Here is a 55,813-nt window from a genome sequence, read left to right as displayed (position 1 = left end):
CGGACTCGCCGGGCCCACGACTCACGTGGAGTCACTTCCCTCCGGAGCCACCGGTTATGCATCCGGCGGCGGACCAACCGGGCCGACTCGCGCCTTGAGAATCGCGCGCCGTGCCGGGTTCGTCAAGGGCCCGCCTCCGGTGCGGGCCTCGATCCGTTCATCGCGCCGGACCGCCCCGGCGTTACAGAAGCCGTGGTCGGAGCCTCACTCGATGACAGCGATCACCATACCCGCCCCCACCGACAGTGCCGAGTGGGCGTTCGGCCACACCGGTGCGTCCGGGCGCGGGACGGCCCCGTACGGCCGCGAACGCAAAAGGCCGGGCCGACCACCCGCAAGGGTGATCGGCCCGGCCCGCAGCCCCCTCAGAGGGGGCGGAGAGTCACTTGACGGTGACCTTGGCGCCGGCGGCCTCGAGGGCGGCCTTGGCCTTCTCGGCAACGTCCTTGGCAACCTTCTCCAGGACCTTGGCACCAGCGGTGTCAACGAGGTCCTTGGCCTCCTTCAGGCCGAGGGAGGTCAGGGTGCGCACCTCCTTGATGACCTGGATCTTCTTGTCGCCGGCACCGTCGAGGATGACGTCGAACTCGTCCTGCTCCTCGGCAGCGGCCTCGGTGGCGGCCGGACCGGCGATGCCGGCAACGGCGACCGGGGCGGCGGCGGTGACGTCGAACTTCTCCTCGAAGGCCTTCACGAACGCGGCCAGCTCGATGAGGGTGAGCTCCTCGAACTGCGCGAGCAGCTCGTCCTGGGACAGCTTCGCCATGATTGGCGTCCTTCCACTAAATCGGCAGGTGGTGCCGGATGTACGGATTGGCGGGCGTACGGGCCCGCAGCGAGGCGTGGCCTCGGCCGATCACTCGGCCGCGGTCTCCTCGGCGGCGGGAGCCGGCGTACCGGCACCGCCCTGCTCGACCTTGTCGCGCAGCGCGTCCACAGTGCGGACGAGCTTCGACGGCAGGGCCTGGAAGAGCGCGGCAGCCTGGGACTGCTTGCCCTTCAGGGCACCCGCCAGCTTGGCGAGCAGCACCTCGCGGGACTCGAGGTCCGCGAGCTTCTTGATCTCGTCGGCGGACAGCGCCTTGCCATCAAGGACACCGCCCTTGATGACGAGAGCGGGGTTCTCCTTGGCGAAGTCACGCAGAGCCTTCGCCGACTCCACCGGGTCACCGGTGACGAAGGCGACAGCCGTCGGACCGGCGAACAGGTCGTCGAGCTCCGTGATCCCGACCTCATTGGCCGCGATCTTGGTCAGCGTGTTCTTCACCACGGCGTACTGGGCGTTGTCACCCAGGGAGCGACGCAGGGTCTTGACCTGCTTCACCGTGAGACCGCGGTACTCGGTCAGCACGGCCGCGTTCGAGCCACGGAAAAGCTCCGTGATCTCGGCGACGGCAGCAGCCTTGTCGGGCCTAGCCATAGGCTTACGCCTCCTTCCGTGATGTCGAAGTCCGGCCGACCGCGAGAGTCGACCATTCGCGCCTCGGACCACCGGACGGAGGAAAGCCCCTGCGGAAAAGCAGAAGAGCCCCGGTGCGCAGGCGCACGGGGCTCGGTGTGAACTCGACGGATCCACGTGCGGGGCACGCGACCCGGAGGTCAAAGCTCCAAACAGTCCTGCGCGGGCTGCCTGCGCGTGAAGCGCAGATCCTTCGGTCGCGCGCTTCCTCACGGACGCACGGCGACAACCAGCGGTCTTTGGCTTCGGAAACAGTAACCGGACGCCGCCGTCCGGGGCAAATCGCCCCCGCGGCCGTCCCCGACCGGCCGGGCTCAGCGGGCCGGGCTCAGCGGGCCAGCGGGGAGACGCTGCGGGTGCCGGTGTCCACGGTGTCCGCCTCCGCCGGGGCCTGCGCCGAGAGCGGGCCGCCGGGCTCGGTGTACACCACCGAGTCGTCCAGCCCGCCGCTCTCCCCCGTCCCGGTGCGCTCCAGGCGGACCAGCTGGTCCTTGTCGTTCAGCCAGAGGTCCAGGGTGAGCGAGACCGAGCCGCCGGGGGCCAGCGCCGTCCGCAGGCCCTCCCGGCGGGCCGGGCTGAGCTGGGCCTGCGCCGCCGCGTAGCGGGCCGCGTCGGTGGTCACCCGGTAGTGCTCGACCGTCGAGTCCTCGAACTTCTCCTCGCCCACGTACTGGGCGGTGACCCCGTCGGCGGTCGCGGCGGCCAGCGCCACCACCGGGTTGAGCAGGTCGATCAGCCCGGCGTACGGGATCTCCCGGTGGCCGTCCGGCCCCTGTGCTCCGGCGAACCGCTCCCAGTGCTTGCCGCCCAGCCGGGCCGCGGTGGCCGCGTCACCGCCCTCGTAGGCGACGGTGTCCACGACGATCAGCTGCTCGGCGGCGGCCGGGGTGGAACGTTTGACCTGCAGCGCGGTCTTCGGCTGCCAGAACAGCGGCCCGGAGCCGGCGTCCGCGCCCAGTCGGTAGCTCACCTTGGCCCGGCGGGCGGTCTGCATGGCCAGCTGGGCGGAGAGCAGCACCCCGTGCGGGGAGCGGTCGGTCGGCTTGGCCGGCCAGGTCGGCGAGGCACTGCTGGGCGTCGGCGTCGCGGGGCCGGGCGCGCTCGACGAGGTGGACGGCTCCGGGCCGCCGACCGAGCCGCACCCGGACGCGAGCACCGCGACGGCGACCACCGCCGCCAGCCGCTGCCGCACCGCCATCCACGCCTCCCCGATGCCATTGATCCGCCGGCCGCCCGTACGGGCCGGAACATCCGCTCCCGCCCACCTTGCCACCCGGCCTCCCGCGCCCCGGTGGCACCCCCCGCCACTCGGCCGCACGATGCTAGGACGTCGGCGTGGCGGACGGGCCGGCGGAGGCGTCGGCGGCGGGCTCGGCGTCCTCGGTGATGTCCGTGGTGGTCACCACCGCGCCCGCCGTGCCGTGGACGGTGGACCTCACCCGCAGCAGCCGGTCCCCGGGGGCCACCCAGAACTCGTAGTCGAGCGTGGCGACCCCGTTCCGCTCGTAGTAGCCCAGCACCTCGGTCAGCCGGGCGGGGCTCAGCCCCTCGTCGGCGCCGAAGTAGTCCGCCACCGGGGCGGTGCCCCGGTAGTGCGCGACCGTGCCGCCGTTCAGCTGCTCGCCGCCGAGCGGGGTGAGCCGGCCCGCCAGCGCCATCGTGTGCGCCGGACCGCCCGGGTTGGACAGCAGGCCGGTGATCCAGCCGCCGGCCCAGCCGGCCGTCCCGGCCGCCGCCGCCCGCGGGTCCAGCGACTCCGCCCCGGCGCGCTCTGCCGTCCTGGCCGCCGCCCCCGGGTAGCCCAGCTCCAGCACACCGTCCTGGCCGTGCAGCCGCCCGGTGCCCGCCTCGTCGGTGACGGTCAGCTCGGCCGCGTCGCGGGCACCCCAGGACAGCGAGCCGTCGGCGCTGCGCGGCCCGGCCGGGCCCTCCTGGACCACCTTGACCCTGGCCCCGCCCACGTCGTCCAGCCGCTGGGAGGCGGACAGCAGCACCTGCCGGGGCGGGCGCACGGTGGGGCGGTCGCTGATCGGGGTGCGGTCACCGGACACGGCCAGCACGCTGCACGCGGTCAGGCCGGCGGCGAGCAGCAGCAGAGCCGCCCCCTTGACGGCGGGGCGAAGGGCGGGCACGGCACTCTCCGGCGGTCGGACGGCGGCGCGGCTCCTGGGCCGGAGCGCGCGCGGGCGGACCGGCCGAGCGTACGACGGACCGGGCGGCGGGTCGTCCCGCCGGGGGTATCGATCGGGAAACGACGGCGGGCCCGTACCCCCGGCGAAGGGGGTACGGGCCCGCCGTACGGACTACGGCTGCGATCAGACCGCGGCCGGGTCCTCCTCGACGAGGAGGTTGCGGGTGCGGTTCGGGTCCACCAGGATGCCGGGGCCCATGGTGGTCGAGAACGCGGTCTTCTTGATGTAGCGGCCCTTGGCGGCGGACGGCTTGGCGCGGAGCACCTCGTCCAGCGCGGCGGCGTAGTTCTCGACCAGCTGCTCGTCGGTGAAGGAGGCCTTACCGATGATGAAGTGCAGGTTCGAGTGCTTGTCGACGCGGAACTCGATCTTGCCGCCCTTGATGTCGTTGACAGCCTTGGCGACATCGGGGGTGACGGTGCCGGTCTTCGGGTTCGGCATCAGGCCACGGGGACCGAGCACGCGGCCGAGGCGGCCGACCTTGCCCATGAGGTCCGGGGTGGCGACGACGGCGTCGAAGTCCAGCTTGCCCTTGGCGACCTCGTCGATGAGCTCGTCGGCACCGACGATGTCGGCACCCGCAGCACGCGCGGCCTCGGCACGCTCGCCGGTCGCGAAGACCAGGACCCGAGCGGTCTTACCGGTGCCGTGCGGGAGGATCACGGTGCTGCGGACCATCTGGTCGGCCTTGCGCGGGTCGACACCCAGACGCATGGCGACCTCGACGGTGCCGTCGAACTTGGAGGTGCTGGTCGCCTTGGCGAGGCGGACGGCCTCGAGGGGGGCGTAAAGGCGCTCGCGGTCGACCTGTGCGTCCGCGGCCTTCAGAGCCTTGCTGCGCTTCACTGCTGCTCCTGAATGGTGATGGGAGTTGTGGTATTCACGGGCCAGCGCAGGCCCTACCACAGGGGACGAGAAGGGGTGATCAGCCCTCGACGGTGATGCCCATCGACCGGGCGGTGCCGGCGATGATCTTCTCCGCGGCGTCCAGGTCGTTGGCGTTCAGGTCGGGCATCTTGGTGGTGGCGATCTCGCGGACCTGGGCGCTGGTGAGCTTGGCGACCTTGGTCTTGTGCGGCTCGCTGGAGCCCTTCTCGATGCCGGCGGCCTTCAGGATGAGGCGCGCGGCCGGCGGCGTCTTCGTGATGAAGGTGAAGGAACGGTCGTCGTAGACCGTGATCTCCACCGGCACGATCATGCCGCGCTGCGACTCGGTCGCGGCGTTGTAGGCCTTGCAGAACTCCATGATGTTGACGCCGTGCTGACCCAGCGCGGGGCCGACCGGCGGAGCCGGGTTGGCCGCACCGGCGTTGATCTGGAGCTTGATAAGCCCCGTGACCTTCTTCTTCTTGGGAGGCATGTCTCTCCGGGTCCTTCCGAGAGGTGATTGCTGGTGTGCGCCGAACCGGGGCGACACCCGGTCGCCAGCACACACATCGGACCAGGCTAACGCCTCGGCGTCGCTGGACCAAAACGGATTCGGGGCGGGGCCCACGGCCCCGCCCCGAATCCGAAGACCGTATGACTAGTTCTTCTGGATCTGGTCGAAGGAGAGCTCGACCGGGGTCTCCCGGCCGAAGATCTCGACCAGGCCCTTGACCTTCTTCGAGTCGGGGTTGATCTCGTTGATGGTCGCCTGGAGGGTCGCGAACGGGCCGTCGGTGACGGTGACCGAGTCGCCGACCTCGAAGTCGAGCACCTGGACCTCGACCGGGCGGACCGGCGAGGCCTTGCCGGCCTCCTTCGCGGCCTGGCGCTCCACGTCGGGGGCGAGCATCTTGACGACCTCGTCCAGGGTCAGCGGGTACGGGTCGTAGGCGTTGCCGACGAAGCCGGTGACACCGGGGGTGTTGCGCACGACGCCCCAGGACTCCGGGGTGAGGTCCATGCGCACCAGGACGTAGCCGGGGAGCTTGTTCTGGCGGATCGTCTTGCGGTCGCCGTTCTTGATCTGGACGACCTCCTCCTGCGGCACCTCGGCCTGGAAGATGTACTCCTCGACGTTCAGCGAGACGGCGCGCTGCTCCAGGTTCTGCTTCACCCGGTTCTCGTAGCCGGCGTAGGTGTGGATCACGTACCACTCGCCCGGCATGAACCGCAGGTCCTCGCGGAACTTGGCGACCGGGTCGACCTCCTCGGCCGGCTCGGCCTCGGCCTCGGCCTCGTCCTCGGTCTCCTCGGCGACGGCCTCCTCGGCCTCGTCCTCGCCGGACTCCACGTGCAGCGCGGCCTCCTCGGCCGACTCCCCGGCCTCGGCCTCGTCGAACGCCTCGGCCTCGTCCTCGTCGGCGTCGACGGCGTCCACGATCTGCTGCTCGTCGGACTCGACGTCGTCAGTCAGCTCGGCCGCGTCCTCGGCGGCGACATCCGCCTCGCGGACGGTCTCGTCGGCGTCGTACAGGGGGGACTCAGACACGGTGGCTTCTTTCCTGGAGATGGTGAAGGTGGCGCGCTCCGCGACGGACCGGCGACGCTCCGCTCACGCGGTCGCCGGAAGTTCGCCCCGGAGACTTCAACAGTACCGAGTCCACGGTAGCGGCCTCGTCCCGCCGACGCAGACAGCTCGACCCGGGCCGAGGATCGGCCCGGGTCGGGGAAGCTGTTTCGAAGGTGGACGGCTGCGTCAGCCGAAGATCCAGAGGGCGGCCTTGGAGAAGCCGTAGTCGAGACCGGAGACGAAGGCCATCACGATCACGACGAACACCACCACGACGGTGGTGTAGCTCACCAGCTGGTTGCGCGTCGGCCAGACGACCTTGCGCAGTTCGGCGATGATCTGCCGGTAGAAGAGGGCGAGGCGGGCGAACGCGCCCTTCTTGGCCCGCTTGCCGGACTTCTTGTCGCCAGAGCGCTTGCGGCGCGACTCGCCCTCCGCGGGCGTGGTCTCGGCAGCGCCGTCGGTCCCCTCGGGGTTGCCGCTCTCAGGCGTTGCGGTGGAGCCCGTGGTCTCCGTCACTCGTCCTCACCTGAATCCGGGTCCTGCCGAGCGTCGACTGCGTACCCCGAAAAGGGCACGAGCGGCCGGCTAACGGTGCTGATCGGCGCCCTCTCCGCATCAAGCCCGCTCGCTCTGCGGAGCGAACGGGCTGAATACGGATCAAGCAGCAGGGCAAGAGGGACTTGAACCCCCAACCGCCGGTTTTGGAGACCGGTGCTCTACCAATTGAGCTATTGCCCTACGGAACCTCGCGGCCCCAGTAGCGACCACCAACCTACCGCATCTTCCGCCGGTCCCCGTACAGATTCCGTACGGCGGCGGAGGCTCCGGTTCGTTCGGTGGCCGTCGAGCAGTGAGTGTACGTGGTCGGAGGGCGTTTGGTCGAACCTCTTTCTTTTCCGGTTGTCGCGCGCGCCACGCCGGGCCGCCATGTGGACGGCCCCGTACATATCGTGAAACCGCCATGCCCGGCCCGTGTGCGGTCTGCGACCATGCAGGCATGAGCGCTTCCACCCCGCAGCCCGACAGTTCCGTCCGCCCCGCCGACCGCCGCGTCTCCGCCCGGATCGGTGCGATCGCCGAGTCCGCCACCCTCGCCGTGGACGCCAAGGCCAAGGCCCTCAAGGCGGCCGGCCGGCCGGTCATCGGCTTCGGCGCCGGCGAGCCGGACTTCCCCACCCCGGACTACATCGTCGAGGCGGCCGTCGAGGCCTGCCGCGACCCCAGGAACCACCGCTACACCCCGGCCGGCGGCCTGCCCGAGCTCAAGGAGGCGATCGCGGCCAAGACGCTGCGCGACTCCGGCTACGCGGTGGACGCCTCCCAGGTGCTGGTGACCAACGGCGGCAAGCAGGCGATCTACGAGGCGTTCGCGGCGATCCTCGACCCGGGCGACGAGGTCATCGTCCCGGCGCCGTACTGGACCACCTACCCCGAGTCGATCCAGCTGGCCGGCGGCGTGCCGGTGGAGGTCGTGACCGACGAGACCACCGGCTACAAGGTCTCGGTCGAGCAGCTGGAGGCCGCCCGCACCGAGAACACCAAGGTGGTGCTCTTCGTCTCGCCGTCCAACCCGACCGGCGCGGTGTACACCCGGGCCGAGGCCGAGGCGATCGGCCGCTGGGCGGTCGAGCACGGGCTGTGGGTGCTCACCGACGAGATCTACGAGCACCTGGTCTACGGCGACGCGGAGTTCACCTCGCTGCCGGCCCTGCTGCCCGAGCTGGCCGACAAGACGATCGTGGTCAACGGCGTGGCCAAGACCTACGCGATGACCGGCTGGCGGGTGGGCTGGGTGATCGGCCCCAAGGACGTCGTCAAGGCCGCGACCAACCTGCAGTCGCACGCCACCTCGAACGTCTCCAACGTGGCCCAGCGCGCCGCCCTGGCCGCCGTCGCAGGCGACCTCTCCGCCGTCCACGAGATGCGCACCGCCTTCGACCGGCGCCGCCGCACCATCGTGAAGATGCTCAACGAGATCGACGGCGTGGTCTGCCCCGAGCCCGAGGGCGCGTTCTACGTCTACCCGTCCGTCAAGGCCCTGCTGGGCAAGGAGATCCGCGGACAGCGCCCGCAGAGTTCCGCCGAGCTCGCCTCGCTGATCCTGGACGAGGTCGAGGTCGCGGTCGTCCCCGGCGAGGCCTTCGGCACCCCCGGCTACCTGCGCCTCTCCTACGCCCTGGGCGACGCCGACCTCGCCGAGGGCGTCGGCCGCATCCAGAAGCTGCTCGCCGAGGCCCGTGACTGAGGTGGTCAATCCCTGATTGACCGGACCGCCCTCTTTCCACCCCTTCGGGGGACGGGAAGAGGGCGGTTCCCGTAGCACCCCCCGATACGGCAGGATTCGTGAATGGAACGCCTGCTGAACCCGCGAGACGTCAGGGACCTCCCGAAGGCCCACCTGCACCTGCACTTCACCGGCTCGATGCGCCCGGCCACCCTGCTCGAACTGGCCGACAAGCACGGGGTCCGGCTGCCGGAGGCGCTCAGCTCCGGCGAGCCGCCCAGGCTGCGGGCCACCGACGAACGCGGCTGGTTCCGCTTCCAGCGCCTCTACGACACCGCCCGCTCCTGCCTGCGCGACGAGAGCGACATCCGCCGGCTGGTCCGGGAGACCGCCGAGGACGAGCGGCGGGACGGCTCCCGCTGGCTGGAGATCCAGGTCGACCCGACCTCCTACGCACCCCGGCTGGGCGGTCTGATCCCCGCCCTGGAACTGATCCTGGACGCGGTGGAGGACGCCGCCGCGGCCACCGGGGTCGGCATCCGGGTCCTGGTCGCCGCCAACCGGATGAAGTCCCCGATGGACGCCCGCACGCTGGCCCGGCTCGCCGTCCGGTACGCCGACCGGGGCGTGGTCGGCTTCGGCCTCTCCAACGACGAGCGGCGCGGCCTGGCCCGCGACTTCGACCGGGCCTTCGACATCGCCCGCAAGGGCGGACTGCTGGCCGCCCCGCACGGCGGCGAGCTGGCCGGCCCGGAGTCCGTCCGCGACTGCCTGGACGACCTCGGCGCCGGCCGGATCGGCCACGGCGTGCGGGCCGCCGAGGACGAGCGGCTGATGCAGCGACTGGCCGACCGTCAGATCACCTGCGAGGTCTGCCCGTCCTCCAACGTCTCGCTCGGCGTCTACGAGCACCCCGAAGACGTCCCGCTGCGCCGGCTGTTCGACGCCGGGGTGCCGCTCGCGCTGGGCGCCGACGACCCGCTGCTGTTCGGCACCCGGCTCGCCGCCCAGTACGACCTGACCCGCGACGTGCTGGGCTTCACCGACCAGGAGCTGGCCGAGCTGGCCCGCCAGTCGGTGCGCGGCTCGTGCGCGCCGGAGAGCGTGCGCAAGCAGCTGCTGGCCGACATCGACGCCTGGCTGACCGGCTGAGCCGCCGCTACAACCGGACGCCCACCATCACCGGCTCGTTGACCAGTTCCACCCCGAAGGCCGCCCGCACCCCGTCCCGGATCTCCCGGGCCAGCGCGAGCAGGTCCTCGGTGGTGGCGGCGCCGCGGTTGGTGAGCGCCAGGGTGTGCTTGGTGGAGAGGGTCGCCGGGCCGCTGCCGTAGCCCTTGCCGAACCCGGCCTTGTCGATCAGCCAGGCCGCCGAGGTCTTGGTGCACCCGTCCGGCGCCGGGTAGGCGGGGGCGGTCAGCTCGCGCCCGTCGGCCACCGCCAGGAAGGCGGCGTACTGCTCGGCGCTCAGCACCGGGTTGGTGAAGAACGAACCGGCCGACCAGGTGTCGTGGTCCGCGGCGTCCAGCACCATGCCCTTGCCGGCCCGCAGGCCCAGCACCGCGGCGTGCGCCTCGCGCAGGCCGACCCGCTCGCCGGCGGCCACCCCGAAGTGCTTGGCGACCTCGGCGTAGCGGACCGGGGTGGAGCGCCCGGCGGCGTCCTCCAGCGCGAAGCGGACCCGCAGCACCACGTAGCGGTCCGGCTCCGCCTTGAAGCGGCTGTGCCGGTAGGAGAAGGCGCAGGCCTCGTTGCCGAGGGTGACGGTCTCACCGGTGCGGCGATCGTAGGCGACCACCTCGGTGACCGTCTGGGCGACCTCCTGGCCGTAGGCGCCGACGTTCTGCACCGGGGTGGCGCCGGCCGAGCCGGGGATGCCGGCCAGGAACTCGACACCGGCCAGGCCCGCGTCGACGGTGCGGGCCACCGCGTCGGCCCAGACCTCGCCGGCCGCCAGTTCCAGCGCGGTGCCGTCGAGGTCGAAGCCGGTGGTGGCGATCCGCAGCACGGTGCCGGCGAAGCCGGCGTCGCCGATCACCAGGTTGGAGCCGCCGCCGATCACCAGCAGCGGCTCCCCCGCCGTGTCCGCGGCGCGGACGGCGGCGATCACCTCGTCGTCGGTGTGCGCGGTCACCAGGCGGCGGGCCGGGCCGCCGAGCCGCAGGGTGGTCAGCGGGGCGAGGGGGGCGTCGAGTTCTTCCAGCACGCCCCCCAGCGTACGGGGCCCCGTACGCTGCCCCGCCGGGGCCGGGCGGCGCTCAGGCCAGCCGGACGACCGCCCGGGACATGCCGAGCACCTTCTGGCCCGCGTAGGTCGCCACCAGGTCGACCTGGACCTTCTGGTCGTCGAGCAGCTTGGCGACCTTGCCGGTGACCTCGATCACCGAGCCGACGCCGTCGTTGGGCACCGGCACCGGGCGGGTGAACCGGACGCCGTACTCGACCACCGCGGCCGGGTCGCCGACCCAGTCGGTGACCACCCGGACGGCCTCGGCCATGGTGAACATGCCGTGCGCGATGACGTCGGGCAGGCCGACCTCCAGCGCGAACCGCTCGTTCCAGTGGATCGGGTTGAAGTCACCGGAGGCGCCCGCGTACTGCACCAGGGTGGCGCGGGTCACCGGGAAGGACTGCGCCGGCAGCTCGGTGCCGGCCTCGACCTCGTCGTAGCGGACCGTCATCGGGCTCACTCCCCCGTCTTCTCGTCGGCGGCCCGGGCCACCAGCGTCATGACCGACGTCACCACGTGCTCGCCGGACTCGTCGGCGATCTCGCCACGCACGGTGAGCACGTCGTTGCCGGCCAGCGACTTGATGTTGTCGACGGTGACCGCGACGGTCAGCCGGTCGCCGGCCCGCACCGGACGGGTGTAGGTGAACTTCTGGTCGCCGTGCACCACCCGGCTGTAGTCGAGCCCGAGCTCCGGGTCCTGGACGACCTGGGCGGAGGCCCGCATGCTGAGCACGATCGGGAAGGTCGGCGGGGCGATCACGTCCTGGTGGCCGAGCGCCTTGGCCGCCTCCGGGTCGGTGTACGCCGGGTTGGCGTCACCCACGGCGACGGCGAACTCACGGATCTTCTCGCGGCCGACCTCGTAGGGCTCGGTGGGCGGATACGTCCGCCCGATGAAGGAGGGGTCGAGTGCCATCGGCGGAGCTCCTCGGAAACGCGGTGGACAAACGAAAAAAACTCCGGACCGCAACCCAATGAGGGATGCGGCCCGGAGTCAAAGACCTGATTCACACAGGCCCGATGCCCTACGACAGGGTCAGCGGGTCTCGCGGTGCGCGGTGTGCGAGTTGCAGCGGGGGCAGTGCTTCTTCATCTCAAGACGGTCCGGGTCGTTACGCCGGTTCTTCTTGGTGATGTAGTTCCGCTCCTTGCACTCCACGCAGGCCAGCGTGATCTTCGGGCGGACGTCGGTGGCAGCCACGGGAGTGCCTTCCTTGGACAATGAATAAGAACACAGACAAGAGTAGCCGACCGGGAGTGCGATCTCCCGACCGACTACGCGGGGTAGCGGTGACCGGACTTGAACCGGTGACACAGCGATTATGAGCCGCTTGCTCTACCAACTGAGCTACACCGCCACAGTGATCCGGAGCACGGCCGAGGCCGACTCCTTCTCACCAGAGCCCCCATGCGGAATCGAACCGCAGACCTTCTCCTTACCATGGAGACGCTCTACCGACTGAGCTATAGGGGCGAACGAGGAAGAGATTACACGTTCCGCGCCCAGAGGTGAAATCCGTATCCGGCGGCGAAGTCCGCAGGTCCGCGGCGCGCACGGCCGATCGATCGAAGGCCCGGCGTTCGATCACCCCCCGCGGCGGCGGCCCGACCCGATACGACTATTGCCCGCCTCCCGCCGCCCCGGGGCCGCCCCCCGTAGGCTCGGCGCTCATTGACGCGAGCAGGAGCCGGACGCGAGAAGGAGCCGGGCGATGGACAGCGCAGCCGCCGACGGACCGCAGCCCGGCCCCGGCCCGGCCGCCAACCCGCTCGGGCACGGACCCGTCCTGCTGCTCACCGGGGCCAGGCTGGCGGACGGCCGGGTGGTGGACGTGCGGATCAGCGGCGACCGGATCCAGGCCGTCGGCACCTCCGGCGGGCTCGGCCCGCTGCCCGCCATGCCCGGTGCCCCCACCGTCACCACCGGGGCCCGGATCGACCTGCGCGGCTACCTGCTGCTGCCGGCCCCGGCCGAGGCCCACGCGCACTACGACGTCGCCTTCTCCGCCGCGCTCCCCGAGCCCCCGCCGGAGACCTCCGCCGACCTCACCCGGCGGGTCACCGAGGCCGCGCTGACCTCGCTCGGCTACGGCGCGACCGCCCAGCGCACCCACGTCCGGATCGGCGACGTGCACGGACTGCGCCGGCTGGAGGCGGTGCTCACCGCCCGGCAGGCGCTGCGCGGCCTCGCCGAACTCCAGGCCGTGGCGATGCCCCGGCTGCTCACCGGCCGGGCCGGGGCGGACGGCCGGGCCCAGCTGCGGGAGGCGCTCAAGCTCGGCGCCACCGCGGCCGGCGGCTGCCCCGAGCTGGACCCGGACCCGGCGGGCTACGTCCAGCTGCTGCTGGAGGCCGCCCGGGAGGCGGACTGCCCGGTGGACCTGCACACCACCGCCGCCGACCCCGCCCGGCTGGCGCGGCTGGCCGGGGCGCTGGCGCCACTGCGGCCCCGGGTGGTGCTCGGGCCGTGCGGATCGCTCGCGCCGGGCGCCTCGACGGTGCTGGCCAACACCGGGGTCCGGGTGGTCTGCCTGCCGCAGAACGGCGGCTGCACGGGGCTGGAGGGCCTGGCGCCGGCCTCCGGAGTGCGGCCGGCGGCGCTGCGCGAGCTGGTGAGGGCCGGGGTGCCGCTGGTGGCCGGCAGTGGATCGCTGCGCGACGGCGCCAACCCGGTCGGCCGGGCCGACCCGCTGGAGGCGGCGTACCTGCTGGCGGCGGGCGGGGTGCTGGAGCCGGAGGCGGCGTACGACGCGGTGTCCAACCAGGCGCGGCTGGCGCTCGGACTGCCGCCGGTCCGGGTGGACGCGGGCTTCCCGGCCGAGCTGCTGGCGGTGCGCGGTGACAGCCTGGCCGGGGCGCTGGCCGGCGGGCACAGCCGGCTGGTGGTGCACAGCGGACGGGTGGTCAGCCGGACCAGCGCGGTGCGCGAGTTCGCCGACACGGTGGCCCTGGCGCTGCCCCGGCAGTCGGACGGCACGGACGGGCGCGGGCCGGACGAGTGATCGGGGCGCGCGGCATCGGTACCGCGCGCCCCTCCCCCACTGCCGGCCGCCGGAGCGGCGGAGCGGCGCCCCGGACATCCCCACTCGGAGCGGGGCGCCGCTCCCTCACCGCTGACGCTACGCCCGCGAACGGGTGGTTCCGGCGGCTCTTGACGGTCTGTTGGCGCCGGGGTGGCCGCCCTTGACGGCTCGTTGACGCGCGGGGCCGGGAACCCCGGGTGCTCAAGGCCCGCAGGTCCCTCAGGCCCCCGGCTCCCCTCAGGGCTCGTAGCGGTAGCCGATCCCCGGCTCGGTGATCAGGTGGCGCGGCCGGGCCGGGTCGCGCTCCAGCTTCCGCCGCAGACCGGCCAGGTAGACCCGCAGGTAGTTGCCGCGCCGCTCCTGGGCCGGCCCCCAGACCTCGCGCAGGATCTGCCGCCCGGGCACCAGCCGTCCCGGGTTGGCCAGCAGCAGGGCGAGGATCCGCCACTCGGTCGGCGTGAGCCGCACCGGTCCCTCGGGCCCGGTCACCGTGGTGGCCGCGAGGTCCACCGTGTGGTCGCCGATCACCGGTACGGGCGCCGCCGGGCCGGCCACCGGCGGGCGGCGCAGCACGGCGCGCAGCCGGGCCAGCAGCTCCTCCATCAGGAACGGCTTGGTGAGGTAGTCGTCGGCCCCCGCGTCCAGCGCGTTCACCTTGTCGGCGGCGCCGGTGCGGCCGGAGAGCACGATGATCGGCACCGCGCTGCGGCGGCGCAGTCCGCGCAGGACGTCCATGCCGTCCAGGTCGGGCAGGCCGAGGTCGAGCAGCACGGCGTCGGGGGTGCCGGCCGCGGCGCGGTCCAGGGCCTCGCCGCCGGTGGCGGCGGTGCGGACGGCGTACTGCCGGGCGCCGAGGTTGATCCGCAGGGTGCGCAGCAGCGCGGGCTCGTCGTCGACGATCAGGATCTCGCTCATGCGGGGGCCTCCCCGGGGCCGGCGGCGGGCAGGGTGAGCAGCATGGTGGTGCCGCCGCCGGGGGTGTCCTCGACCTCCAGGCTGCCGCCCATCGCCTCGGCCAGGCCGCGGGAGAGGGCGAGGCCGAGGCCGACGCCCTGGGTGTTGTCGGTGTCGCCGAGGCGCTGGAAGGGCAGGAAGACCCGGTCGCGGTCCTCGGGGGCGATGCCGGGGCCGCGGTCGATCACCCGCAGTTCGACCCGCTCGGCGTGGTGGCTGGCGGCGACCAGGACGGGCGCACCGGGCGCGTTGTGCCGCAGCGCGTTGGTGATCACGTTGGCGAGCACCCGTTCCAGCAGCGGCGGGTCGGCGAGCACGGGCGGCACCGTCTCCAGGTCGAGCGGCTGGACGGGCGCGTACGGGTCGGCGAGCGAGTCGAGGGCGCGCGGCAGGATCTCGTCGAGGTGGGTCCCGGTGAGGTGCAGGGTGAGCGCGCCGGCCTGGAGGCGGCTCATGTCGAGCAGGTTGTCCACCAGACGGGTGAGTTTGACGAGGGACTCGTCGGCGGTGGCGAGCAGTTCGGCCCGGTCCTCGGGGGAGAACTCGACGTCGGGGCTGCGCAGCGAGCCGACCGAGGCGAGGGCGGCGGCCAGCGGGGTGCGCAGGTCGTGGCTGACGGCGGCGAGCAGCGCGGTGCGCATCCGGTCGGCGGCCCTGATCGGTTCGACCTCGGCGGCGACCACGGCGAGCCGGTCGCGTTCCAGGGCGACGGCGACGTGCGCGGCGAAGGCGGTGAGGACGCGCTGGTCGGCGGCGGGCAGCCGGCGGCCGGTGAGGACGAGGACGGCGTCGGGGCCGACCGGGACCTCGGTGGTCTCCTCGGCCTGCCGGGGGCCGCGCCCGCCGTGACCGCTGTCGGACGCCTCCGAGGCGTCGCACCGGGCCAGCACCCCGCCGCCGGTGCGCTCCAGCAGGGCGACGGTCCGCATGCCGAAGGCGGTGCGGGACTTCTCCAGCAGGGCGGGCAGCGCGTCGGCGCCGCGCAGCACGCTGCCGGCCAGGGTGGAGAGGGTCTCGGCCTCGGCGGTGGCCCGGGCGGCCCTGGCGGTGAGCCGGGTGGCGTGGTCGACCACGGTGGAGACGGTCAGCGCGACGGCGGCGAAGACCACCAGGGCGATGATGTTGTTGGTCTCGCCGATGGTGAAGTCGTGGACGGGCGGGATGAAGAAGTAGTTGAGCAGCACCGAGGCGACCAGCGAGGCCACCAGGGCCGAGGTCGCGCCGCCGAGCAGGGCCACCGCGACCACGCCGAGCTGGAAGATCAGCGCGTCGGTGGTGAGGTTGACGGTCTCGTGGAACTGCGAGAGCAGCGCGGTCAGCAGCCAGGGCACCACCAGGCCGGCGAGGAAGCCGGCGACGGTGCGCCGCCGGGAGTGGCGGCGGCCGAGCGCGGGCAGCCGGCCGCGCCCGGTGAACTCGTGGGTGACCATGTGGACGTCGATGTCCTCGGAGGCGCCGACGGTGGTCTCGCCGATGCCGGGGCCGGTGAGGAAGCGGGCGGTGCGGCCGCGCCGGCTGGTGCCGAGGACGAGCTGGGTGGCGTCGTGGGCGCGGGCGAAGGCGAGCAGCGCGGTGGGGATGTCGTCGCCGACCACCATGTGGTAGCTGCCGCCGAGGGTCTCCACCAGCTGCCGCTGCTCGGCGAGCGCGCCGGAGGAGGCGCCGGCCAGGCCGTCGCTGCGGGTGACGTGGACGGCGAGCAGGTCGCCGCCGGCGGTGCGGTCCGAGATGCGGGCGGCGCGGCGGATCAGCGTCTCGCCCTCGGGTCCGCCGGTGAGGGCGACCACGACGCGTTCGCGGGCCTCCCAGACCCGGTCGATGTTGTGGCTGGCCCGGTAGTCGCGCAGGCCCTCGTCGACCCGTCCGGCCACCCAGAGCAGGGCGAGTTCGCGCAGGGCGGTGAGGTTGCCGACCCGGAAGTAGTGGGAGAGCGCGGCGTCCACCTTCTCCGCCCGGTAGACGTTGCCGTGGGCCATCCGGCGGCGCAGCGCCTGGGGGGCCATGTCGACGAGTTCGATCTGGTCGGCCCGGCGGACCACCTCGTCCGGGACGGTCTCGCGCTGCGGGATGCCGGTGATCTTGCGGACCACGTCGTTCAGCGATTCCAGGTGCTGGATGTTGACGGTGGTGATGACGTCGATCCCGGCGGCCAGCAGTTCCTCGACGTCCTGCCAGCGCTTGCCGTTGTGCCCGCCGGGGATGTTGGTGTGGGCGAGTTCGTCGACCAGCACGACGGCGGGGCGGCGTTCGAGCAGCGCGTCGAGGTCCATCTCCTCGAAGTCGCCGTCCCGGTAGGAGCGGTGGACCCTGGGCAGGACCTCCAGGCCGTCGAGCATGGCCTCGGTGTGCCGGCGGCCGTGGCACTCGATCCAGCCGACGACGACGTCCGCGCCGCGGTCCCGTCTGCGCCGTGCCTCGTCCAGCATCCGGTAGGTCTTGCCGACACCGGGGGCGGAGCCGAGGTACACCCTCAGCCGGCCGCGTCGGTGGCCGGTGCCGGGGGCGAGGTCGCGGGCCATGGGCGCTGCTCTCTCATTCTGCGTCGCTACGGGAGGGGGACGGACGGCGGGCCGACCCGGGTGCGGGGCGCTCGCCCCGGACCGGATCGGCCCGTCTCAGGTGCCAAGCAGAGCCACCGTCACTTCTGTTCCACCAGCGCCTTGTTGAGCAGGACGACGTTGACGCCGGGCTGGCCGAGGAAGCCCAGGGGGCGGCCGTCGGTGTACTTGTCGACCAGCTCGCGGACGGTGTCGACCGGCAGGCCGCGGGCCTCGGCGACCCGGGCGGCCTGCTGCTGGGCGTAGGCGGTGGAGATGTGCGGGTCGAGGCCGGAGCCGGAGGCGGTGACGGCGTCCGCCGGGACGCTCGCCGGGTCGACGCCGTCGAACGCGGCGACGGCCTGGCGGCGCTCCTCGACGGCGGCGGTGAGGTCCGCGCTGTTGGGGCCCAGGTTGGAGGCGCCGGAGGCCGTGGGGTCGTAGGCGCCGGGCCTGGGCTGGAACCACTTCGGGTCGGGGCGGGGGGCCTCGTCGGGGTCGTCCGGGTTCTGCTTGGGCAGGTTGAAGCTCTGGCCCAGCAGGTCGGAGCCGGCCTCCTTGCCGTCGGCCGTCTTCACGATCGAGCCGTTGGCGTTGTCGTTGAACACGGCCTGGGCGACGCCGGTGACCAGCAGCGGGTAGGCGATGCCGAGGAGCACCGTCAGGACCAGCAGGGCGCGCAGCGCGGTGAGGTGGGTGCGGACGGCGGTCGGCAGGGGCTTGGACATGATGCGTTCTCCTCTCTTGTCAGTTGAGGCCGGGGATGAACTGGACGACCAGGTCGATCAGCTTGATGCCGATGAACGGGACGACCAGTCCGCCGAAGCCGTAGAGGCCGATGTTGCGGCGCAGCAGGGAGCCGGCGTCGGTGGGGCGGTACTTCACCCCGCGCAGGGCCAGCGGGATGAGGCCGATGATGACCAGGGCGTTGAAGACGATCGCCGAGGTGATCGCGGACTGCGGGCTGTGCAGGTGCATGATGTTGAGCTTGTCCAGGCCCGGGTAGACGGTCGCGAACATCGCCGGGATGATCGCGAAGTACTTCGCGACGTCGTTGGCTATGGAGAAGGTGGTCAGCGCGCCCCGGGTGATCAGGAGCTGCTTGCCGATCTCGACGATCTCGATCAGCTTGGTGGGGTTGGAGTCCAGGTCGACCATGTTGCCGGCCTCCTTGGCCGCCATGGTGCCGGTGTTCATCGCGACCCCGACGTCGGCCTGGGCGAGGGCGGGGGCGTCGTTGGTGCCGTCGCCGGTCATCGCGACCAGCTTGCCGCCGGCCTGCTCCTTCTTGATCAGGGCCATCTTGTCCTCGGGGGTGGCCTCGGCGAGGAAGTCGTCCACGCCCGCCTCCTCCGCGATCGCCCGGGCGGTCAGCGGGTTGTCGCCGGTGATCATGACGGTCTTGATGCCCATCCGGCGCAGCTCGTCGAACCGCTCCCGCATGCCCTCCTTGACGACGTCCTTGAGGTGGATCACGCCGAGGACCCTGGGGGCCGAGGCGCCGATCCGCGAGGCGACCAGCAGCGGGGTGCCGCCGGCGGCGGAGATGCCGTCGACCAGGGCGGCGACGTCCGCTCCGACGGTGCCGCCGTTCTCCGTCACCCAGTTGGTCACCGAGCCGGCCGCGCCCTTGCGCACGGCGTGCACTCCGCCCGCCCGTCGCCCGCCGCCACCCTTGTTCGAGTCGCTTCGCTCCAGCCCTTCTTCCTCGTCGAGGTCGACGCCCGACATCCGGGTCTGGGCGGTGAACGGCACCCAGGTGGCGTGGGCCAGTTCGCCCTGGGCGCGGGCCCGCAGGCCGTACGCCGTCTTCGCCAGGACCACGATCGAGCGGCCCTCCGGCGTCTCGTCCGCGAGCGAGGACAGCTGGGCCGCGCTCGCCAGTTCGTCCTGCTCCACGCCAGGGGCGGCGAGGAACTCGGCGGCCTGGCGGTTGCCGAGGGTGATGGTGCCGGTCTTGTCGAGCAGCAGGGTGGTGACGTCGCCGGCGGCCTCGACGGCGCGCCCGGACATCGCCAGGACGTTGCGCTGGACCAGCCGGTCCATGCCGGCGATGCCGATCGCGGAGAGCAGCGCGCCGATGGTGGTCGGGATCAGCGCCACGATCAGCGCGACCAGCACGATCATCGACTGCGGGGCGCCCGCGTAGGTCGCCATCGGCTGCAGGGTGACGACCGCGATCAGGAAGACGATGGTCAGCGAGGCCAGCAGGATGTTGAGTGCGATCTCGTTGGGCGTCTTCTGCCGGGCGGCGCCCTCGACCAGGGCGATCATCCGGTCGATGAAGGTCTTGCCGGGCTCGGAGGAGATCTTCACGACGATCCGGTCGGAGAGCACCTTGGTGCCGCCGGTCACGGCCGAGCGGTCGCCGCCCGACTCGCGGATCACCGGCGCGGACTCGCCGGTGATCGCGGACTCGTCGACCGAGGCGACGCCCTCCACGACGTCGCCGTCGCCGGGGACGATCTGCCCGGCCTCGACCACCACGTGGTCGCCGAGCCGCAGCGCGGTGCCGGGCACCTCCTCCTCGGCCCGCGAACCCGGCCAGCCGGTGAGCCGGCGGGCCATGGTGTCGGTCCTGGCGCGGCGCAGGGTGTCCGCCTGCGCCTTGCCGCGCCCCTCGGCGACCGCCTCGGCCAGGTTGGCGAAGACGGTGGTCAGCCAGAGCCAGACGGTGATCGACCAGGCGAACACGCTCGGGTCGGCGATCGCGGAGACGGTGGTGACCACCGAGCCGACCTCGACCACGAACATCACCGGGTTCTTGACCATCACCCGGGGGTCGAGCTTCTTCACCGCGTCCGGCAGGGACGCCAGGAGCAGCTTGGGGTCCAGCAGTCCGCCGGCCGCTCGGTGCGGCGTCCCGGCGGGCTCCGTCTCCGGCCGCGGGTCCGGCTGTCCGGTCTGCCCGGACTTCTCGGTAAGGGTGGACGACATCAGGAGAGACCTTCCGCGATCGGCCCGAGAGCCAGGGCCGGGAAGTAGGTGAGGCCGACGACGATCAGGACGACGCCCGACAGCAGGCCCACGAACAGCGGCTTGTGGGTGGGCAGGGTGCCCGGGGTGGCGGGGACCGGCTGCTGCCGGGCGAGCGCGCCGGCCAGGGCGAGGACGAAGACCATCGGCACGAACCGGCCGAACACCATGGCCAGGCCGATCGCGGTGTCGTACCAGTCGGTGTTGACGGTGATGCCGCCGAACGCCGAGCCGTTGTTGTTCGCGCCGGAGGTGAAGGCGTACAGCACCTCGGAGAAGCCGTGGGCGCCGGTGTTGAGCATCCCGGCCCGCTCGCCCGGCAGGGCCATCGCCACACCCGTGCCGACCAGCACGATCGTCGGGGTGGTCAGGATGTAGAGGGAGGCGAACTTCATCTCCCGGCCGCCGAGCTTCTTGCCCAGGTACTCCGGGGTGCGTCCGACCATCAGGCCGGCCACGAAGACCGCGACGACCGCCAGCACCAGCATCCCGTACAGGCCCGAGCCCACACCGCCGGGCGCGATCTCGCCCAGCATCATGTTGAACATCGTCAGGCCGCCGCCGAACGCGGTGTACGAGTCGTGGAAGGAGTTCACCGCGCCGGTCGAGGTCAGCGTCGTCGATGCCGCGAACATCGAGCTGGCCGCGATGCCGAAGCGCTGCTCCTTGCCCTCCATCGCCCCGCCGGCCGCCTCCAGCGCGCTGCCCGCGTGCTGCGACTCGGAGAAGGTGATCAGCGCCGTCGAGGCGATCCAGAACAGCGCCATCACGGAGACGATCGCGTAGCCCTGGCGGTGGTCGCCGACCATCCGGCCGAAGGCGCGCGGCAGCGCGAACGGGATCAGCAGGATGAGGAAGACCTCGACCAGGTTGGAGAAGCCGCTCGGGTTCTCGAACGGGTGCGCCGAGTTGGCGTTGTAGAAGCCGCCGCCGTTGGTGCCCAGCAGCTTGATGACCTCCTGCGAGGCCACCGGGCCGCCCGGGACCGCCTGCGGGTCGCCCACCAGGGTGGCGACCTCGTGGAAGCCGTGGAAGTTCTGCACCACGCCGCTCGCCACCAGGACGAGGGCGAAGACGATCGCGACCGGCAGCAGCAGGCGCACGCTGATCCGGGTCAGGTCGACCCAGAAGTTGCCGACCCGGTCGGTGCGGTTGCGCAGGAAGCCGCGGATCAGGGTGGCGACGACGGCGATGCCGACGGCCGCGGAGACGAAGTTCTGCACCGCGAGGCCGGCCATCTGGGCCAGGTGGCCCATCGCGGCCTCGCCGCTGTAGGACTGCCAGTTGGTGTTGGCGACGAAGGAGATGGCGGTGTTCCAGGCCTGGTGGCCCTCCATCCGCGGCACGCCCAGGTTGAGGGGCAGCCACTGCTGGAGGCGGATCAGGCCGTAGAGGAAGAGGACGGAGACGGCCGAGAAGGCCAGCACCGAGCGCAGGTAGACCGGCCAGCGCTGGTCGGCGTCGGCGTCCACGCCGATCACCCGGTAGAGCGCCTTCTCGGCTCTGAGGTGCTTGGAGGTGGTGAGGATACGGGCGATGTAGTCGCCCAGGGGCCGGTAGCACAGGGCCAGCGCGCCCACCAGGGCGAGGACCTGCAGCCAGCCCGCGAGAGTGGAACCCATGTCAGAACTTCTCCGGGTGGATCAGCGCGAGGACGAGGTAGCCGACGAGGGCGACGGCGACGATGAGACCGGCGATGTTCTCCGCGCTCATGCGCCCACCTCGCTACGCTCGGCAGCCGCTTCGCGCAGAACGCCGCCTTCGATGGTTCGCTCGCTACGCTCGCTCACAGCTTCTCCACCCCCCGTGCGATCAGGGCGATGACGCCGAACACGGCGAGCGTGACGGCGACGTAGATCAGATCGGACATGGCTCCACCACGGTGGCTCGGAGGTGGCCGCGGCCCGCGTCGGGACGATCCGCCCGGTACGCGGGGCACGGCGCCGGCGGCTTGGCCGGCAAAGCCAGCCAACCGCGCTCACGGAGCGTCAACGGCGCTCTTGACGGCCTCCATACGGCGTCCGTTCGATTGTTGACGGGCTCCATACGGGCGCTTGTCCGGGCCGTGACCGGGTGCGCCGAGGCCCCGGACGGCGGGTGCCGTCCGGGGCCTCGGGTCCCCTCGTTCGCCCTCGTTCCCCCTCGTTCCCTCGCTCTTGCTGAGCGGCTAGGCGCGCTCGGGGGCCTCGGCCTTCGCCTGCTCCGACCGGGCCGCCTGCTCGGACCGGGCCGTCGGCTCGCCGCGCCGGACCGCGCCGGGCGCGCGCCGCGAGGGCCGGTTCGCCTTGTTCGAGGAGGTCAGCTGCCACGGCACGCTGATCACCATCACCCCCGGCGTGAACAGCAGCCGGCTCTTCAGCCAGAGCGCCGACTGGTTGTGCAGCAGGTGCTCCCACCAGCGGCCGACCACGTACTCGGGGATGAACACCGCCACCGCGTCCTGCGGACTGCTCCGCCGCTGCTCCCGTACGTACTGCACCACCGGCTTGCCGATCTCCCGGTACGGCGAGTCCAGCACCTTCAGCGGCACCTGGACGTCCAGCTCCCGCCACCGGCGCTCCAACTCCCCCGTGGCGTCCCGCTCCACCGCGACGGTGAGCGCCTCCAGCGAGTCCGGCGCGAACGCCTGCGCGTAGCCGAGCGCCCGCAGGGTCGGCTTGTGCACCTGGGAGACCAGCACGATGCCGTGCACCCTGGACGGCCGCACCGCCCCGGCCCGCGCGGACCCGTCCTGTGCGGACCCGTCCCGCGCGTCGTCCACCGCCAACTCCTCGGCGACGCGGTCGTAGTGCCGCCGGATGCCGCGCATCATCAGCCAGAGCACCACCGCCGCCACCACGGCCAGCCAGGCGCCCTGGGTGAACTTGGTCAGCAGCACGATGACCAGCACCAGCGCCGTGGTGACCCCGCCGGAGAAGTTGATCGCCCGGGAGCGCTGGGCGGCGCCGCGCACCGCGGGGTCGGTCTCGGTCGCCAGGGTCCGGTTCCAGTGCCGCACCATGCCGATCTGCGACAGCGTGAAGGAGGTGAAGACGCCCAGGATGTAGAGGTGGATCAGGCTGGTGACGTCCGCGTCGTACAGCCAGATCAGCCCGCCGGCCACCACCGCGAGCGCGATGATGCCGTTGGAGAAGGCCAGCCGGTCGCCGCGGGTGTGCATCTGCCGGGGCAGGTAGCGGTGCTCGGCCAGGATCGAGGCGAGCAGCGGGAAGCCGTTGAACGCCGTGTTGGCGGCCAGGATCAGCACCAGCGCGGTGACCGCCTGGACGGCGTAGAAGAGGACGCTGTGGTCGCCGCCGAAGACCGCCGCCGCCAGCTGGGCGATCACGGTCTGCTGCGGCGCGCTCGCGCAGTCCCCCGGGAAGCCGCTGAGGTGACAGGTGTCCTCGGCGATGTGGACGTCGGAGATCAGCGCCAGGGCGGTGATGCCGACGAACATCACCACGGCCGTGGTGCCCATCACGGCCATGGTGGCGGCGGCGTTCCGCGACTTCGGCGCCCGGAACGCCGGCACGCCGTTGGAGATCGCCTCCACGCCGGTCAGCGCCGTGCAGCCGGAGGCGAACGCGCGCAGGCCCAGCATCAGCAGCCCCAGCCCGGCCAGGGTGTCCTTGCCGTCCTCCGGCACGATCCCGTACGCGGCGCTGGACGCCACCGGCGCGTCGCCGAACGCCACCCGGATCAGCCCGGTGACCACCATCAGCAGGATCGCGCCGATGAACAGGTACGTCGGCGCGGCGAAGGCCTTGCCGGACTCGCGGACGCCGCGCAGGTTCATCGCCATCAGCAGCAGGACGAAGCCGAGCGCCAGTTCCACCCGGTGGTCCGCCAGCGAGGGCAGCGCCGAGATGATGTTGTCCACGCCGGAGGCCACCGAGACGGCGACCGTCATCACGTAGTCGACCAGCAGCGAGGCAGCCACCACCAGGCCGGAGTTGGCGCCCAGGTTGCGGGAGACCACCTCGTAGGAGCCGCCGCCGCTCGGGTAGGCGTGCACGACCTGGCGGTAGGACATCACCACGACCGCCATCAGCGCGACCACACCGGCCGCGACCCACGGGGTCAGGTAGAGGAAGGCGGTGCCGCCGACGGTGAGCACCAGCAGGATCTCCTGGGTCGCGTAGGCGACCGAGGAGAGCGGGTCGGAGGCGAAGATCGGCAGGGCCAGGCGTTTGGGGAGCAGGGTCTCGCCGAGCTCCTCGCTGCGCATGGCCCTGCCGATCACGAGGCGCTTGAGCGCCTGGGGCAGGTTGAACACATCGGCGAGCGTAAGCGTGTGCGACAGGCGCGCAATGAGCCGTTCCGGCGTGCTCATGACTCGCCGCGGGACGGGCGGGCGGGATGTTTCCGCAGGTCGGAGCCGCTACGCGCGAGGTGGCGCGGGCGGCGCGGGGGCGTATCGAGGGCATTAAGGGGGGCCGTTAAGACATCGTCAAGATATGACCATCAGACCTCTTATATGGGACATATCTCAGCAATTCACCCCGAGGTGGCACCGGGCACGGGGGCGGCGTGTGCGTGTGCCGGGCACCAGGCACCGGGCGACGGGCACCGGGCACCGGGCGCCGTTCACATCCGCATCCGGAGCCGGCAGACCACCGCGTCGGTGTGCCGGCGCAGCGCCCGGTCGATGACGGCGCCGCGGCGGTTCTGCAGGGCGCGCTGCCAGGGGCGGGTGGGTTCGACCTCGGGGATGAGGACGGTCAGGCGGTCGTAGGCGTGCTCGGCGGCGAGGTCGTTGACGAAGGCGGCGATCGGCGGGCCGAGGCGGCGGTGGGCGTCCGGGATCTCGATCAGCGGCACCCCCGGCTGCCAGAGCTCCCAGTCCCGGCGCAGTGACTCGGCCTCGGCCGGCTCGTGGACCACGGTGACGGCGAGGACCTCGTCGCCGAGCGAGAGCGCCGCGGAGAGCCCGTCGCGGGTGAGCCGGGTGATCGCGGTGACCGGGACGACCACCAGGCTGCGCTGCGGGGTGAGCGGCCCGGGGACCCGCCCCAACTCCAGCCGCTCGCCGATCCGCGCGTAGCCGCGGTGCACCGCCTCGAACAGCAGCACCAGCAGCGGCAGGGCCAGGCAGATGCCCCAGGCGCCCTCGGCGAACCGGGTGCCGGTGACGACGAGCGCGGCGGTACCGGTGAGCAGCGCGCCGAAACCGTTCAGCGCCGCCTTCCACCGCCAGCCGGCCGGCCTCTGCGCGTACCAGTGGCGGACCATGCCGACCTGACAGATGGTGAAGCCGATGAACACGCCGATCGCGAAGAGCGGCACCAGGCTGTTGACGTCGCCGCCGGAGCCGGCCAGCAGCACCGCGGAGACGGCGGCCAGGAAGAGCACGCCGTGCCGGTGCACCTGGCGGTCGGCGCGCAGGGCGAAGACGTGCGGGAGGTGGTTGTCGCGGGCGAGCAGGTGGAGCAGGACCGGCAGGCCGCCGAAGGAGGTGTTGGCGGCCAGGCCCAGCAGGACCACGGTGGCGAACTGCACCAGGTAGAAGCCGGCGCCGTGGCCGAGCGAGGCGTCGGCCAGTTGCGCGAGCACGGTGACGCCCTCGACCGGCTGGAGGTGGAAGCGGCCGATCAGCACGGCCAGTCCGATCAGCATCACGCCGAGCAGCGCGCCGAGCGCGACCTCGGTGTGCTGCGCGCGCTTCACGCCCGGCGCGCGGAAGGACGGGACGGCGTTCGCCACCGCCTCCACGCCGGTCAGCGCGGAGCAGCCGGCCGCGAAGGCCTTGAGCAGCAGCAGCGCGCCGACGGTCGTCGCGTCGTCGGCCAGGGCGGAGGCGTGCCCGGCGGCGGCCGCCGTGCTCACCGGCGCGTCCCGGAACAGGCCGACCACGACGACCGTCAGGATCGACAGCACGAAGACGGCGGTCGGCGCCAGGAACCAGCGGGCCGACTCGGCGATACCGCGCAGGTTCACGGCCGTGACCAGCGCCAGCACGCCCAGGCAGAGCCAGACCCGGTCGCCGTAGAGGGCGGGCACGGCGGAGGTGAGCGCCGCGACGCCGGCCGTCACCGAGACCGCCACGTTCAGCACGTAGTCCACCACCAGCGAGGCCGCGGCGGTCAGCGCCGTCCGCCGCCCCAGGTGTGCCTTGGCCACCGCGTAGGAGCCGCCACCGTCCGGGAAGGCCGCGATGACCTGCCGGTAGGAGGCGACCAGCACGGCCAGCAGCACCGCGATCGCCGCCGTGACCGGCAGCGTGAACCCGAGGCCGTACGCCCCCGCCGCGGCGAGCACCAGCACCACGGACTCCGGTCCGTACGCCACCGAGGCCATCGCGTCGAGCGACAGCGCCGCCAGGCCGCCGAGCGCGGTCAGCCGGTGCCGGTCGTCACCGTCCGCGGCCCGGCCGGCGGCGCCGGTATCCGGTGGCTCGGGTTCGGCGGCGAGGGCCGTGGCGAGGGGACTGGACATCGGACGGGACCTCCGCAGTCGATCGGTTGCTCCGATCCTGCGGGCGGCGTCCGGCTCCGTCCCGTACCCGCTACGCGTTCCTGACGCGCGGCGGCCCGCTCTTGACGGGCCCTTGACGACGGCTGGACAGGGTGGGCGGACCGCTGTCCCGGCGGGCGCCGGTTGGGAAGACGATCAGCTCTCACGGAGGACTCCCGGCGCGCTCGCACGCGGCCCGGGACTGCTCGGCGGCCAAGCTGAACGGTCCGACCCCACCCCTGCCCCACCACTGTGCTGCCTGGCACAGGTAATTGCAAGTCATTCGCAATAACCCTCACCCCCTGGCCTCCATTACCCTCCGCACGTGCCCCACCACCCTCAGCCCCCGCCCCACCCCTCCTCCCCTCTCCTCCTCATCGACCTGGACCACACCCTGGTCGAACGCGACGGCCCCACCGACGCCTGGGCCACCGCCTTCTGCGCCACCCACGCTCTGCCCGCCGAGGCCGCCCCCACCGTCCACGGCCTCCTCCTCGCCGACCGCTCCCCCGCGGGCTTCGCCCGCATCGCCGCCCGCTACGGCCTCCCCCACTCCGGCGCCGCCCTCTGGGAGGAACACGTCGCCCACGAGGCCGCCCGCACCCACCTGATCCCGGGCGTCCCCGAAGCCCTCGCCGCCCTCCGCGCGGCCGGCTGGCTCATCGCCGTGGTCACCAACGGCTCCACCGACATCCAGCGCGCCAAACTCGCCCGCACCGGCCTGCTCCCCGCCGTCGACGCCGTCTGCGTCTCCGAGGAGGCCGGCGCCCGCAAGCCGTCCCCCGAGATCTTCCACCTCGCCGCCACCCGCCTCGGCCGCACCCTCACCCCCGCCGACTGGATGGTCGGCAACAACCCCGCCACCGACCTCCGCGGCGCCCACGCCACCGGCCTCCGCTCCATCTGGATCACCCCCACCCCGCCCCCACCCCTCCCCCCGTCCCACCCCACCCCCACCCACACCGCCCCCAACACCCCCACCGCCGCCACCCTCCTCCTCACCCTCCCCCACTGACCCCCAAAAACAACGAAAGACCCCCGGTCCACGTCTCCGTGAACCGGGGGCCTTCCATCAATCCTGTGGCTGGTGCAGGGTTCGAACCTGCGTAGCTTGCGCGACAGATTTACAGACCGCCGACCAGGGGTGCCCTGACCTGCGAGACCTTGATCGCGGACCGCATCTGGTCCGCGCCTGGTCCGGATCATGCGCTCGGTGCCCCCGCCAAACTCGTGCGCGGAAGTGGGCTAGGAGGCGGACCCGGGAGCTCCGGCGGCCGGGACCGACCCACGCCCTTGCCCGGCCACTTCATCAAGACGACGACACATGCTGGCGCGGCCCACCAGTTGGGTAGCGCAAGAACGTGCTGCCCAGACCTCCATGCAGGGATGCAGAATCGGACAGCACGTCCAGGAAGGCTCTTCGCTTAACCTACAGCGCAGCCACCAGCTTTTTGGCGTCTATGACACAGTTATCCAGGTAATCGGCCTTCACCTGAACACGGTGCCCCATGATGTCCAGCTTTCCCGGCCTCTGCGCATAGAGGGGGCATCCACGAGCCTGTGCGACAACCCCAGCGGTCTGGAAATCTCGGATCTCCACAATTCCGCCATGCACCGTGTCAAAGGTGAACATGTCGGGGTTTGACGCCATGAGTGCTTCGATATCGCGGTCGATGGAGTGCAGCACAGCTGCGTATGCGGAAGCCGCCCCCATGTACTGAGTGAGCCGGTTCTTTGCGATTAGGTGCACTCGCGGTAGGTCTCGACCCGCCTCGCGCAGTCGAGTCGCAAATGCATACTGCGTGTAGATTTCCGACGGCAGCCGGAGGCCGTAGATCAACGAGAACGCGTTCTGGATGGCGCGACGCGACGAGTCGTCAGCCATCACCGGCAGGACCAACTTGTCGGCAGCGGAAAGCGCGACCTGCGTGTACATCGAGAAGGAGGGGTTTGTGTCGATGAACACCGTGTCGTAGTCACCGGCGGCTGCTTCGAGAAGGTCCTTAATCCAATCGATAATCCGCAGCCACGAGTTTGTGGTCGGAATCGACGTATTCGCCAGCGCCGACATGGCGGTTGCCTGCATCTCCAGCAATGGATCGCCGGCAATCAGATCGATATTCTCCGGGATCGCCTGGTTGTACTGGTTCGGCTTCGATACATAGTCGGCCGCCACGATGGTCGGCGGAGCGAAGGGGGCGGTTAGGCGCAGCTCGAAGTATCCGCCGATGGTGCGACGCGTCGGCTCCCCCTGTCGGGCAAGCAGTACTTCGCTACCCCGGAAGGCGAGCCCTCCGTAGAGCAACTCAGAGAGGTTAGCCTGTGGACAGACGTCCACGGCAAGAATGCGCTCACCGGGGTTCTCATGGGCATACAGCGTCAGCGCCTGGAAGGCGAGGCTCGTCTTGCCGGTGCCGCCCTTGTTGTTCCAGAAGGCATAGGTGGTCAACGGTGTCCTCCACGCGAGTCGGACGATGAGGACATCGTAATGTCCATTTTGGACATCCGCAAGGCCTGCGTGGACTTCTGTACGGCATGAGCAGTCGGTGGTGGCGCTGGGCCGCCCTTGGGCGAAGCAAGCCAACGGTGCGCAACAACGACAACCGCCGACCACTGTCCATCTGGGCAGGAGAGCGGTTGCCACCTGCGCCGCCAGCTGGTGGACTGGCGGCGCAGACTTGAACATCAGGTCAGGGTGTTCGCGATGAGCACCATCGAGTCCACGATCGCCACGGCGCCAGCAGCGGCCAGCTTAGCGGCCTTCCCCGGCTTGTTGGCGTAGCCGATCGTCGGGATGCCGGCAGCCTCCCCGGCCTCGACGTCGCGGGCCGCGTCGCCAATGAAGATGCAGCGCTCTGGCCCGGCGCCTGCGGCCGCCATGGCTTCGAGTAGGAGGCGCGGGTTCGGCTTCATGGAGGAGGGGTCGCCTGGGACTCGCCCAAAGACGCCGGCCACGTAGGCGCTGAGGCCGTGTTCGGTGAGGTAGGCCTCAATGGCTCCGCCCGCGTTGTTGCTGACCACGGAGACCAGGCGACCGGAGCGGACGGCAGCTCGCAGAACCGATTCTCCACCCGGGGTCGGACGGGCGACCTGGACGGCTTCGGCCTCCAGCGCGGCCAGGGCGGCGTCCGTGCTCTCCGTGAGAGCGGGCCGGGCGTCCGCGACCAGGCGGAGCAGGGCGAGCGGGTCGGCCTCCTCCTCCGCCCCGGCCGGGGCCTGCTCGCCCGCGGCGAGCAGGCGCTCCAGAATGCGCCATGCGACCTCTGGGGCGGGAAGGCCGGCGAATACCGAGCACACCGGGCCGTCGAAGTCGAGGAGCACGTGCTTCACCGGCCGCAGCACGTCGGCGAGTTGTTGAGGGGTGGCAATCATGACTGCCGCTCGTACGCGATCGCGCTCCACACGCTGTCGAACCACATCTGAGCCTGCTGGACGTATTGCGATCCGAGCGAGGCGTCGTCCGGGCCGGCGGCGTGGTGCAACAGGGTGGTGTCCTTGCCGGTCACGTCGTAGAAGGTGTGGGCCGTGTCGTCGATCGCCACGGTGCGCTCGCGGAGCGGGTAGAAGCCGAAGAACGCCTCCGACCGGTTCAGGATGTACAGCTTGAAGAGGCTGGACGCCCGGTGGACCTTGACCTCGACGCTCGCTTTCTGGACCAACCCCAGCTCGGCCAGCATCTCCACCGAGTGCGCGATGCCGCCGGCGTTCGTCAGGGCGATGTTGCGGGCGCGTTCCCGGAGGGCGGCTTCGTCCTGGAGCCCGTCGACGAGTACCGGCACGGCCATGGGCGCCGTGGTGTCCGGCAGCAAAAGCCGGATGGCGATGGACTCCGGCGCCAGCCGACCGGAGCGGACCTTGTCGAGCGGTTCCTGGAGCGCGTTGTGGAGCGTCTCGCTGGAGAAGCCGGCGAAGTCGAGGGTCACCTGCTGCTGCTCGAAGGCGGCTTCGAGGTGAGGCCGCAGCCCGACCGGCCGGGATGTCCGCTCCCGGACGAAGGACCCGCTCCCCTGCCGGGTCACGATCAGCCCCTCGGTGCGGAGCAGGTTGAGCGCCTTGTCGACCGTGCCGCGCGCCACGCCGAAGTGCTTCGCCAGCTCGGGGCCTGAGGGGAGCTTGTCGCCGGTCTCGAAGCCCGGCTTCTTGGTGAGGATCGACGCCCGCAGAGAGCTGCCGACCTGCTGATACGGGGGGGGGCGAGAGTCGCCCGGGTCCAAGGCCATGGACCAATGCTAGGGCGGGTGCCCAGCAGTCGCGGGAAACCCAACTCTCTTGCTCTGCCTAGCAGGTTCTCCCCCGACAAGGCGCGCTGATCGACGATGTCATCAACGGGCTAGCCCAGTGAGTTGCATCGTTCCGCCAACGCCAGAAGCTCTGGCGAGGCTGTTTTCCCCGCAACAAGCACAAGCTCACGGATGGTGGCCCTCGTAGCAACGTGCGTTCTCACCGTCTCAGGTGCCAACTCCTCAGCACGAAGCAGGCAGTCAAGCGCTTCTCCGGCGTGACGGCGTTGAGCATGCGCCCGTCCCATGTCCATCAGCAGGCGGGACCGCCGCTCTGGCGACGAGCCGCTGGCGTCGATCCCCAGGGCCACGTCGAGCGCCTCGCCGGCGTCGCCGAGATCCACGGCTGTAGAGACCGTCTGGATCTCAACATTCGTCGGACCGAACTCCAGGTTGAAGTCGTTCCGGTCCTCACCAATCCGGGCGGCGACCTGGCGGGCGTTGTTCAGCTGCCTTCGCGCTTCCTCGCGCTGACCGCCCCGGGCTGCGATGAGCGCGAGCACAAGGTGCAGGGAGCCGAGAACCGACAGCAACTCGGGCTCGGCATCCTCGGCGTGCTGGTTGAGTACAGCCACCGCGCTGCTGGCGGCGTGCTCGGCCTGGTCCAAGCGCTTCAGGCGGACAAACGCCTGGGCCAGCCGGAAGATGCCGGCGAAGACGTAGAGGGGGCGGCCGGCTTGCTCGGCGGCCCGGATCGAGCGGTCGGCGGCGAGCCACGCCGCGTCGGCCTCATCCTGGCGGACGAAGGCGGCGGCGAGCGCCTGATAGGACTGGCTGAGAAGACCCGCCAACTCCGGGCGGTCCTTCGGCGAAGCCGTCCGAACCGCCCGCTCCAGCCGCGGCAGCACTCTGCCCAGCAGTGCACTCAGCTCTGAGAACCGCGCCGCATGGGTGAGCTCCCAGACGTCCTCAACGGCGGCCGTCAGCTCCTCCACCGTCGGCTGCTCACTCGTCGGCACCGGAGCAAGCAGGACACCGAGCGCCGGGTGCCCGGAGATGAGGAGTCGCGCTTCGTCGAGGTCGTTGGGCTGCTCCTCCACAGCTGGGGGCACCGGCGTCGCCTGCGGCGCCTCGGGCTTCAGCACCTGCACCGAAACGCCTAGCCCATCGGCCAATAGCTGGAGGACGTCCAGCCGGACGACCGGCTGGACCCCCCGCTCAACCTGGGACACCCAGCTCGCGGTACGGCCGATCGCCGCCGCCAACTCATCCTGCTTCAGGCCTCGCTGCCTCCGCAGCTGCGCAACCCGGGCCCCGAACGCGCGCGACTCCTCGGTCATCACTGCCCCACCGCTCCCGAAGGGAGCTTGCCGGCCACCTCGTCGAGGAACGTGACCTCGTAGGACTCCAGGTACTGGCCGCGCTCCGCCAGAAAGTGCCGAACGTGCGGCTGCTCCTCATGCGCGTCGAAGGCGGCCCGGTCGGCATAGAGCTCGTAGAAGACCCGCACCTGCGGCTCGTTCGGCACCCGGTGGTTGACGTAGACGAGCGTGCCGGGCTCGTGCGCCCGGATGCCCTCCAGTGCGGTGGCAGCGAGCTCATCAAAGGCATGAGCAGCTGCCTCATCCGTAGCGGTGAAGCGGACGACGAGCCCATATCCCATGGTCACAGCTCCTCTATCAGGCAGAACGCCAGTTTGACACGGTCGCTGAATCTCTGCGACTAGCAGTGTTCCTTGACTCGCAGAATCTCTGCGAGTACGTTCACAGTGTCACACCGAGTGGGACAGGGGTGACACAGAGGGGCCTTCTTTGGGCTGCCCTGACCTGCGCGAACGTCTGCGCTTCCTTCGTCGTGACGCTCCACCTGTCTACTCAGGAGGCTTCGCCATGCTCGCCACGCCCCGTACCACCGCCACTCCGACCGTGACCGGTCATTCCTACGCCCGTCGGGTGGCGTCGCTGACCAGCGGTTCCGGTCGGATGTCGGCCGGTGCGTGGGTGGCGGAGGCGCGGGGCGTCGAGCGTCGTCGCCGGGCGGTGGCGTGCCGGATCGGTCGTCTGACCGGGACGCGGGCGCCGCGGTGGGCCGGCGAGATCGGCGAGCAGGCGTGGCGCACGATCCTCGCGGCCGGTGTGGCGGCGCTGGCCGACAACGCGGCGTCGCCCCGGACCGCCCCCGAGGAGAAGCGCACCTGCACCACCTGCGGCACGCGGCTGAACCGGGCGAACGGCGGCACCGTATGCAGCCCCTGCCTGGCCTCCGCCACCCCGGAGCCGACGCAGCAGGCCACCGTCGGCGCCCGCCCCGCGTCGGACATGGGCCACCTGGCCGACACGGCGCGGGAGGTCGCCCCGCACCTCGCCGACGGTACGGGCGGCGGCGTGGTCGACCGGACCCGCAACGGCCGCGTCGAGGCCCTGGTCGACGAGATGTTGGCCGCCCGCCCGGCGGGCGCGCTCGTCCTGGTCGGCGAGGACGAGCGGCGGGCGGTCGAGCGGTGGAGCCCGTTCCGGGGCGGCCCGCGCCACGTCGTGCGGTGCGCCGACGGCTCCCGCCGCTACGGCACCGGCGAACTGGCGCCGGAGCACTAAACCCGCAGTTCAACCCACCTGACGCCCTGTGCGGTGGACGGCTCCCGTGTCCTTGGCCGGAAGAGGAGCCGTCCCCCGCCGGGCCCACCAACCACCTAGGAAGAGGTAGACCCGTGCGGTCGATTGTTGCAGGCCAGACGGCCCTGACGGAGGACGAGTTCGCCGAGCTGGCGCTCGGCGTGGACTCCGAGTTCACCCGCCTGTTCACCGGCGTGCCCGGTGAGAGCGAGACGGAGCGCGCCGCCCGGATGGACGCCGCGGCCGACATCGTGGCGGACCTGCGCCGGGAGGACCAGGCGCTGGCCGCCTACGCCGAGCGCCTGCTGAGCACCGCACCGGTGCCGCTGCGGCGCCCGGCCGTCATCCGCCGCACGGCGAGCACCGAGCGGGTGGCGGCGTGAAGCGGGCCGCCGGCCGGATGGACCTGCTGGCCTGGCTGGCGATGAGCGCGGCCGTCGTCGTCTCGGCGCACGGGGAGTGGGCGCTGGCCGTCGACAGCGGATTTCACCCCGTCGTCGCCGCCGGCCTCCCCCTGGCCCTGGACACCTACGCGCTGCGGGCCCTGCGGGCCGGCCGTGAGGTGTTCCCGCCGGTGCTCGGGATGGTCGCCACGAACGCCGCCGCGCACCTGCTCGGCGCCGGCGTCATCACCCCGGACTGGCGGCTGATCGTCGCCGTCTCGGCGATCGCCCCGCTCGTCCTGTGGCGGGTGCACGTCCTACACACCCACACCACGCCCGCCGCCGAAGACCCGGAGCAGGCGGCGGAGGACGACCTGCCGCCGTTGTGGGCCGAGGCTGTACCCGCCGTACCCGCGCCGCCCGAGGCGTACCCGCAACCCGTACCCGCCGCAGCCGAGGCCGCCCCGTTGCCCGCCGCCGAGCCGGTGGTGGAGTTGGAGTTCTGCCCGCTCCCGCCCCGCCCCGTACTCGCAGCCGGGCCGGAGCGTATCCGCCCGTACCCGGCTGCCGAGTACGTACCCGAGGACGGCGGATACACCGGATACACCGGCCCCGACCAGCGCGAACAGCCCGAAGACCTCGACGAGCTGACCCCGGTCGCCGCCGAGCACTTCGCCACCGTACTCGCCGACGGCGCCCTCCCTTCCATCCGTACCCTGCGCGCCGAGTACGGCATCGGACAGCCCCGCGCCCAGCGAGTACAGGACCAGCTCCGCACCCGCCAGGCGACCGCCCCCACGCCCGTCGCCGCCTGAACCCCGGGAGATCACAGTCATGTCCGTGACCCAGATCAACGTGATCAGCTTCGGGTACCTGCACGGCGCCCCGCCCGAGGCCCACCTCACCCTCGACCTGCGCAAGCACTTCAAGGACCCGCACGTCGACCCCGCCCTGCGCCACCAGACCGCTCACGACCTGCCGGTCCGTCGGGCCGTCATGGGCACCCCGGGCATCCGGGAGGCCATCACCGCCGCCGCGCTGGTCGCCGACGCGTTCGACGCCGGACCGAGCCCCGCGCCGCTGACCATCGCAGTCGGCTGCGCGGGCGGACGCCACCGCGCCGCGACCGTCGCCATGGCCATCGCCCGCCGCGTCGGCAAGACCGGCACCACCGTCCACCTCACCCACCGCGACCTCGACAAGCCCGTCGTCCACCGCTGACCAGGAAGGACCGCCACCATGCGATTCACCCGCAAGCAGGCCACCGACCTCGCCAACTCCCTCGACCAGGGCGCCGACGACAAAACCGAGGCCGCCTCCTCCGGCGACGCCCACGCCGCCAACCCGGCCAACAGCACCCTGTCCCGCAAGCAGGCCAAGGCGTCCGCCCGCATCCTGCGCGGCCAGGCCCGCGACATGCGCGCCGACGCCGACGCCATCCGCGACGGCGTCAACCCCACCGAACTCGGCTACACCCCGTGACCGCGACCGAAGGGGCCGTACCCGCCGCCGCATCGACGCTCGTCGAGGTCACCGCCGCTCCCCAGATCCAGCCGCCCACCGCCGGTCCTGCGGTGAAGACGCCACCCGCCCCCGCCCCCGCTGGCGGGGCGGTGCCGGGGGTGCCGCTCGCGGTGGCCGTGGCGAACGCGCTCGGCGGCACCGTCGCCGGGGCGCTGTCCCTCGGCGGCCCCGTCGCCCTCGCCGTGGCCGGCACCGCCGCGGGCGCGGCCGCGATCGGCGGCCTGGCCCGCCGCTCCCGCACCCCCCGCCACCACACCCCGCACACCGCCGCCCACCGCGCTGCCGCTCAGCGGGCCGCCACGCCGGGTGGCCTCTTCACCCCCGCCCCGACCGGACGCACTCCGAGGGCGGGCGGCGTCAACTCGCCTTCCCCGTCGGCTCGTTCCGCGCCGTCCGGTGCCCGTTCGGCCGGTCGTTCCGCCGCTCCGGCCTCCTCCTCCGTGTCTCGGAAAGGACCCTCCGCCATGGGTCGAACGGCCGACACCCCGTCCCCCGCCCGCAGCGCGACCGGGCCGTCCGGCGCCGCTGCGGGCCCCCGCGTGAAGTCCGGCGGGCCGCGCCACCGGGCGAACAGCGCCGCGCACACCCTGGCCAAGGCCGCGTCCCGTCTGCCCGGCTCCACCCCGCACGCCGGGGCCGGCGGCGGGCAGGTCGACCGGCGGGCCGAGCGGCGGGACCGGCGGCTCGCGAAGGTCGCCGAGCGCACCGCCCGCAGGGTGGCCAAGGGGCAGGCCAGGGCCGAGCGGGCCGCCGGGATCGACCCCGCGACCGGCGCGGGCGCCCACCCGGCGGGGCCCAGCGTGCTGCGCGGGTCGGGTCCCTCGCCGGTGCAGGCGAAGGCCCTGCGCCGCTCGGCGGCGCGTCACCGGGCGCGGATGGCTGGCGTCGCCGCCGCGACCGGCCTGGTCGGCCTGGCGTCGGCGGCGGTCGGCAACTGGCGCCACAAGGGCAAGGTCGCGGGACACGTGCGCCGCACCTGGGCCCGCATGGCCACCCGTGCCCGCGCCGTGCGCGCCGCCCGGGACGCCGCGATCCTCGGCACCACCAACCCCGCCGACACCCACACCCCGGCCGCCGGGGCCGCGGCTGTGCCGGTTCCCGCCCAGTACGTCAACATCCCCGGCCGCCCCACCCCCACCCCGGCCGGCACCACCCCGCCCCCCGCCGGCGCCGGCGTCGACGGCGTCGACGAGTGGACCGTCTTCGGCCGCCCCAGCCGCCCCGACCACACCCCCTTCGCCGCCCCGATCACCCTCGGTCAGTCCACCGTGAAGGAGTCCACCGTGTCCGACCTCGACGGCAGCGCCACCGCCGCCACGTTCAACCTCACCTCCGCCGCCGACGTCCTGCTCCAGGCCGCGACCACCTTCGACCCCGAGACGATGATCGAGTTCGGCGCGTTCGCCGACGACCTGCCCGTCGCGTTCACCACGCTCCAGGACGTCCTGCGCGTCCTCGCCGAGCAGGCCGCCGAGCGCCTGCCGCTCGACCCGAGCGTGGTCGAGGAGATCAGCCAGGGCTACCGGGCCATGGGCGCGGTCGTCCACGCCCTCGACGAGGTCGCCCCCACCTTCCGCAAGGCCCACGCCGAGGACCTGGAGCGCCACGAGAACCCCCGCAACGGCCTGGACGCCGAGCGGAAGTGGAACGTCTGACCCCTCCCCGCCCCAACTCCGACCTTCCGCATCCCTGACCGGGCCGTCCACACCCTGTGGACGGCCCGGCCCCGTACGGCTGGAGCCCACCGCATGACCAAGACCACCAAGACCACCGGCCCCAAGGTGGACTGGAAGGCCGGACACGGCGTCCTGTCCGGCACCCTCAACGCCACCGCCGGGGCGCTGACCACGACCGCGCTCGGCCACGCGAGCGGCATGCCCGCCACCTGGGCGCTCGCTGCCGGCGCCGCCGGGGCGCTCGGCACCATCGGATCGGGACTGCGCAAGCACCTGACTGCCGCCACCCTCACCTTCCGCAGCACGTGCTGGATGACGGCCGGCGGCTGGTCGTCCTGGGCCCTCGCCCACGGCGGGCCGTGGCAGTGGCCCGAGATCGGCTCGCTCGCTGCCGCCGGGATCGCCGCCGGCACCCTCGCCGTCGGCTTCGCCGCGCACGAGGAGGTCGAGCAGGCCAAGCGCCAGCACCTGCTGTTGATCGGCGCCCGCCGCCAGATCGCCGCCGAGTGGACCGACCGCATCAAGCGCGTCTGCAACGTGGACGTCACCGTCCTGGGGATCGAGCACTGGCCCTCAGGCGCCGGCTACACGCTGGAGATCGAACTGCCCGAGGGCGGCACCACCCGACGGTCCATCACCGACCGCACCGAAGGCCTCGGCTCCGACCTCGACCTGCCCGACGGCTGCGGACTCCAGGTCATGCCCGGCATCTCCCGACGCCGCGTCCTCATCATGGTCACCACCAAGGTCCTCACCGACCAACTCCTCTTCCCTGTTGACGAGATGGGCGAGGTCACCACGGTCAACAACCCGATCCCGGTCGCGCTCATGTCGAACGGGATGCGGGCGGAGATGGACCTGCGGCAGGCCTCCACGATCGTGACCGGGCCGACCGGCAGCGGCAAGACCAACTGGCTCCACTCGCTGATCGCCCGCCTGCTCCAGACGAACGACACGCTCGTGTGGGTGATCGACCTCAACGCCGGGAGCATCGGCCTGCCCTGGCTGAACGCCTGGCGCGACGCCCAACTCCACCGCCCCACCTCACGCTGGGCCGACGCGGACATCCCGGTGCCGGGCGTGGACTGGGTGGCCTCCACTCCGGAGGAGGCCAAGCGCATGCTGGGGGCGGCAGTGCGGATCGCCAAGCGCCGCAAGGCCGCCTACCAGGACGCCATGCGCGACGCCAACGACGACAAGCTCCCCGTCGGCCCCACCGTGCCGGAGATCGTCATCGTCATGGACGAAGGCGCCGAGGTCGCCGCCACCCGCGAAGCCCGCGCCGTCCTCGCCGGTGTCTCCGAGGTCATCCGCATCGCCCGCGCCATGGCCATCCGCGCCGTGGTCTCCGTCCTGCGCGTCACCCAGGACGTCATGCCCGACCCGCTCGTACGCAAGATGGCATCCAACCGCCTCGCCACCGGCGCGTTCGAGGACTCCGAGCTGGGCCACCTCTTCGGCTGGCGGGCCCTGCGCGCCGAGGACAGCTTCTCGGGCCCGGGGTCGGTGCTGGTCGGCACCGAGGGCAAGCAACCCGCCAAGGCCCGCCAGCCACGCATCACCCCCGACATGATCGAGGAGATCAGCGCACTCACCTCCCACCGCCGCCCCACCCTCGACACCCCCTCCCTCGAAGCCGCCGGCACCGACTACACCAACCGCTGGCTGCTGGAACGCTGCGGCCACCTCTGGGCCACCGACACCGAGACCGTCACCACCCCGGCCGCCGCCGGCACCACCACCGCCACCACCCCGGGCGCCGGCCCCGGCCGGGGCGCGGCCCCGACGGGTGGGTGGAAGGCCACCGCCGGATGGGACACCCCCGCCGAGGCGCCGGCCGACGACCTCGAATCGATCTGGCTCCTGCCCGCCGCCGGCACCGAGACCGACAACACCCCGCCCGGCACCGACTGGTCCGACCCGTCCACCTGGGCCACCGGCCGCGAACCCGCCGCCCCGGAGGAGCCCGGGGCGAAGGACGCCGCGCTGCGGCTGCTGATCGCCGCCGGCTCCGAGGGCACCGGAGCGAGCGCCATGGAGAAGATCCTCAAGCCCGAGTTCGGCACCACCCGCCAGACCATCAACGGCTGGCTCAAGGCATGGGTCGAGAGCGGCGAAGCCGTCCGCGTCGGCGAGGGAAACAAGACCCGCTACGTCCACCACCGGCACGCGGAGAACCCCCCGCCCGGGGACTGAACCACCCTGCTGTCGCCCCACCACGCAAGGGAGGGGGTCGGGCTGTCCAGGCCCCCCGACCCCCCTCTGACCTGCAAGGCGACAGTCGCCACGACAGTCGCGCGACAGCACGGACGACAGCACCAGGCGACAGCAGCACGGCCCGCCCGGCACCCATCCGGCCGGGCCGCTCCACACCCGCACCCGCCCATCGGAAGAGAGCCCCGCCGTGATCGTTGCGCTCAGCACCACCGTCCTGTTCGCGATCATCTCCGCCGTCCTCATCCGGGGCCGACGCGTCTCCCTGCCCACCGCGCTCGTGCTCTGGCTCTCCGGCTTCACCGCCGCCGGAACCGGCGCCGCCGGACCCGTGAACGACTTCCTCGCCTCCCTCGTCCGACTCGTCTCCGGCCACTGACACCACCCCACCCGCGCACCGACCCGCCGACGGGAGACCCCGATGGACCACACCACCACCCCGCAGCAGCCGTTCGCCGCCCCGGTGCTCCACGGCCCGGACGGCACCCCCTACTACCTCACCCCCGCCCCGCCGCTCACCGCCCCGCCCACCCTCTACCACCCCACCACCCCCGCCCCGACGGTCCACGGCCCGGCCATCGCGCCGACCACCGCCTACCTCCCCGCCCCGCCCCCGAACACCGTCGGCCCGGCCCCGGTGCGGGACCCGTGGCCCGCCCGCCTGCTCGCCGGCGGCGTCGCCCTCGGCGCCGGCGGACTCGGCATCGGCTACGCCGTCCAGGCCGTCGCCGCCGCGGCCGGGAGCGTCGGCGGCCTCGCCGCGCTCGGCGTCGGCGCCTACGCCCTCGCCAAGACCACCGGCGGCAGCCGGGGCGGCGGGCAGGGCGCCGTGAACGTGCACGTCAACGTGACCAACCGCAACCGCTGACCAGGAGAAACGACATGGCCCGCATGCGACTGCGCTTCAACGTCTGGCCTGACCCCGTGATCGAGCTGACGGATACCCCGAACCCGAAGTGCCGCACCTGCAAGGGCGAGGGCGGGTGGGACTACGACTACGGCCACCCCGAGACCGGCGAGTACGACGGCACCGACACCGAGTACTGCGCCTGCTGGGACCCGGACCACGTCCGCCGGCTGCTGCCCGTCCCCCGCCTGCTCGCCCGCCTGCTCTTCGGCTGGGCCCCGCCCGTCTACAGCGAGGAACCGCCGTTCTAAACCGGCCTGCCCGACCGGCCGTGCCACCCGAACCCCGCCGCAGCCAACGGCCGGGGCACGGGCGGTGCGGGGGACTGGACAGACCCGCTCCCACCCACAGCACGAAACCCCACACCAGCCGCCAGATCTTGGCAGAGCGACGGCTGATGCGGGGCAGTGCATCCCATCTCAGAGACGGGAACCAGCATGCCCGACTTCGACCGCTTCACGCTCGCGATCGTGGACGACATCCGCGACCGCGAGCAGGCCACCGACGGCCACTCCCGCTACGGCGCCTACATCGGCCAGCACGCCGACGACTTCCACGACGACGGCCAGCCGCTGCGTCCGGTGAACTTCGCCGCCGTCGCCTGGTCGGTCGCCACCTCCCCCGTCATGTCCCCCGGCTACGTCGACGTGCGCCCCGACGTCCAGCCGCTCACCATCCACCTCGACTACGACGGCAGGCCCGTGCTCAGCGCCAAGGTCGGCCTGCGCCGCCAAGACCTCGCCCACCGCCCCAACAGCCAACTCCGCGCCCTCGACTGGGAGCGCGACCCCTGGAGCCACCCCGACGACAAGTGGCCCGTGCTGGTCGGCCCCGAGATCACCGACCGCCCGGCCGTTCTGCTCGCCGCCACCGTCCTGGTCCCCGTTCCCGACAGCATCCTGCTGCAGCCCACCGCCGCCCGGCCCGGCCGCACGCTCACCCACGAGGCCAAGCAGGTGGTCGCCGCCCTCGCCGCCCACGCCAACCGCGTGCTCGCCCCGCTGGTCGACGACCTGCTCGGCGGTGCCCGGTGAACGGGCGGACCCCGCCGCTCGACGACACCACCGGCCTGTGGCAGGCCGTCCTCGCCGCCGCGGTCGGCCGCTGCCAGTGCCGCGGCACCTGCGGCAAGACCCACGCGAAGGACGGCGGACGCTGCCCCACCCGCGACGGCGGCTATGCCCGTCACGGCGCCGGCCCTGTGAGCCTGCTCGCCGCCCCCACCGCCCCGGACGGCTTGCTGCTGCCCGCGCACCGTGCCGCCGCCCTGCCGAAGCGGGAGTTGGCCGCGTGGTGCCCGGCCTGCCACGACGCCACCCGCCGCGCCGCCGCCAAGGCCCGGCAGGCCGCCGCCGGGCCGGCTGGTCCGGACTCCCTCTTCTGACCTCCCCTCCGCCCTGCGGTCCGCACCCGGCACAGCCCGGGTGCGGGCCGCCCCGCTCCGCACGAAAGGAGCCGCGTTGAGCACCGAGTACGCGCACCAGAACGTGATCCCGTTCCGGCCCGAGCCCGCCGAGGTCAAGGCCGCCGAGCAGGCCGTCATCGGCGCCGCCCTGCTCGACCCCGCCCAGATCCCCGCGCTCGCCGCCCAGCTCGGCGACCCCGGCGTGTTCTACCACCCGGCGAACGAGACGATCTGGCGTGCCATCACCCGCATGGCCGGCGGCGAGCGGCCGGTGGACCCTCTGCTGCTGACCGGTGTCCTGCGCGCGCAGGGCGACCTCGGCCGGGTCGGTGGGCCCGGCTACCTGCACACGTGCATCGAGGCCACCCCCACTGCGGCGAACGGCGACTACTACGCCGAGATCGTGCGCGTCGCGGCCGAGCGCCGCCGGATCGGCACCACCACCAGCCGTCTCGCGCACATGGCCGGCGACACCGAGACCGACCTCGACGCGGTCCGCACCGCCGCGCTGTCGGTGCTGGCGGACCTGGCCGCCGGGGACACCTGGCTCGACCCCATGCCGCTCGGCTCTCACACCGGCCTGCCCACCTTCCCCGTCAAGGCCCTGCCCGGGTGGGTCGGCGCCTACGTCGACGCGGTCGCCGAGTTCACCCAGACCCCGCCCGACGCCGCCGCCACCATGGCACTCGCCGCCCTGTCCACGGCTGCGGGCGGGCGGGTCGGTGTGGAGATCCGGCCCGGCTGGCGCGAGCAGTCCAACCTCTACCTGACCTGCGCGATGCCCCCGGCCAGCCGCAAGTCCGACGTCTTCGCCTTCACCATGGGCCCGGTCTACAAGGTCGAGGCCGAGCTGCAGGCCGACGCCCGCGCGGCGATCATCGAGGCCGAGACCACCCGGGACGCCGCCCTCGCGGAAGTCGAGGCCCTGATGGCCAAGGCCCGCAAGAACCCCGACGCCGACCGCACGCAGCTCGTCGCGGAGATCTCCGCCGCGAAGATGCTCGCCGAGCAGATCGTGGTCCCTCCCAGCCCGCGGCTGACGCTGTCGGGGGACATCACCCCGGAGACCGTCACCCACCACCTCGGCGTCCACCGGTGCCTGGCCGCGCTCTCCCCCGAGGGCGACCTGTTCGACAGCATGGTCGGCCGCTACAGCAGCAAGCCGAACCTGGGCGTGTTCCTCCAGGCTCACAAGGGCGAGCGACTCCAGGCCGACCGGATCACCCGCGAGCAGCCCACCGCCGACAAGCCCGCCCTCACCATCGGCGTCACCCCGCAGCCGGCCGTTCTGCAGGAGCTCGGCGCCGCCCCCGGCGCCCGCGACCGCGGACTCCTCGCCCGCTTCCTGTACTCCCTGCCTCCCTCGAACCTCGGCTGGCGCAAGGTCCGCACCGACCCCATCCCCGACGCCGTGGCGAACGCCTACGACCGCAACCTGACCCGCCTGCTCCGCGCCATGACCGACCTCACCGAGCCCGTAGTCGTCCTCATGGACCGGGCCGCCGACCTCGCCATCGAGAAGCTGCAGGAACGCGTCGAGGTCCAGCTCCGCCCCGACCAGCCGCTCGCCCACATCAAGGACTGGGCCGGCAAGCTCGTCGGCCACATCGCCCGCATCGCCGTCCTGCTCCACCTCGCCGACCACATCACCCCCGACCACGACCCCGGCACCTGGCGCACCCCCCTGCACCCCGGCGTCGTCGACCGCGCCGCCGAGATCGCCGACTACTACACCGCCCACACCCTCGCCGTCTTCGACCTCATCGCCGCCGACCCCGCCACCGACGACGCCCACACCCTCCTCCAATGGCTCCAGCGCCCGAAGAAGGACGGCACCCACCGCACCCACATCAAGGCCCACGACGCCGTCGCCAGCAGCCGCCGCTTCAAGAAGGTCGCCGACGTCGAACCCGCCCTCGCCCTCCTCGAACAGCACGGCTGGCTCCGCACCGACCAGCCGCCCGCCGGCGGCCAGCGCGGCCGGGCCCCGGCCGTCACGTTCCGTGTTCACCCGGCCGTGAGCACCCCCACGGACGGGGCCGAAGCCCCGTAACCGTCAGGGATGTCAGGGAAAATCCCTGACCAGCCAAAACACCTCCGGACGGCCTGTCAGGGAACGTCAGGGATGTCAGGGAAAAGGCGATTTTCCCTGACATCCCTGACAATCCCTGACGCCCTGCCAGGAGCTAAAACCGCAGGTCAGCGATTTTCCCTGACATCCCTGACACTTTCCGCCCTCCGCGCCCGTCCGCGAGAGGGCCAGTAACGCTCCGCAACCACCATTCGCACCCGCCGATGGAGTCGCCGCCATGCCCACGCAGGACCCGAAGCTCAAGCTCGCCGAGGTGCTCGAAGAGCTGGACATGTCCCGCTCCGCCTTCTACCGCATGGTCGCCCGCGGGAAGGGCCCGAAGCTCATGAAGCTCCCCAACAACCAGATCCGTGTCCGCCGCAGCGCCCTCGACGCGTGGTGGGCCGAGCAGGAGGTCGCCGCCTGATGCCCACCTCGTACAAGGTGAAGTTCTGGGAGCACCGCCACCGGCCGGACCGGCGGACGCCGTGGATGGTGCGGTGGACGGTGGCCGGCCGGGAGTTCTCCGAGTCGTACCTGACGAAGACCCAGGCCGACGGCCGGAAGGCCGAGCTGGTGGTCGCCGTCGCCTCGCACCAGCCGTTCGACGTCGAGACGGGCCTGCCGCTGGCGGATCTGCGGAAGCGCCAGCAGGAGGAGAACGCCGTCAGCTGGTACCAGCACGGCCGGAACTACGTGGAGGCCCGGTGGGACGGGGCGCCGGCGAAGACGCGGACGACGTGGGCCGACGCGTTGGCCAGCGTGACGTTCGAGCTGGTCAGCAGTAAGGTCGGGATGCCGGACAAGCGGGTCGTCCGGCGGGCGCTGTACGGCTGGGCGTTCAACGTGAACCGGTGGACCGAGGAGCCGCCGGCCGAGGTCGCCAAGGCGCTCGCGTGGGTCACGCGGCACTCGGTGGACGTCTCGGAGCTGGAGGACCCGAAGGTGGTCCGGAAGCTGCTGGCCGCGCTGTCGGTGAAGTTGGACGGGACGCGGGCAGCCGCCTCCACGGTGCTGCGCAAGCGCCGGATCGTCCATCACGTCATCGGCCGGGCCGTCGAGGACGGGCTGCTGACCGTCAATCCGCTGCCGCTGGTCCAGTGGCAAGCGCCGCAGGTCGAGGAGGAGATCGACCCCGAGTACGTGATGAGCCCGGAGCAGGCCGCCGCGATGCTGGAGGCGGTCGGGCGCCAGGGGCGGCGCGGGCCGCGCCTGGTGGCGTTCTTCGCGTGCATCTACTACGCGGGGATGCGCCCCGGGGAGGTCGTCCACCTCCGCGAGGACCGGTGCGTGCTGCCGGTGGAGGGGTGGGGGCGGCTCAACCTCAACGGGAACAGCCCCCGGGTGGGGTCGGCCTGGACGGACAGCGGCGCCTCGCACGACCCCCGGGGCCTGAAGCACCGCCCGGAGAAGGCCACCCGCCCCGTCCCGATCCCGCCGGAGTTGGTGAGGCTGCTGCGGGAGCACATCAAGGCGTACGGCACGGCGCCGGACGGCCGGCTGTTCCGGACCTTCCGCGACGGGATGGTGCAGGAGAGCAGCTACGGGGTGGTCTGGGCGGCGGCCCGGGCCGAGGTGCTGACCCCGGCGGAGCAGGCCACCCCGCTGGCGAAGCGCCCATTCGACGGACGACCGGCCGGGATCTCCCTGTGGCTGGCGTCCGGGGTGGCGCCGGCGGAGTGCGCGCGGCGCGCCGGGCACAGCGTCGCCGTCCTGCTGCGGATCTACGCGAAGTGCATCCACGGTGACGAGGACCACGCCAACCGGCTGATCGCCGAACGCCTCCAGCGGCGGCCCGGCTGATCCTGGTCCGCGCCTGGTCCGGAACCGCTGGTCAACGCCGGGAGCCGGGCGGCGAAAGGTGGGACAAACTTCGCGAAACGGCCATCCCGCCGCCGCGAGTGTTCGAATAAACGAGAACAGCCCCTGACGTGCGTTTCCGCATGTCAGGGGCTGTTTCTCTATCCTGTGGCTGGTGCAGGGTTCGAACCTGCGTAGCTTGCGCGACAGATTTACAGTCTGCTCCCTTTGGCCGCTCGGGCAACCAGCCAGGATGTTTGCCTCCCGGGGGCTTGCCCCGTTCGACTGGGTAAACCTTACCCGATGCCGGGGGGTGGTCCGCCACCCGGTTCGGTGGGGCCGGATCGGCGGGTGTGGCGTGGCTGTCCTGGGCGGGGGCGGGGGTGGGCTGGATAGGCTGGGGCGGCGGGCGTCCGGTGGGACGGGCCGTGTCAGTGCAGCCAGAACATCAAGGAGACCAACACCCATGGCCGACTCCAGTTTCGACATCGTCTCGAAGGTCGAGTGGCAGGAGGTCGACAACGCGATCAACCAGACCTCCCGCGAGATCTCCACGCGCTTCGACTTCAAGAACGTCGGCGCCGACATCAAGCGCTCCGGCGAGACGATCGAGATGAAGGCCAACGGCGAGGAGCGCGTCAAGGCCATCCTGGACGTGCTGCAGAGCAAGTTCATCAAGCGCGGTCTGTCGCTGAAGGCGCTGGACGCCAAGGAACCGCAGCTGTCCGGCAAGGAGTACAAGATCTTCGCGGACGTGAAGGAGGGCATCTCCCAGGACGATGCCAAGAAGATCGCGAAGATCATCCGGGACGAGGGCCCCAAGGGCGTGAAGGCCCAGGTCCAGGGCGACGAGCTGCGGGTGAGCTCGAAGAGCCGTGACGACCTCCAGGCCGTCCAGGCCCTGCTCAAGGGCAAGGACCTGGACTTCGCGATCCAGTACGTGAACTACCGCTGAGCCGAAGCGGGCCGGACCGGGTGGCGGCCCCGGGCGGGAGTCCTGGAGAGGGCTTCCGGCCGGGGCCGTCGTCGTTTCGCGAGGGGGTGTCAGGGGGTGGACGCCCAGGAGGTGGTGGTGCGGTGGGCGCCGAGGCCCGCGGCGTCGAACTCGTCGTACGCGTCGGTGCCGGCCGGGAGGCGGACGCCGAGGCGGCGCAGGACGCGGGAGATCGGGCTGCCCTCGGGTGGGAAGGGTTCGAGCTCGGCGCTGGTGAGCGGGCCGAGGGCGAGCCGGCCGTCCGCCCAGAGGGCGGCGCGCTGGGTGCCGGTGCCGCCGAAGTAGTCGGCCTCCACGCAGGCGATCGGCCCGGCCTTGGACCAGGCGGCGAGCCGGCGTTCGAGGCCGTCGGAGAACCAGCCGAAGCCGGTGACGCCCGGGGCGGCCGGGATCACCGGCTCCCCGTCGCCGAACCGGAGGGCCGCCAGGAACTCGGGGGTGGCCGGGATCAGCGCCAGGCCCTGGGCGAGCGGTCGCGGGCGGGCCGCGGAAACCTCGGCGGCCGCCACCGCGACCAGCTCCGCCGGGCCGATCAGCGCCTGAAGTTCGTATGACATTCAGTCATCGTGAACCATGACACCGGCAGTCCGCCCGTCGTTTACGATTCCGTGCCCGGTCGGCTATCAGTCCGAGAGTCGGCCGCCGGCCCGGGACGGACGCCGTACAGCAGGGTGAACAGGGTCGCCTCCACCGCGTCCTCGGCGTCGCTCTCGCCCTCGGCGTTCAACTCGTTGAAGATCTCGTCGAGTTGGCCGCGCAGCCGGAGCATGCGCGCCGGGGTGAGCCGGTAGGTGAAGTGCGAGAACATGCCGGGCAGACCGGTCGGCGCGGCGTCCCGCGAGGTGGTGAAGTCGATGCGGTCGGCCACCGCATGGGCGCGGAACTCGGCGCGCACGCGGTCCATCGCGGCGAGCATGGCGTCGTAGGCGTCCCCCCGGGTGGGCGAGCCGGGCGCGAAGATCTCCGGGGCGAGCCGGAGCGAGGCCTGGGCCGGGGCGTAGCGGCTCTCGACGATGCCGGAGACCAGCCGGGTTTCGGCGACGCGGACCAGCCCGGCCTTCTCCAGTTGCTTGATGTGGCGGTAGAGCTTGGTCTGCGGCTCGTCGAGGGCGGCGGCGATCTCCTTGGCGGTGAGCGGACCGGAGGCGGAGGCGTCCATCAGGACGTCGAGGATCGCCAGGCGCAGCGGGTCGGCCAGGGCCTTGAGGGTGGCGGCGTCCGCCACCCGACGCTCCTTGAGGACGGCGGAGGCGGGGACAGCCGCCGGCCCGTCGTCGACGCTCTCGGCGTTCTCGGCGTTCCCTGTATTCCCGGCGTTCCCGGTGCTCTCGACCACGGGGCCCACCCTCGCAGATGGCCGCCGACCCGGGCAATCAAGCGTTCACCCTTGCGCGATCGGTCACGCTGACGTCATCATTCACGAATACGTGAATGATGACGCAGTCATGAACGCAAGTCCGAGGGGGAGACGCCGGATGCGGACGGACACAACGACCAGGACCAGGCTGCCGGAGCCGCCCGTCCCGCTCCGGCGCAACTGGCGGTTCCAGGCCCTCTGGGCCGGCCAGGCCGGCGCCACCCTCGGCCTGCAGATCGCCGACACCGCGTACCCGCTGCTGCTGCTCGCGCTCACCGGCTCCTCCACCCTCGCCGGGGCGTTCGGGGCGCTGCAGATCGGCGCCGCCCTGCTCTTCGGCGTCCACGGCGGCGCGGCCGCCGACCGCCACGACCGCCGCCTGCTGCTGATCGTCGGCGACTCCGTCCGGCTGGTCGCCTGCGCCAGCGTGCCGCTCGCCATGGCGCTGGACCGGCTGACCGTCGTCCACACCCTGCTGGTGGCCGTGGTGATCGGCGCGACCATCGCCTACACCGGCCCGATCCGGCTGATCGCGGTGCGCTCGGTGGTCCCGCCGGAGCAGCTGCGGCAGGCGCTGGCGCAGGACGAGGCACGGGTGAGCGGGGCCGGCCTGGTCGGGCCGCCGCTGGCGGGCGCGCTGTTCGGGCTCGGCCGGGCGGCCCCGTTCATCGGTACGGCGGTCGCCTCGCTGATCGCCGTCACCGCCGCGGTGCTGGTCAAGTTCCCCGGTCGGCCCGAGCCCCGGTCCCACCGGAGCACCGTTGGCGCGGACGACAGCGCAGACGGCAACACGGACGACCGCGCGGACGACGGCGCGGACGACGGCGCGAACGGCAACACGGACGACGGCGCGGACGACGGCGCCCTCGCCGGGTACCGCTACCTGGCCCGCAACGCCCTGCTCCGCCCGATCGTCACCGTCGTCCTGCTCATCAACGTCGCGGGCGCCGCGATGCTGCTGCCGGTGATGGTCCTGCTGCGCGGCCAGGGCACCTCCGACGTCGGCATCGGCCTGGCGCTGGCCGGCGAGGCCGTGGGGGCGCTGGCCGGATCGCTGCTGGTGGGCCGGCTGCACCGGCTGGCCGGGCCCGGGGTGCTGCTGCTCGCGGTGTCCTGGCTGACCGTCCCGGTGCTGCTCGCGCCGCTGCTGCCCGGCGGGGCCCTCACCGTCTTCGCCGCGCTGTTCGCGCTGGGCCTGGGGATCCCGACGCTGCGGGTGATGATCGACCTGCTGGTGTTCAGCCGGGTCTCCGACGCGCTGCGCGGGCGGGTGATCTCCGCGACGCTGACGACGTTCACGATCGGCATGCCCGCCGGAACGGTCGGCAGCGGGCTGCTGCTCGACCACCTCTCCCCCGCGGCGGCGCTCGGCACGGTGGCCGCGCTGCTCGCGGCGGCCCTGGTCCCGGCGACGGCCGGCCGGACGCTGCGCCGCGCCGGCTGGCCCGAGCGGACGGCACCGGCGGCGTCCGCCCCGTCCTCCTGACGTTCGCTCACCCGTGCGGGTGCACGCCGCATGCGACGTCATCGCCAACCGGGTGAACTGACCGGGTACGGCCCAGCGCCGGCGGGCCACCCCAGGAGGACGCGCATGAGCTCGATGGACCTACCGTCGTCCGGCCAGGGCAGTCCTGGCGAAGGCGAGAGCAGTCCCGGGGGAGGCGTCCGGAGCAGCGGAGGACGCGACGGGGGACGCACCGGAGGACACGACGGAGGACGCGACGGAGGACGCACCGGCGCGGCGGCCACCAGGCTGGTGGACGCACCCCGGATGTCCTGGCTGACGCTCGCCCTCATGACCACCGCCTCGGTGGCCAGCCTGCGTTCCGCCCCCACCATGGCGGTCTACGGGCTCGCCTGCGTGTTCCTCTACCTGCTCCCGGCCGTCGTCTTCCTGCTGCCGACCGCGCTGGTCTCCGCCGAGCTGGCGTCCGGCTGGGAGGGCGGCGTCTACCGCTGGGTCTCGGAAGGCCTGTCGAAGCCGCTGGGCTTCCTGGCCGTCTGGTGCCAGTTCGCGATGACGATCTTCTACTACCCGTCCCTGCTCGCGTACGTCGCCTCCACCATCGCCTACGTGGTCGACCCCTCCCTGGCGAACAACGGCCCGTACACCGCCCTCGTGATCATGGTGCTGTACTGGACCGGCGTCTGGGTCTCCTCCCGGGGCACCCAGGCGGTGGCGGGCCTCTCCTCCGCGGGCCTGGTCATCGGCACGCTGATCCCCGGCACGCTGCTGGTCGTGCTCGGCGCCGTCTTCCTCGGCCAGGGCAACGACTCCGCCGCCCCGATGGACGCCGCGCACCTGTTCCCGGAGTGGACCGGCCTGGCCAGCCTGGTGCTGATCGTCAACAACTTCCTCAGCTACTCCGGCATGGAGATGAACGCGGTGCACGTCTCCTCGCTGCGCGACCCGGCCCGGGAGTTCCCGCGCACGATGTTCACCGCCTCCGGCATGGTGCTGGCGATCTTCATCCTGCCCGCGCTGGCGATCAGCTGGGTGGTGCCCTCCAGTGAGCTGAGCCTGACGGCCGGCGTGATGCAGGCCTTCGACGCCTTCTTCCAGTACTTCCACATCGGCTGGCTGACCCCGGTGATCGCGGTGGCGCTGGTGGCCGCCTCGCTCGGCGGCATGCTCACCTGGCTCGCCGGGCCGTCCAAGGGCCTGCTGATGATCTCCCGCCAGGAGGGCTACCTCCCGCCGTTCCTGCAGAAGCTCAACAAGGAGGGCATCCAGCAGAACCTGCTGGTCACCCAGGGCGTGGTCACCACGGTCATCGCCCTCGCGTACGCCCTGATCCCGAACGTCTCCAGCGCCTACTGGATCTTCTCGGTCATCACCACGCAGGTGTACCTGATCGTCTACCTGCTGATGTTCGCCGCCGCGATCCGGCTGCGCCGCCTCCAGCCGGACCACCCGCGCGGCTACCGGGCGCCGGCGCTGGTGCCGATCGCCGTGACCGGCCTGGTGGCCTCGGCGGCGGCGATGGCGATCGGGTTCGTGCCCTCCTCGCAGTTCGGCAGCGGCTCGGTCTGGTCGTACCTGGCGATCGTCGGCGGCGGCCTGGCGATCCTGGGCCTGGTGATCCCCTACCTGTTCCTGCGGCTGCGCAAGCCGGCCTGGCGCTCGCCCGAGGCACAGGCCGAGCTCGCCGCCCAGGAGGCCGCCGAACGCGCGGCGGCGCGGGACCCCGAGCAGGACGGGGGTGCGGCATGACCCGCAGTCTGATGGCCTCCCGGCACCGGTGGATCTACGTCGGCGCGATCGTCCTGCTGGCCGCCATGGTGGTGGTCGGCCTGCTCACCTACGAGCAGCTGCACGAGACCAACGAGGCCAACCGCAAGGCCAAGCAGCTCTCCTCGGCACTGGCCGCCGCCGGTTACCCGGTGCCGTCGCAGGACCAGATCGTGCACACCCTGGGCGAGGACGGCGGCGCCGTCTGCGAGGACCCGGCCGGTGCGCTCAAGCAGGCGCAGTGGAAGTACGGCATGTCCACCGGAACGGCCGGGCCCGGGCAGCGCCCGGTCCTCTCCGACCGCGAGGTGGTCCTGGCGGAGACGATCGTGCTCTCGGTGTACTGCCCGGACAAGCTCGCCGCCATCAAGGACAAGATCGACGACCTCAAGCTCGAGGACACCGTCCGCAACTGACGCCCCGACCCGGCCGGGTCTCGCCCCCGGCCCCGGCCCCGGCCCCACTGCCCGGCCCACCGCCACCGCCACCCGTCCGTCCGGCCCACCGCCCCCAGAGGAGCCGTCACCATGACCGACGAACTCGCCCGCCGGATCGCCGCCCTGATGCCGCGCGCCAGGACCGACCTGGCCGAGCTGGTCGCCATCCCCTCCGTCGCCGACCCGCGCCAGTACCCGCCGGAGAAGTGCCGCCAGGCCGCCGAGTGGGTCGCCGCCGCCTTCTCCGACGCCGGGCTGCGCGACGTCCACCTGGAGGAGACCCCGGACGGCAGCCACGCCGTGATCGGCCACCGCCCGCCCCCGCCCGGCGCGCCGACCGTGCTGCTCTACGCCCACTACGACGTCCAGCCGCCGCTCGACGACGCCGCCTGGGCCTCCCCGCCGTTCACGCTCACCGAACGCGACGGCCGCTGGTACGGGCGCGGCGCCGCCGACTGCAAGGGCAACATCGTCATGCACCTCACCGCGCTGCGGGCGCTCGGCGACGACCTGCCGGTCGGCCTCAAGCTGGTCGTCGAGGGCTCCGAGGAGCAGGGCACCGGCGGCCTGGAGGCGTACGTCCCGCCGCACGCCGGCGAGCTGCACGCCGACGCGCTGCTGATCTGCGACACCGGAAACGCCGCCGTCGGCCTCCCCACCGCCACCACCTCGCTGCGCGGCGTCACCAATGTGGTGGTCACCGTCGCCGCGCTCAAGGGCGACATGCACTCCGGCATGTTCGGCGGCCCGGCCCCCGACGCGCTGGCCGCGCTGATCCGGATCCTCGACTCGCTGCGCGACGCGGACGGGGGCACCCGGATCGACGGGCTGGACAACGACGGCACCTGGAACGGCGTCGGCTACGACGAGCAGCAGTTCCGCGCCGACGCGGGCGTCCTGGACGGCGTCCGGCTGACCGGCTCCGGCACCGTCGCCGACCGGCTCTGGGCCCGGCCCGCCGTCACCGTGCTCGGCATCGACTGTCCGCCGGTGGTCGGCTCCGCCGCCGCCGTCCCGGCCACCGCCCGGGCCCGGGTCAGCCTGCGCGTGCCGCCCGGCACCGACGCGCGCGCCGCGCAGGCCGCGCTCACCGCCCATCTGAAGGCCGCCGCGCCGTGGGGCGTGCACGTCGCGGTGGCACCGGAGAGCGTCGGCTCGCCGTTCCGCGCCGCCACCGGCGGGCCCGCGTACGCGGCACTCGACAAGGCCATGCAGGAGGTCTACGGCCGGCCGATGTCCTTCCTCGGCCAGGGCGGCTCGATCCCGCTCTGCACCGTGTTCGCCACCACCTTCCCGGAGGCGGAGATCATCCTGATGGGCGTCGAGGAGCCGCGCTGCCTCATCCACGCGCCCAACGAGAGCGTCGACCCCGGCGAGATCGAGCACATGGCCCACGTCGAGGCGCTGTTCCTGCGGCACTACTCCGACTCGCGCCGGTCATGATGAAGTCGACGCGCACCGCGTGACCCGAGTCGTCGCCGAGCTCCCCCACCAGGAGGCCCGCATGCCCCGAGAGTTCACCACCGAGGACTACCGCGCCCGGCTGGAGCGGGCCACCGCCGCCGCCACGGACGCCGGGCTGTCCGGCCTGGTCGTCGCCCCCGGCCCCGACCTCGTGTACCTGACCGGCTACCAGCCGACCGCGATCACCGAACGGCTCACCGCGCTCGTCCTCACCGCCGGCCACGAGCCCGCGCTGATCGTCCCCGCCCTGGAGCGCCCCGACGCCGAGAAGGCCCCCGGCGCGCCCGCCGTCCGGCTGGTCGGCTGGACCGACGGCCAGGACCCGTACGCCGCCGCCGTCCCGCTGATCGAGCGGAGCGGCCGGTACGGGATCTCCGACAACGCCTGGGCGATGCACCTGCTCGGCCTCCAGTCCGCCCTGCCCGGCACCGGCTGGACCTCGCTCACCGAGACCCTGCCGATGCTGCGGGCGGTCAAGGACGCGGACGAACTGGAGCGCCTCGCCGCGGCCGGCGGCGCCGCCGACGCCGCCTACCGGGGCATCCTGGAGGTCGTCTTCGCGGGCCGCCGGGAGACCGACGTCGCCGCCGACCTCGCCGCGCTGCTCATCAAGTACGGGCACAGCCAGGTCGACTTCACCGTGGTCGGCTCCGGCCCCAACGGCGCCAACCCGCACCACGAGGCCGGCGACCGGGTGATCGGGCCCGGCGACACCGTCGTGCTGGACTTCGGCGGCCTGAAGGACGGCTACGGCTCCGACACCACCCGCACCGTGCACGTCGGCGCCGACGTCCCTGACGAGGTGCGCAAGGTCCACGAGGTGGTCCGGCGGGCGCAGCAGACCGCCTTCGAGGCCGTCCGCCCCGGGGTGAGCTGCCAGGAGATCGACCGGATCGCCCGCCGGGTGATCACCGAGGCCGGGTACGGCGAGTACTTCATCCACCGCACCGGCCACGGCATCGGCATCACCACCCACGAGCCGCCGTACCTGGTCGAGGGCGAGGAGCGGCCGCTGGTGCCGGGCATGTGCTTCTCGATCGAGCCGGGCGTCTACCTGCCGGGCCGGTTCGGGGTGCGGATCGAGGACATCGTGACGGTCACCGAGCAGGGCGGGCGGCGGTTCAACAACACCCCGCACGAGCTGGGCATCGTGTCCTGAATCACCCGCCGATCACCCGCCGCCCATCCGCGGGCCGTGTCCGCGGGCCGTGTCCGCTGCGCCGGCCGGGGCAATTCTGAGCCCTTCCTGAACGGACCGCCGTTCGCACCGAGAGTTCTCCAAGATTGCCTTGCTAGCTTCGAGCGGCATGACCAGAATGCTCCGCCCGGCGCCGCCCACCCCGTCCGAGAGCGCCGGGCGGCTCCGTCCGGCGACCGGCTCCCGGACCGGCCCGCGCTCCGGCGCCCTGGCCCGGATCCGGCTGCTGGCGTGGCCGCTCTACCTCGCCGCGCTGCTGTGGTACCTGCGCACCTACGGCCTGCCGTACACCAATGACCTGGTCTTCCTCTGGCTGATGGGCGCCCTGGTGGCCGCCGGTGTGCACAGCGGGCACGGCGCGCGCGGCTTCCTGCTGGTGCTGCGCGACTGGGTGCCGGTGATGGCCGTCGTCTGGACGTACTCGCTGCTGCGCGGCTACGGCGCGCACACCCCGTGGGGCCCGTACCTGTGGCCGCAGCAGCGCTTCGACGAGGTGCTCGGCTTCGGCGAGACGATGACCGTGCGGCTCCAGCACGGGCTCTACACGCCCGGCTCGCCGCAGTGGTGGGACTACGCGGCGGTCACCGTCTACATGACGCACTTCTTCGCGGTCTTCGTGATCCTCGCGGTGCTGTGGCGCCGCCGCCACGACCGCTTCCGGCACCTGCTCACCTGCTACCTGGTGCTGACCTTCGCCGGCTTCGCGACGTACATCCTCTACCCGGCGGTGCCGCCGTGGCTGTCCTCCCAGGAGGGCCACCTGCCGGCGCTGACCCGGGTGGTCTCGGACGTGCTCACCGAGAGCGGGCTGCCGCGCGCCGCGTCGGTGTTCGAGAACGGCAGCCAGTTCGCCAACGACGTCGCCGCGATGCCCTCGCTGCACTCGGCGTACCCGGCGATGCTGCTCTTCTTCTTCTGGCCGACGGCCGCCCGCTGGGTGCGGGTGCTGCTGGTCGCCTACCCGCTCGCGATGACCTTCGCCCTGGTGTACGGGGCCGAGCACTACCTGCTGGACGTCTTCGTCGGCTGGGCGTACGCGGCCGCGGCGGTGTACGGCGTGCGGTGGCTGCGCGAGCGGCGCCGGGCCAGGTCGCTGGCGGCGAGCCGGGCGGCGGCGGCCCCGGTGGAGGCGGGGGCGGGCGTGGGGGCGACCGCGTCCACCGGCACACTGGAACGGTGACCGAGAAGCCGACCCCGGTGCCCAGGCCGACCGCCGGGCAACTGCTGGCCGCCCGCGGCACCACGATCGAGGACGTCACCGCCCCCGGCCTGCGCGTCCTGTTCTGCGGCATCAACCCCGGACTCTGGTCCGGGGCCACCGGCCACCACTTCGCCCGCCCCGGCAACCGGTTCTGGCCCGCCCTGCACCGCTCCGGCTTCACGCCCCGCCGGTTCCGCCCGGACGAGCAGCGGCAGCTGCTCGACCTCGGCCTCGGCATCACCAACGTCGCCCCGCGCACCACCGCCAAGGCCGACGAGCTGACCGCCGACGAGCTGCGGGCGGGCGGCGCCGCGCTCACCGAACGGGTGCTGCGGCTGCGCCCCCGGGTGCTGGCGGTGCTCGGCATCGGCGCCTACCGCACCGCCTTCGGCCGGCGGACGGCGGCGGTCGGGCGCCAGGAGCAGACCATCGGGGACACCGACGTCTGGGTGCTGCCCAACCCCAGCGGCCTCAACGCCCACTACACCCTGGACGCGCTGGCGGCGGAGTTCGCCGCGCTGCGGGAGGCGGTCCAGGAGGCAGGGCCCGGTTAGGGCGCGTCTTGTGGATCTTGTCGGATCAGGCCGCGGCGTTGGGGTGCGTGCATCGCAAGGCGGAGGAGGGAGCCACTGCGGAGCATTGGCGA

54 protein-coding genes and 4 tRNA genes are annotated in these 55,813 nt (G+C 72.4%); 27 read left to right on the top strand and 31 right to left on the bottom strand.

From position 1 onward, the window contains the following. Positions 1 to 382: 382 nt before the first annotated feature. The 9 genes from rplL to ACFZBX_RS11400 all read right to left on the bottom strand — a co-directional run bounded on the left by rplL (position 383) and on the right by ACFZBX_RS11400 (position 6,829). The gene (gene rplL / locus ACFZBX_RS11440) at positions 383 to 766 is read right to left on the bottom strand and encodes a 50S ribosomal protein L7/L12 (protein WP_391533167.1); all 384 of its coding nucleotides are present in this window, start codon (positions 764 to 766) and stop codon (positions 383 to 385) included. A gap of 90 nt (positions 767 to 856) precedes the next feature. Next, complete coding sequence (gene rplJ / locus ACFZBX_RS11435) at positions 857 to 1,420, bottom strand: 50S ribosomal protein L10 (RefSeq protein ID WP_380278698.1); 564 nt, start codon at positions 1,418 to 1,420, stop codon at positions 857 to 859. 367 nt (positions 1,421 to 1,787) lie between these two features. Further along, positions 1,788 to 2,657: a hypothetical protein gene (locus ACFZBX_RS11430; protein ID WP_391533165.1), complete on the bottom strand. Its 870-nt coding sequence runs from the start codon at positions 2,655 to 2,657 to the stop codon at positions 1,788 to 1,790. A 124-nt stretch (positions 2,658 to 2,781) separates the two neighbouring features. After that, positions 2,782 to 3,591, bottom strand: a complete 810-nt coding sequence (locus tag ACFZBX_RS11425; RefSeq protein ID WP_391533164.1) for a hypothetical protein — start codon at positions 3,589 to 3,591, stop codon at positions 2,782 to 2,784. Positions 3,592 to 3,774: 183 nt separating this feature from the next. Next, positions 3,775 to 4,497 (bottom strand): 50S ribosomal protein L1, encoded by a 723-nt coding sequence (gene rplA, locus ACFZBX_RS11420; protein ID WP_344342459.1) that lies wholly within the window; start codon positions 4,495 to 4,497, stop codon positions 3,775 to 3,777. 79 nt (positions 4,498 to 4,576) lie between these two features. After that, the gene (gene rplK, locus ACFZBX_RS11415) at positions 4,577 to 5,011 is read right to left on the bottom strand and encodes a 50S ribosomal protein L11 (protein ID WP_376086189.1); all 435 of its coding nucleotides are present in this window, start codon (positions 5,009 to 5,011) and stop codon (positions 4,577 to 4,579) included. 165 nt (positions 5,012 to 5,176) lie between these two features. Then, positions 5,177 to 6,067, bottom strand: coding sequence for a transcription termination/antitermination protein NusG (nusG, locus tag ACFZBX_RS11410; protein WP_391533163.1), 891 nt, complete (start codon positions 6,065 to 6,067; stop codon positions 5,177 to 5,179). Positions 6,068 to 6,274: 207 nt separating this feature from the next. Then, positions 6,275 to 6,607: a preprotein translocase subunit SecE gene (gene secE / locus ACFZBX_RS11405; RefSeq protein WP_380289407.1), complete on the bottom strand. Its 333-nt coding sequence runs from the start codon at positions 6,605 to 6,607 to the stop codon at positions 6,275 to 6,277. A 149-nt stretch (positions 6,608 to 6,756) separates the two neighbouring features. Continuing rightward, positions 6,757 to 6,829, bottom strand: a tRNA-Trp gene (locus ACFZBX_RS11400). Between the two features lie 259 nt (positions 6,830 to 7,088). On the opposite strand from ACFZBX_RS11400, the gene ACFZBX_RS11395 reads away from it, so the two are divergent. Further along, positions 7,089 to 8,336, top strand: coding sequence for a pyridoxal phosphate-dependent aminotransferase (locus ACFZBX_RS11395; protein WP_391533162.1), 1,248 nt, complete (start codon positions 7,089 to 7,091; stop codon positions 8,334 to 8,336). 102 nt (positions 8,337 to 8,438) lie between these two features. Then, on the top strand, positions 8,439 to 9,467 hold the full coding sequence (locus tag ACFZBX_RS11390) for an adenosine deaminase (RefSeq protein ID WP_391533160.1): 1,029 nt from the start codon (positions 8,439 to 8,441) through the stop codon (positions 9,465 to 9,467). Between the two features lie 7 nt (positions 9,468 to 9,474). On the opposite strand, the gene ACFZBX_RS11385 is transcribed toward ACFZBX_RS11390, so the two are convergent. The 6 genes from ACFZBX_RS11385 to ACFZBX_RS11360 form a co-directional block, all read right to left on the bottom strand. Next, positions 9,475 to 10,518: a UDP-N-acetylmuramate dehydrogenase gene (locus tag ACFZBX_RS11385; protein WP_391533386.1), complete on the bottom strand. Its 1,044-nt coding sequence runs from the start codon at positions 10,516 to 10,518 to the stop codon at positions 9,475 to 9,477. A gap of 55 nt (positions 10,519 to 10,573) precedes the next feature. Continuing rightward, entirely contained in the window at positions 10,574 to 10,996 is a 423-nt protein-coding gene (locus tag ACFZBX_RS11380) for a MaoC family dehydratase (RefSeq protein ID WP_391533385.1), read from the bottom strand. Positions 10,997 to 11,001: 5 nt separating this feature from the next. Then, positions 11,002 to 11,463, bottom strand: coding sequence for a MaoC family dehydratase N-terminal domain-containing protein (locus ACFZBX_RS11375; protein ID WP_391533158.1), 462 nt, complete (start codon positions 11,461 to 11,463; stop codon positions 11,002 to 11,004). A gap of 120 nt (positions 11,464 to 11,583) precedes the next feature. Further along, the gene (rpmG, locus tag ACFZBX_RS11370; RefSeq protein ID WP_006604855.1) at positions 11,584 to 11,748 is read right to left on the bottom strand and encodes a 50S ribosomal protein L33; all 165 of its coding nucleotides are present in this window, start codon (positions 11,746 to 11,748) and stop codon (positions 11,584 to 11,586) included. Between the two features lie 84 nt (positions 11,749 to 11,832). Next, positions 11,833 to 11,905, bottom strand: a tRNA-Met gene (locus ACFZBX_RS11365). A gap of 43 nt (positions 11,906 to 11,948) precedes the next feature. Next, positions 11,949 to 12,021 (bottom strand) — tRNA-Thr (locus tag ACFZBX_RS11360). 238 nt (positions 12,022 to 12,259) lie between these two features. Between ACFZBX_RS11360 and ACFZBX_RS11355 the strand changes: the two genes are divergently transcribed. Further along, a complete protein-coding gene (locus ACFZBX_RS11355) occupies positions 12,260 to 13,549 on the top strand; it encodes a hydrolase (protein ID WP_391533156.1) in 1,290 nt (429 codons plus the stop codon). A 258-nt stretch (positions 13,550 to 13,807) separates the two neighbouring features. Here the strand turns inward: ACFZBX_RS11355 and ACFZBX_RS11350 are convergent, their stop codons facing one another. From ACFZBX_RS11350 to ACFZBX_RS11315, 8 genes are all read right to left on the bottom strand, one after another. After that, the gene (locus tag ACFZBX_RS11350) at positions 13,808 to 14,485 is read right to left on the bottom strand and encodes a response regulator (protein WP_391533154.1); all 678 of its coding nucleotides are present in this window, start codon (positions 14,483 to 14,485) and stop codon (positions 13,808 to 13,810) included. After that, complete coding sequence (locus ACFZBX_RS11345) at positions 14,482 to 17,043, bottom strand: ATP-binding protein (RefSeq protein WP_391533152.1); 2,562 nt, start codon at positions 17,041 to 17,043, stop codon at positions 14,482 to 14,484. Before ACFZBX_RS11345 ends, ACFZBX_RS11350 begins: the two co-directional genes overlap by 4 nt. 119 nt (positions 17,044 to 17,162) lie before the next feature. Then, positions 17,163 to 17,789, bottom strand: a complete 627-nt coding sequence (kdpC, locus tag ACFZBX_RS11340; protein ID WP_391533151.1) for a potassium-transporting ATPase subunit KdpC — start codon at positions 17,787 to 17,789, stop codon at positions 17,163 to 17,165. A gap of 19 nt (positions 17,790 to 17,808) precedes the next feature. Continuing rightward, positions 17,809 to 19,998: a potassium-transporting ATPase subunit KdpB gene (gene kdpB / locus ACFZBX_RS11335; RefSeq protein WP_391533149.1), complete on the bottom strand. Its 2,190-nt coding sequence runs from the start codon at positions 19,996 to 19,998 to the stop codon at positions 17,809 to 17,811. After that, a complete protein-coding gene (gene kdpA / locus ACFZBX_RS11330) occupies positions 19,998 to 21,659 on the bottom strand; it encodes a potassium-transporting ATPase subunit KdpA (RefSeq protein ID WP_391533147.1) in 1,662 nt (553 codons plus the stop codon). The genes kdpB and kdpA overlap by 1 nt, the downstream gene beginning before the upstream one ends. A gap of 1 nt (position 21,660) precedes the next feature. Beyond that, complete coding sequence (kdpF, locus tag ACFZBX_RS11325) at positions 21,661 to 21,750, bottom strand: K(+)-transporting ATPase subunit F (RefSeq protein WP_380249463.1); 90 nt, start codon at positions 21,748 to 21,750, stop codon at positions 21,661 to 21,663. A 454-nt stretch (positions 21,751 to 22,204) separates the two neighbouring features. Next, complete coding sequence (locus ACFZBX_RS11320; protein WP_391533384.1) at positions 22,205 to 24,247, bottom strand: APC family permease; 2,043 nt, start codon at positions 24,245 to 24,247, stop codon at positions 22,205 to 22,207. Positions 24,248 to 24,606: 359 nt separating this feature from the next. Then, positions 24,607 to 26,454, bottom strand: coding sequence for an APC family permease (locus ACFZBX_RS11315; RefSeq protein WP_391533145.1), 1,848 nt, complete (start codon positions 26,452 to 26,454; stop codon positions 24,607 to 24,609). A 343-nt stretch (positions 26,455 to 26,797) separates the two neighbouring features. Here ACFZBX_RS11315 and ACFZBX_RS11310 point away from each other — a divergent pair, with 343 nt between their 5' ends. Then, a complete protein-coding gene (locus ACFZBX_RS11310) occupies positions 26,798 to 27,487 on the top strand; it encodes an HAD family hydrolase (protein ID WP_391533143.1) in 690 nt (229 codons plus the stop codon). Positions 27,488 to 27,901: 414 nt separating this feature from the next. Here the strand turns inward: ACFZBX_RS11310 and ACFZBX_RS11305 are convergent, their stop codons facing one another. The 5 genes from ACFZBX_RS11305 to ACFZBX_RS11285 form a co-directional block, all read right to left on the bottom strand. Then, entirely contained in the window at positions 27,902 to 28,921 is a 1,020-nt protein-coding gene (locus tag ACFZBX_RS11305; protein WP_391533141.1) for a ParA family protein, read from the bottom strand. Positions 28,922 to 29,157: 236 nt separating this feature from the next. Further along, complete coding sequence (locus ACFZBX_RS11300; RefSeq protein WP_391533139.1) at positions 29,158 to 29,844, bottom strand: HAD family hydrolase; 687 nt, start codon at positions 29,842 to 29,844, stop codon at positions 29,158 to 29,160. After that, the gene (locus ACFZBX_RS11295) at positions 29,841 to 30,692 is read right to left on the bottom strand and encodes a GntR family transcriptional regulator (protein ID WP_391533137.1); all 852 of its coding nucleotides are present in this window, start codon (positions 30,690 to 30,692) and stop codon (positions 29,841 to 29,843) included. The genes ACFZBX_RS11300 and ACFZBX_RS11295 overlap by 4 nt, the downstream gene beginning before the upstream one ends. Before the next feature lie 110 nt (positions 30,693 to 30,802). Beyond that, complete coding sequence (locus ACFZBX_RS11290; RefSeq protein WP_391533135.1) at positions 30,803 to 32,032, bottom strand: helix-turn-helix domain-containing protein; 1,230 nt, start codon at positions 32,030 to 32,032, stop codon at positions 30,803 to 30,805. Next, on the bottom strand, positions 32,032 to 32,355 hold the full coding sequence (locus ACFZBX_RS11285) for a putative quinol monooxygenase (RefSeq protein ID WP_391533133.1): 324 nt from the start codon (positions 32,353 to 32,355) through the stop codon (positions 32,032 to 32,034). Before ACFZBX_RS11285 ends, ACFZBX_RS11290 begins: the two co-directional genes overlap by 1 nt. A gap of 226 nt (positions 32,356 to 32,581) precedes the next feature. On the opposite strand from ACFZBX_RS11285, the gene ACFZBX_RS11280 reads away from it, so the two are divergent. The 15 genes from ACFZBX_RS11280 to ACFZBX_RS11210 all read left to right on the top strand — a co-directional run bounded on the left by ACFZBX_RS11280 (position 32,582) and on the right by ACFZBX_RS11210 (position 45,287). Then, on the top strand, positions 32,582 to 33,286 hold the full coding sequence (locus ACFZBX_RS11280) for a hypothetical protein (RefSeq protein ID WP_391533132.1): 705 nt from the start codon (positions 32,582 to 32,584) through the stop codon (positions 33,284 to 33,286). 113 nt (positions 33,287 to 33,399) lie between these two features. Further along, positions 33,400 to 33,687, top strand: a complete 288-nt coding sequence (locus ACFZBX_RS11275; protein ID WP_391533131.1) for a hypothetical protein — start codon at positions 33,400 to 33,402, stop codon at positions 33,685 to 33,687. Beyond that, positions 33,684 to 34,502, top strand: a complete 819-nt coding sequence (locus ACFZBX_RS11270; RefSeq protein WP_391533130.1) for a hypothetical protein — start codon at positions 33,684 to 33,686, stop codon at positions 34,500 to 34,502. Before ACFZBX_RS11275 ends, ACFZBX_RS11270 begins: the two co-directional genes overlap by 4 nt. 19 nt (positions 34,503 to 34,521) lie before the next feature. Beyond that, positions 34,522 to 34,908 carry an ATPase gene (locus ACFZBX_RS11265; protein WP_391533128.1) on the top strand — a complete coding sequence of 129 codons (387 nt, stop codon included), beginning with the start codon at positions 34,522 to 34,524 and terminating at the stop codon, positions 34,906 to 34,908. A gap of 18 nt (positions 34,909 to 34,926) precedes the next feature. Continuing rightward, complete coding sequence (locus ACFZBX_RS11260) at positions 34,927 to 35,169, top strand: hypothetical protein (protein WP_391533126.1); 243 nt, start codon at positions 34,927 to 34,929, stop codon at positions 35,167 to 35,169. Then, on the top strand, positions 35,166 to 36,866 hold the full coding sequence (locus ACFZBX_RS11255; RefSeq protein WP_391533124.1) for a hypothetical protein: 1,701 nt from the start codon (positions 35,166 to 35,168) through the stop codon (positions 36,864 to 36,866). The genes ACFZBX_RS11260 and ACFZBX_RS11255 overlap by 4 nt, the downstream gene beginning before the upstream one ends. 93 nt (positions 36,867 to 36,959) lie before the next feature. Continuing rightward, positions 36,960 to 39,083, top strand: a complete 2,124-nt coding sequence (locus ACFZBX_RS11250) for a hypothetical protein (RefSeq protein ID WP_391533122.1) — start codon at positions 36,960 to 36,962, stop codon at positions 39,081 to 39,083. A gap of 208 nt (positions 39,084 to 39,291) precedes the next feature. Continuing rightward, positions 39,292 to 39,480, top strand: coding sequence for a hypothetical protein (locus ACFZBX_RS11245; RefSeq protein WP_391533120.1), 189 nt, complete (start codon positions 39,292 to 39,294; stop codon positions 39,478 to 39,480). Positions 39,481 to 39,522: 42 nt separating this feature from the next. After that, positions 39,523 to 39,969: a hypothetical protein gene (locus ACFZBX_RS11240; protein WP_391533118.1), complete on the top strand. Its 447-nt coding sequence runs from the start codon at positions 39,523 to 39,525 to the stop codon at positions 39,967 to 39,969. A gap of 14 nt (positions 39,970 to 39,983) precedes the next feature. Then, the gene (locus tag ACFZBX_RS11235) at positions 39,984 to 40,259 is read left to right on the top strand and encodes a hypothetical protein (RefSeq protein WP_391533116.1); all 276 of its coding nucleotides are present in this window, start codon (positions 39,984 to 39,986) and stop codon (positions 40,257 to 40,259) included. A 186-nt stretch (positions 40,260 to 40,445) separates the two neighbouring features. Then, complete coding sequence (locus ACFZBX_RS11230) at positions 40,446 to 41,042, top strand: hypothetical protein (RefSeq protein WP_391533114.1); 597 nt, start codon at positions 40,446 to 40,448, stop codon at positions 41,040 to 41,042. Then, positions 41,039 to 41,392: a hypothetical protein gene (locus tag ACFZBX_RS11225; RefSeq protein WP_391533112.1), complete on the top strand. Its 354-nt coding sequence runs from the start codon at positions 41,039 to 41,041 to the stop codon at positions 41,390 to 41,392. The genes ACFZBX_RS11230 and ACFZBX_RS11225 overlap by 4 nt, the downstream gene beginning before the upstream one ends. Before the next feature lie 76 nt (positions 41,393 to 41,468). Next, complete coding sequence (locus ACFZBX_RS11220; protein ID WP_391533110.1) at positions 41,469 to 43,466, top strand: DUF3987 domain-containing protein; 1,998 nt, start codon at positions 41,469 to 41,471, stop codon at positions 43,464 to 43,466. 256 nt (positions 43,467 to 43,722) lie between these two features. After that, positions 43,723 to 43,911, top strand: coding sequence for a helix-turn-helix transcriptional regulator (locus ACFZBX_RS11215; RefSeq protein ID WP_391533108.1), 189 nt, complete (start codon positions 43,723 to 43,725; stop codon positions 43,909 to 43,911). Then, positions 43,911 to 45,287, top strand: a complete 1,377-nt coding sequence (locus tag ACFZBX_RS11210; protein WP_391533107.1) for a tyrosine-type recombinase/integrase — start codon at positions 43,911 to 43,913, stop codon at positions 45,285 to 45,287. Before ACFZBX_RS11215 ends, ACFZBX_RS11210 begins: the two co-directional genes overlap by 1 nt. A 166-nt stretch (positions 45,288 to 45,453) precedes the next feature. Here the strand turns inward: ACFZBX_RS11210 and ACFZBX_RS11205 are convergent. After that, positions 45,454 to 45,534: transfer RNA gene (locus ACFZBX_RS11205), tRNA-Tyr, on the bottom strand. A 216-nt stretch (positions 45,535 to 45,750) separates the two neighbouring features. On the opposite strand from ACFZBX_RS11205, the gene ACFZBX_RS11200 reads away from it, so the two are divergent. Next, positions 45,751 to 46,239 carry a YajQ family cyclic di-GMP-binding protein gene (locus tag ACFZBX_RS11200; protein ID WP_391533106.1) on the top strand — a complete coding sequence of 163 codons (489 nt, stop codon included), beginning with the start codon at positions 45,751 to 45,753 and terminating at the stop codon, positions 46,237 to 46,239. A gap of 89 nt (positions 46,240 to 46,328) precedes the next feature. Here ACFZBX_RS11200 and ACFZBX_RS11195 read toward each other — a convergent pair whose 3' ends face one another. Further along, positions 46,329 to 46,835, bottom strand: a complete 507-nt coding sequence (locus ACFZBX_RS11195; protein ID WP_391533104.1) for a hypothetical protein — start codon at positions 46,833 to 46,835, stop codon at positions 46,329 to 46,331. 41 nt (positions 46,836 to 46,876) lie between these two features. Beyond that, positions 46,877 to 47,614: an ArsR/SmtB family transcription factor gene (locus ACFZBX_RS11190; protein WP_391533102.1), complete on the bottom strand. Its 738-nt coding sequence runs from the start codon at positions 47,612 to 47,614 to the stop codon at positions 46,877 to 46,879. A 139-nt stretch (positions 47,615 to 47,753) separates the two neighbouring features. Here ACFZBX_RS11190 and ACFZBX_RS11185 point away from each other — a divergent pair, with 139 nt between their 5' ends. From ACFZBX_RS11185 to mug, 7 genes are all read left to right on the top strand, one after another. Next, positions 47,754 to 49,121: an MFS transporter gene (locus ACFZBX_RS11185; protein WP_391533100.1), complete on the top strand. Its 1,368-nt coding sequence runs from the start codon at positions 47,754 to 47,756 to the stop codon at positions 49,119 to 49,121. 285 nt (positions 49,122 to 49,406) lie between these two features. Next, entirely contained in the window at positions 49,407 to 50,849 is a 1,443-nt protein-coding gene (locus ACFZBX_RS11180) for an APC family permease (protein ID WP_391533098.1), read from the top strand. After that, a complete protein-coding gene (locus ACFZBX_RS11175; protein ID WP_391533096.1) occupies positions 50,846 to 51,283 on the top strand; it encodes a hypothetical protein in 438 nt (145 codons plus the stop codon). The genes ACFZBX_RS11180 and ACFZBX_RS11175 overlap by 4 nt, the downstream gene beginning before the upstream one ends. Positions 51,284 to 51,394: 111 nt before the next feature. Beyond that, on the top strand, positions 51,395 to 52,747 hold the full coding sequence (locus ACFZBX_RS11170) for a dipeptidase (RefSeq protein ID WP_391533095.1): 1,353 nt from the start codon (positions 51,395 to 51,397) through the stop codon (positions 52,745 to 52,747). Between the two features lie 61 nt (positions 52,748 to 52,808). Beyond that, positions 52,809 to 53,927, top strand: a complete 1,119-nt coding sequence (locus ACFZBX_RS11165) for a M24 family metallopeptidase (RefSeq protein WP_391533093.1) — start codon at positions 52,809 to 52,811, stop codon at positions 53,925 to 53,927. Positions 53,928 to 54,075: 148 nt separating this feature from the next. Beyond that, positions 54,076 to 55,146, top strand: coding sequence for a phosphatase PAP2 family protein (locus ACFZBX_RS11160; RefSeq protein WP_391533092.1), 1,071 nt, complete (start codon positions 54,076 to 54,078; stop codon positions 55,144 to 55,146). Next, on the top strand, positions 55,143 to 55,721 hold the full coding sequence (mug, locus tag ACFZBX_RS11155; protein ID WP_391533090.1) for a G/U mismatch-specific DNA glycosylase: 579 nt from the start codon (positions 55,143 to 55,145) through the stop codon (positions 55,719 to 55,721). Before ACFZBX_RS11160 ends, mug begins: the two co-directional genes overlap by 4 nt. Positions 55,722 to 55,813: the final 92 nt, after the last annotated feature.

The sequence above is a fragment of the Kitasatospora sp. NPDC008115 genome (assembly GCF_042957205.1).
GTDB lineage: Bacteria > Actinomycetota > Actinomycetes > Streptomycetales > Streptomycetaceae > Kitasatospora.
The sequence above is the reverse complement of the archived record's forward strand: the minus strand, read 5'-3'. Positions and strand labels throughout refer to the sequence as shown.

Excerpts from the sequence above, each read along its gene's own strand:
- rplL (WP_391533167.1), bottom strand. The coding sequence starts at position 766 with ATGGCGAAGCTGTCCCAGGACGAGCTGCTCGCGCAGTTCGAGGAGCTC.
- rplJ (WP_380278698.1), bottom strand. The coding sequence starts at position 1,420 with ATGGCTAGGCCCGACAAGGCTGCTGCCGTCGCCGAGATCACGGAGCTT.
- ACFZBX_RS11430 (WP_391533165.1), bottom strand. The coding sequence starts at position 2,657 with ATGGCGGTGCGGCAGCGGCTGGCGGCGGTGGTCGCCGTCGCGGTGCTC.
- rplK (WP_376086189.1), bottom strand. The coding sequence starts at position 5,011 with ATGCCTCCCAAGAAGAAGAAGGTCACGGGGCTTATCAAGCTCCAGATC.
- ACFZBX_RS11395 (WP_391533162.1), top strand. The coding sequence starts at position 7,089 with ATGAGCGCTTCCACCCCGCAGCCCGACAGTTCCGTCCGCCCCGCCGAC.
- ACFZBX_RS11390 (WP_391533160.1), top strand. The coding sequence starts at position 8,439 with ATGGAACGCCTGCTGAACCCGCGAGACGTCAGGGACCTCCCGAAGGCC.
- ACFZBX_RS11380 (WP_391533385.1), bottom strand. The coding sequence starts at position 10,996 with ATGACGGTCCGCTACGACGAGGTCGAGGCCGGCACCGAGCTGCCGGCG.
- ACFZBX_RS11375 (WP_391533158.1), bottom strand. The coding sequence starts at position 11,463 with ATGGCACTCGACCCCTCCTTCATCGGGCGGACGTATCCGCCCACCGAG.
- ACFZBX_RS11355 (WP_391533156.1), top strand. The coding sequence starts at position 12,260 with ATGGACAGCGCAGCCGCCGACGGACCGCAGCCCGGCCCCGGCCCGGCC.
- ACFZBX_RS11350 (WP_391533154.1), bottom strand. The coding sequence starts at position 14,485 with ATGAGCGAGATCCTGATCGTCGACGACGAGCCCGCGCTGCTGCGCACC.
- ACFZBX_RS11345 (WP_391533152.1), bottom strand. The coding sequence starts at position 17,043 with ATGGCCCGCGACCTCGCCCCCGGCACCGGCCACCGACGCGGCCGGCTG.
- kdpC (WP_391533151.1), bottom strand. The coding sequence starts at position 17,789 with ATGTCCAAGCCCCTGCCGACCGCCGTCCGCACCCACCTCACCGCGCTG.
- kdpB (WP_391533149.1), bottom strand. The coding sequence starts at position 19,998 with ATGTCGTCCACCCTTACCGAGAAGTCCGGGCAGACCGGACAGCCGGAC.
- kdpA (WP_391533147.1), bottom strand. The coding sequence starts at position 21,659 with ATGGGTTCCACTCTCGCGGGCTGGCTGCAGGTCCTCGCCCTGGTGGGC.
- kdpF (WP_380249463.1), bottom strand. The coding sequence starts at position 21,750 with ATGAGCGCGGAGAACATCGCCGGTCTCATCGTCGCCGTCGCCCTCGTC.
- ACFZBX_RS11320 (WP_391533384.1), bottom strand. The coding sequence starts at position 24,247 with ATGCGCAGCGAGGAGCTCGGCGAGACCCTGCTCCCCAAACGCCTGGCC.
- ACFZBX_RS11315 (WP_391533145.1), bottom strand. The coding sequence starts at position 26,454 with ATGTCCAGTCCCCTCGCCACGGCCCTCGCCGCCGAACCCGAGCCACCG.
- ACFZBX_RS11300 (WP_391533139.1), bottom strand. The coding sequence starts at position 29,844 with ATGATTGCCACCCCTCAACAACTCGCCGACGTGCTGCGGCCGGTGAAG.
- ACFZBX_RS11295 (WP_391533137.1), bottom strand. The coding sequence starts at position 30,692 with ATGGCCTTGGACCCGGGCGACTCTCGCCCCCCCCCGTATCAGCAGGTC.
- ACFZBX_RS11290 (WP_391533135.1), bottom strand. The coding sequence starts at position 32,032 with ATGACCGAGGAGTCGCGCGCGTTCGGGGCCCGGGTTGCGCAGCTGCGG.
- ACFZBX_RS11285 (WP_391533133.1), bottom strand. The coding sequence starts at position 32,355 with ATGGGATATGGGCTCGTCGTCCGCTTCACCGCTACGGATGAGGCAGCT.
- ACFZBX_RS11280 (WP_391533132.1), top strand. The coding sequence starts at position 32,582 with ATGCTCGCCACGCCCCGTACCACCGCCACTCCGACCGTGACCGGTCAT.
- ACFZBX_RS11265 (WP_391533128.1), top strand. The coding sequence starts at position 34,522 with ATGTCCGTGACCCAGATCAACGTGATCAGCTTCGGGTACCTGCACGGC.
- ACFZBX_RS11260 (WP_391533126.1), top strand. The coding sequence starts at position 34,927 with ATGCGATTCACCCGCAAGCAGGCCACCGACCTCGCCAACTCCCTCGAC.
- ACFZBX_RS11250 (WP_391533122.1), top strand. The coding sequence starts at position 36,960 with ATGACCAAGACCACCAAGACCACCGGCCCCAAGGTGGACTGGAAGGCC.
- ACFZBX_RS11240 (WP_391533118.1), top strand. The coding sequence starts at position 39,523 with ATGGACCACACCACCACCCCGCAGCAGCCGTTCGCCGCCCCGGTGCTC.
- ACFZBX_RS11235 (WP_391533116.1), top strand. The coding sequence starts at position 39,984 with ATGGCCCGCATGCGACTGCGCTTCAACGTCTGGCCTGACCCCGTGATC.
- ACFZBX_RS11230 (WP_391533114.1), top strand. The coding sequence starts at position 40,446 with ATGCCCGACTTCGACCGCTTCACGCTCGCGATCGTGGACGACATCCGC.
- ACFZBX_RS11215 (WP_391533108.1), top strand. The coding sequence starts at position 43,723 with ATGCCCACGCAGGACCCGAAGCTCAAGCTCGCCGAGGTGCTCGAAGAG.
- ACFZBX_RS11210 (WP_391533107.1), top strand. The coding sequence starts at position 43,911 with ATGCCCACCTCGTACAAGGTGAAGTTCTGGGAGCACCGCCACCGGCCG.
- ACFZBX_RS11200 (WP_391533106.1), top strand. The coding sequence starts at position 45,751 with ATGGCCGACTCCAGTTTCGACATCGTCTCGAAGGTCGAGTGGCAGGAG.
- ACFZBX_RS11195 (WP_391533104.1), bottom strand. The coding sequence starts at position 46,835 with ATGTCATACGAACTTCAGGCGCTGATCGGCCCGGCGGAGCTGGTCGCG.
- ACFZBX_RS11185 (WP_391533100.1), top strand. The coding sequence starts at position 47,754 with ATGCGGACGGACACAACGACCAGGACCAGGCTGCCGGAGCCGCCCGTC.
- ACFZBX_RS11180 (WP_391533098.1), top strand. The coding sequence starts at position 49,407 with ATGTCCTGGCTGACGCTCGCCCTCATGACCACCGCCTCGGTGGCCAGC.
- ACFZBX_RS11175 (WP_391533096.1), top strand. The coding sequence starts at position 50,846 with ATGACCCGCAGTCTGATGGCCTCCCGGCACCGGTGGATCTACGTCGGC.
- ACFZBX_RS11170 (WP_391533095.1), top strand. The coding sequence starts at position 51,395 with ATGACCGACGAACTCGCCCGCCGGATCGCCGCCCTGATGCCGCGCGCC.
- ACFZBX_RS11165 (WP_391533093.1), top strand. The coding sequence starts at position 52,809 with ATGCCCCGAGAGTTCACCACCGAGGACTACCGCGCCCGGCTGGAGCGG.
- ACFZBX_RS11160 (WP_391533092.1), top strand. The coding sequence starts at position 54,076 with ATGACCAGAATGCTCCGCCCGGCGCCGCCCACCCCGTCCGAGAGCGCC.